The organism is Pseudomonas sp. P5_B3 (assembly GCF_056400405.1).
In genome coordinates this window covers 112,250-161,942 of record NZ_JBFULI010000008.1, presented here as the reverse complement: position 1 = coordinate 161,942, position 49,693 = coordinate 112,250, and the positions used below count along the sequence as shown (strand labels likewise).

General features: G+C 59.5%; 39 protein-coding genes, 4 tRNA genes, 1 pseudogene and 1 riboswitch. Of the genes and pseudogenes, 29 read left to right on the top strand and 15 right to left on the bottom strand.

Annotated elements, in window-relative coordinates:
• Positions 1-175, top strand: a pseudogene (locus AC1DRN_RS07965) (6,7-dimethyl-8-ribityllumazine synthase); the annotation flags it as partial.
• Positions 176-291: 116 nt separating this feature from the next.
• Here the strand turns inward: AC1DRN_RS07965 and AC1DRN_RS07960 are convergent.
• Entirely contained in the window at positions 292-801 is a 510-nt protein-coding gene (locus tag AC1DRN_RS07960) for a 6,7-dimethyl-8-ribityllumazine synthase (protein WP_457266309.1), read from the bottom strand.
• Positions 802-904: 103 nt separating this feature from the next.
• Positions 905-1,075, bottom strand: a riboswitch (FMN riboswitch).
• Positions 1,076-1,271: 196 nt separating this feature from the next.
• Here AC1DRN_RS07960 and ltaE point away from each other — a divergent pair.
• The 7 genes from ltaE to AC1DRN_RS07925 all read left to right on the top strand — a co-directional run bounded on the left by ltaE (position 1,272) and on the right by AC1DRN_RS07925 (position 7,240).
• Positions 1,272-2,276: a low-specificity L-threonine aldolase gene (ltaE, locus tag AC1DRN_RS07955; protein WP_223459291.1), complete on the top strand. Its 1,005-nt coding sequence runs from the start codon at positions 1,272-1,274 to the stop codon at positions 2,274-2,276.
• Between the two features lie 146 nt (positions 2,277-2,422).
• Entirely contained in the window at positions 2,423-5,044 is a 2,622-nt protein-coding gene (alaS, locus tag AC1DRN_RS07950) for an alanine--tRNA ligase (protein ID WP_477786664.1), read from the top strand.
• A gap of 91 nt (positions 5,045-5,135) precedes the next feature.
• Positions 5,136-6,377, top strand: a complete 1,242-nt coding sequence (locus tag AC1DRN_RS07945) for an aspartate kinase (RefSeq protein ID WP_007971040.1) — start codon at positions 5,136-5,138, stop codon at positions 6,375-6,377.
• Between the two features lie 188 nt (positions 6,378-6,565).
• Positions 6,566-6,754, top strand: coding sequence for a carbon storage regulator CsrA (gene csrA, locus AC1DRN_RS07940; RefSeq protein ID WP_002554426.1), 189 nt, complete (start codon positions 6,566-6,568; stop codon positions 6,752-6,754).
• Positions 6,755-6,816: 62 nt separating this feature from the next.
• Positions 6,817-6,907, top strand: a tRNA-Ser gene (locus tag AC1DRN_RS07935).
• Between the two features lie 107 nt (positions 6,908-7,014).
• A tRNA-Arg gene (locus AC1DRN_RS07930) sits at positions 7,015-7,091 on the top strand.
• Positions 7,092-7,163: 72 nt separating this feature from the next.
• Positions 7,164-7,240, top strand: a tRNA-Arg gene (locus AC1DRN_RS07925).
• A 19-nt stretch (positions 7,241-7,259) separates the two neighbouring features.
• On the opposite strand, the gene AC1DRN_RS07920 is transcribed toward AC1DRN_RS07925, so the two are convergent.
• Complete coding sequence (locus tag AC1DRN_RS07920; RefSeq protein ID WP_223459286.1) at positions 7,260-7,778, bottom strand: cell envelope protein SmpA; 519 nt, start codon at positions 7,776-7,778, stop codon at positions 7,260-7,262.
• A 588-nt stretch (positions 7,779-8,366) separates the two neighbouring features.
• Between AC1DRN_RS07920 and mgtE the strand changes: the two genes are divergently transcribed.
• The gene (mgtE, locus tag AC1DRN_RS07915) at positions 8,367-9,809 is read left to right on the top strand and encodes a magnesium transporter (RefSeq protein WP_223459284.1); all 1,443 of its coding nucleotides are present in this window, start codon (positions 8,367-8,369) and stop codon (positions 9,807-9,809) included.
• A gap of 100 nt (positions 9,810-9,909) precedes the next feature.
• Here the strand turns inward: mgtE and AC1DRN_RS07910 are convergent, their stop codons facing one another.
• From AC1DRN_RS07910 to AC1DRN_RS07900, 3 genes are all read right to left on the bottom strand, one after another.
• A complete protein-coding gene (locus tag AC1DRN_RS07910) occupies positions 9,910-10,236 on the bottom strand; it encodes an Arc family DNA-binding protein (protein WP_028620557.1) in 327 nt (108 codons plus the stop codon).
• 411 nt (positions 10,237-10,647) lie between these two features.
• Positions 10,648-10,827: a PA3371 family protein gene (locus tag AC1DRN_RS07905; RefSeq protein WP_223459281.1), complete on the bottom strand. Its 180-nt coding sequence runs from the start codon at positions 10,825-10,827 to the stop codon at positions 10,648-10,650.
• Between the two features lie 23 nt (positions 10,828-10,850).
• The gene (locus tag AC1DRN_RS07900; protein ID WP_223459279.1) at positions 10,851-11,084 is read right to left on the bottom strand and encodes a hypothetical protein; all 234 of its coding nucleotides are present in this window, start codon (positions 11,082-11,084) and stop codon (positions 10,851-10,853) included.
• A gap of 290 nt (positions 11,085-11,374) precedes the next feature.
• Between AC1DRN_RS07900 and AC1DRN_RS07895 the strand changes: the two genes are divergently transcribed.
• A tRNA-Arg gene (locus AC1DRN_RS07895) sits at positions 11,375-11,451 on the top strand.
• Positions 11,452-11,717: 266 nt separating this feature from the next.
• Complete coding sequence (locus AC1DRN_RS07890; protein WP_477786663.1) at positions 11,718-18,158, top strand: DUF5801 repeats-in-toxin domain-containing protein; 6,441 nt, start codon at positions 11,718-11,720, stop codon at positions 18,156-18,158.
• A 285-nt stretch (positions 18,159-18,443) separates the two neighbouring features.
• On the opposite strand, the gene AC1DRN_RS07885 is transcribed toward AC1DRN_RS07890, so the two are convergent.
• Positions 18,444-19,160 carry a response regulator transcription factor gene (locus AC1DRN_RS07885; RefSeq protein WP_457266169.1) on the bottom strand — a complete coding sequence of 239 codons (717 nt, stop codon included), beginning with the start codon at positions 19,158-19,160 and terminating at the stop codon, positions 18,444-18,446.
• Positions 19,161-20,035: 875 nt separating this feature from the next.
• Here AC1DRN_RS07885 and AC1DRN_RS07880 point away from each other — a divergent pair.
• The 4 genes from AC1DRN_RS07880 to AC1DRN_RS07865 all read left to right on the top strand — a co-directional run bounded on the left by AC1DRN_RS07880 (position 20,036) and on the right by AC1DRN_RS07865 (position 25,204).
• Complete coding sequence (locus AC1DRN_RS07880) at positions 20,036-21,640, top strand: tetratricopeptide repeat-containing response regulator (protein ID WP_223459782.1); 1,605 nt, start codon at positions 20,036-20,038, stop codon at positions 21,638-21,640.
• Complete coding sequence (locus tag AC1DRN_RS07875; protein ID WP_223459780.1) at positions 21,637-22,329, top strand: sensor histidine kinase; 693 nt, start codon at positions 21,637-21,639, stop codon at positions 22,327-22,329. The genes AC1DRN_RS07880 and AC1DRN_RS07875 overlap by 4 nt, the downstream gene beginning before the upstream one ends.
• A gap of 201 nt (positions 22,330-22,530) precedes the next feature.
• Complete coding sequence (locus AC1DRN_RS07870; RefSeq protein ID WP_223459800.1) at positions 22,531-23,775, top strand: glutamine synthetase family protein; 1,245 nt, start codon at positions 22,531-22,533, stop codon at positions 23,773-23,775.
• Positions 23,776-23,845: 70 nt separating this feature from the next.
• A complete protein-coding gene (locus AC1DRN_RS07865; protein WP_223459778.1) occupies positions 23,846-25,204 on the top strand; it encodes an MFS transporter in 1,359 nt (452 codons plus the stop codon).
• A gap of 63 nt (positions 25,205-25,267) precedes the next feature.
• Here the strand turns inward: AC1DRN_RS07865 and AC1DRN_RS07860 are convergent, their stop codons facing one another.
• From AC1DRN_RS07860 to flgA, 4 genes are all read right to left on the bottom strand, one after another.
• Positions 25,268-26,014, bottom strand: coding sequence for a flagellar brake protein (locus AC1DRN_RS07860; RefSeq protein ID WP_223459776.1), 747 nt, complete (start codon positions 26,012-26,014; stop codon positions 25,268-25,270).
• 92 nt (positions 26,015-26,106) lie between these two features.
• A complete protein-coding gene (locus AC1DRN_RS07855; protein ID WP_223459774.1) occupies positions 26,107-26,574 on the bottom strand; it encodes a flagella synthesis protein FlgN in 468 nt (155 codons plus the stop codon).
• 48 nt (positions 26,575-26,622) lie between these two features.
• Positions 26,623-26,949: a flagellar biosynthesis anti-sigma factor FlgM gene (gene flgM, locus AC1DRN_RS07850; RefSeq protein WP_223459771.1), complete on the bottom strand. Its 327-nt coding sequence runs from the start codon at positions 26,947-26,949 to the stop codon at positions 26,623-26,625.
• A 167-nt stretch (positions 26,950-27,116) separates the two neighbouring features.
• Positions 27,117-27,875 carry a flagellar basal body P-ring formation chaperone FlgA gene (gene flgA / locus AC1DRN_RS07845; protein WP_223459769.1) on the bottom strand — a complete coding sequence of 253 codons (759 nt, stop codon included), beginning with the start codon at positions 27,873-27,875 and terminating at the stop codon, positions 27,117-27,119.
• Between the two features lie 83 nt (positions 27,876-27,958).
• Between flgA and AC1DRN_RS07840 the strand changes: the two genes are divergently transcribed.
• From AC1DRN_RS07840 to flgE, 6 genes are all read left to right on the top strand, one after another.
• Positions 27,959-28,924, top strand: a complete 966-nt coding sequence (locus AC1DRN_RS07840; protein ID WP_223459767.1) for a chemotaxis protein CheV — start codon at positions 27,959-27,961, stop codon at positions 28,922-28,924.
• Positions 28,925-28,936: 12 nt separating this feature from the next.
• On the top strand, positions 28,937-29,764 hold the full coding sequence (gene cheR / locus AC1DRN_RS07835) for a protein-glutamate O-methyltransferase CheR (RefSeq protein ID WP_007980127.1): 828 nt from the start codon (positions 28,937-28,939) through the stop codon (positions 29,762-29,764).
• A 368-nt stretch (positions 29,765-30,132) separates the two neighbouring features.
• Entirely contained in the window at positions 30,133-30,540 is a 408-nt protein-coding gene (gene flgB / locus AC1DRN_RS07830; RefSeq protein ID WP_008051530.1) for a flagellar basal body rod protein FlgB, read from the top strand.
• Between the two features lie 3 nt (positions 30,541-30,543).
• A complete protein-coding gene (gene flgC, locus AC1DRN_RS07825; protein ID WP_007980123.1) occupies positions 30,544-30,987 on the top strand; it encodes a flagellar basal body rod protein FlgC in 444 nt (147 codons plus the stop codon).
• A 15-nt stretch (positions 30,988-31,002) separates the two neighbouring features.
• On the top strand, positions 31,003-31,725 hold the full coding sequence (gene flgD / locus AC1DRN_RS07820) for a flagellar hook assembly protein FlgD (protein WP_223459765.1): 723 nt from the start codon (positions 31,003-31,005) through the stop codon (positions 31,723-31,725).
• Positions 31,726-31,756: 31 nt separating this feature from the next.
• A complete protein-coding gene (flgE, locus tag AC1DRN_RS07815) occupies positions 31,757-33,088 on the top strand; it encodes a flagellar hook protein FlgE (protein WP_317851118.1) in 1,332 nt (443 codons plus the stop codon).
• A gap of 271 nt (positions 33,089-33,359) precedes the next feature.
• Here flgE and AC1DRN_RS07810 read toward each other — a convergent pair whose 3' ends face one another.
• Positions 33,360-36,254, bottom strand: a complete 2,895-nt coding sequence (locus AC1DRN_RS07810; protein WP_223459760.1) for a ribonucleoside-diphosphate reductase subunit alpha — start codon at positions 36,252-36,254, stop codon at positions 33,360-33,362.
• 740 nt (positions 36,255-36,994) lie between these two features.
• Between AC1DRN_RS07810 and AC1DRN_RS07805 the strand changes: the two genes are divergently transcribed.
• A complete protein-coding gene (locus tag AC1DRN_RS07805) occupies positions 36,995-37,717 on the top strand; it encodes a response regulator (protein ID WP_007980115.1) in 723 nt (240 codons plus the stop codon).
• Positions 37,714-39,324, top strand: a complete 1,611-nt coding sequence (locus AC1DRN_RS07800) for an ATP-binding protein (protein ID WP_223459758.1) — start codon at positions 37,714-37,716, stop codon at positions 39,322-39,324. The genes AC1DRN_RS07805 and AC1DRN_RS07800 overlap by 4 nt, the downstream gene beginning before the upstream one ends.
• A gap of 126 nt (positions 39,325-39,450) precedes the next feature.
• Here the strand turns inward: AC1DRN_RS07800 and AC1DRN_RS07795 are convergent, their stop codons facing one another.
• Positions 39,451-40,176 (bottom strand): 4'-phosphopantetheinyl transferase family protein, encoded by a 726-nt coding sequence (locus AC1DRN_RS07795; RefSeq protein WP_223459755.1) that lies wholly within the window; start codon positions 40,174-40,176, stop codon positions 39,451-39,453.
• A 91-nt stretch (positions 40,177-40,267) separates the two neighbouring features.
• Positions 40,268-41,059, bottom strand: a complete 792-nt coding sequence (locus AC1DRN_RS07790) for a dienelactone hydrolase family protein (protein WP_223459753.1) — start codon at positions 41,057-41,059, stop codon at positions 40,268-40,270.
• A 145-nt stretch (positions 41,060-41,204) separates the two neighbouring features.
• Between AC1DRN_RS07790 and AC1DRN_RS07785 the strand changes: the two genes are divergently transcribed.
• From AC1DRN_RS07785 to AC1DRN_RS07770, 4 genes are all read left to right on the top strand, one after another.
• Complete coding sequence (locus AC1DRN_RS07785) at positions 41,205-41,807, top strand: hypothetical protein (RefSeq protein WP_223459751.1); 603 nt, start codon at positions 41,205-41,207, stop codon at positions 41,805-41,807.
• 120 nt (positions 41,808-41,927) lie between these two features.
• Entirely contained in the window at positions 41,928-42,605 is a 678-nt protein-coding gene (locus AC1DRN_RS07780; protein ID WP_108215270.1) for a response regulator transcription factor, read from the top strand.
• Positions 42,602-43,948 (top strand): ATP-binding protein, encoded by a 1,347-nt coding sequence (locus AC1DRN_RS07775; RefSeq protein WP_223459749.1) that lies wholly within the window; start codon positions 42,602-42,604, stop codon positions 43,946-43,948. Before AC1DRN_RS07780 ends, AC1DRN_RS07775 begins: the two co-directional genes overlap by 4 nt.
• 200 nt (positions 43,949-44,148) lie before the next feature.
• Positions 44,149-44,904, top strand: coding sequence for a polysaccharide deacetylase family protein (locus AC1DRN_RS07770; RefSeq protein WP_223459747.1), 756 nt, complete (start codon positions 44,149-44,151; stop codon positions 44,902-44,904).
• Between the two features lie 82 nt (positions 44,905-44,986).
• Here the strand turns inward: AC1DRN_RS07770 and AC1DRN_RS07765 are convergent, their stop codons facing one another.
• On the bottom strand, positions 44,987-45,985 hold the full coding sequence (locus AC1DRN_RS07765) for an AraC family transcriptional regulator (RefSeq protein WP_223459745.1): 999 nt from the start codon (positions 45,983-45,985) through the stop codon (positions 44,987-44,989).
• Between the two features lie 338 nt (positions 45,986-46,323).
• Here AC1DRN_RS07765 and AC1DRN_RS07760 point away from each other — a divergent pair, with 338 nt between their 5' ends.
• Both AC1DRN_RS07760 and AC1DRN_RS07755 read left to right on the top strand, forming a co-directional pair.
• Positions 46,324-47,658 (top strand): dicarboxylate/amino acid:cation symporter, encoded by a 1,335-nt coding sequence (locus tag AC1DRN_RS07760; RefSeq protein WP_223459743.1) that lies wholly within the window; start codon positions 46,324-46,326, stop codon positions 47,656-47,658.
• Between the two features lie 145 nt (positions 47,659-47,803).
• Entirely contained in the window at positions 47,804-48,979 is a 1,176-nt protein-coding gene (locus AC1DRN_RS07755) for a CaiB/BaiF CoA transferase family protein (protein WP_223459740.1), read from the top strand.
• Positions 48,980-49,113: 134 nt separating this feature from the next.
• On the opposite strand, the gene AC1DRN_RS07750 is transcribed toward AC1DRN_RS07755, so the two are convergent.
• On the bottom strand, positions 49,114-49,608 hold the full coding sequence (locus tag AC1DRN_RS07750) for a SprT family zinc-dependent metalloprotease (protein ID WP_223459738.1): 495 nt from the start codon (positions 49,606-49,608) through the stop codon (positions 49,114-49,116).
• Positions 49,609-49,693 lie beyond the last annotated feature (85 nt).

Here is a 49,693-nt window from a genome sequence, read left to right as displayed (position 1 = left end):
GCCGGTGTTCTCGGTGTCCCTGACCCCGCACCACTTCCATGCCGGCGAAGAGCACCAGAAGTTCTTCTTCGAGCATTTCCTGCATAAAGGCCAGGAAGCGGCGAAGACCTGTGCGGATACGTTGCTGAAGATCCGTTCGCTGCGTCGCACCGAGCCGCGTGCGCTAGCCGTATAATCACCGCAAAACCTGTAGGAGCGAGCCTGCTCGCGATGGCGGACTGTCAGTCGACATTTATGCTGACTGATACACCGCTATCGCGAGCAGGCTCGCTCCTACAGGTTTTGCGGTGATTATACGGCTAGCGCACGCGGCTCGGTGCGACGCAGCGAACGGATCTTCAGCAACGTATCCGCACAGGTCTTCGCCGCTTCCTGGCCTTTATGCAGGAAATGCTCGAAGAAGAACTTCTGGTGCTCTTCGCCGGCATGGAAGTGGTGCGGGGTCAGGGACACCGAGAACACCGGCACTTCGGTTTCCAGCTGAACCTGCATCAGGCCGCTGACCACCGACTGGGCGACGAACTCGTGACGGTAGATCCCGCCGTCCACCACCAGGGCTGCCGCGACGATGCCGGCATAACGACCGGTCTTGGCCAGCAACTTGGCGTGCAGGGGCATTTCAAAGGCACCGCCGACTTCGAAGAAATCGATGTCGGATTCCTGATAACCCTGGGCAATCATTTCGGCGACGAAGCCTTTGCGGCTCTGATCGACAATATCCTTGTGCCAGCAGGCCTGGATGAACGCAACGCGCTCGCCGTGGTGGTGTTTGCTTTTGCTGTCTATTGCGGTGGGTTGCATGTTCTGACTCCTGTTTGTGTGAAAAACAGGGCGTTATGAATCGAAGGGGATCTGAGGGTACGCACGCTCGCATGAATGCCGGCGGACGGCCCTTTGCAGTCAATCCCGTTCTCTCTTCATCCGGACTATGACCGTCGGCCCCGGGATCACACCGGGTCTGCTGACCTTGCTGCCAGGCACTGCCGAAGCCGTGCTGTCACCAAGCGCTCGCGGGCTATGCGCATTGCGCGCAATTACCGCCGGTGGGGAGTTGCACCCCGCCCTGAGAACGTTTTTGCCGCTGGAAAGTTTGGCGGCGCAGCGTTTTTAACACATATTTGCGGTATGCGCATGGCCCCTTTTGGATGATTGTTATCGACTTTTCCGTTGGTTTAATTGGCCTTTTCCTGCGCAAGGGTTGATTAATCGTCGCCATGCCCGCAGTAATTCTTTCCTGAAAGGGATTTCCCCTGCTTACCGAGGCCGGATTCATGAGCGTTATCGATCTTCGCAGCGACACCGTCACCCAACCTTCCACCGGCATGCTCGACGCGATGGCCAGTGCGGCCACCGGTGACGACGTGTATGGCGAAGATCCGACGGTCAATCGCCTGGAAGCTGAGCTGGCCCAACGCCTGGGCTTCGCCGCAGCGCTGTTCGTGCCAACCGGCACCATGAGCAATCTGCTGGGTTTGATGGCCCACTGCGAACGCGGTGACGAGTACATCGTCGGCCAGCAGGCTCACACCTATAAGTACGAAGGTGGCGGCGCGGCGGTGCTCGGTTCGATCCAGCCGCAACCGCTGGAAGTGCAGGCCGACGGTTCGCTGGACCTGGCCCACGTCGCCGCAGCGATCAAACCGGACGACTTCCACTTTGCGCGTACCCGCTTGCTGGCGCTGGAAAACACCATGCAGGGCAAGGTCCTGCCGCTGGAGTACCTGGCCCGGGCGCGCAGTTTTACCCGCGAAAACGGTTTGCAGCTGCATCTGGATGGGGCTCGCCTGTACAACGCTGCGGTCAAGCTGGGTGTCGATGCCCGGGAAATCACCCAGTATTTCGATTCCGTCTCGGTGTGCCTGTCCAAAGGGCTGGGCGCCCCGGTCGGTTCGGTGCTGTGCGGCTCGGCCGAGCTGATCGGCAAGGCCCGGCGCCTGCGCAAGATGGTCGGTGGCGGCATGCGTCAGGCCGGGATTCTGGCGGCGGCAGGCCTGTACGCGCTGGATCACAACGTTCAGCGCCTGGCCGATGACCACGCCAACGCGCAATACCTGGCCGAAGGCCTGCGGGCGGCGGGCTTCGAAGTCGAACCGGTGCAAACCAACATGGTTTACGTGCAGATGGGCGACAAGGCCGAGGCCATCAAGGCCTTTTGTGCCGAGCGCGGGATCAAGCTCAGTGCCGCCGCGCGTCTGCGCATGGTCACGCACATGGACGTCAGCCGTGGGCAAATCGAGCAAGTCGTCGCGACATTCGTCGACTTTTCTGGCAAGTGACGGCGTTAACCGTCTAAATGAGTGTTTGCAACGTACAAACACACTGTACCTAGTCACTAACGCCGATATAATGCGGCCCTTTGCCGTCGCTTCGTCTGTTGACGTTTCGAACAGGCCTTTGGCCGCAGCCTCCGTGGAAGAACCTAATGAAAAGCGCAGAAATCCGTGAAGCCTTCCTTCGCTTCTTCGAAGAGCAAGGCCACACCCGTGTAGCCTCCAGCTCTTTGATTCCGGGCAACGACCCAACCCTGCTGTTCACTAACGCGGGGATGAACCAGTTCAAGGACTGCTTCCTGGGCCAGGAAAAGCGCGCGTACACCCGCGCCGTCAGCAGCCAGAAATGCGTGCGCGCCGGCGGCAAGCACAACGACCTGGAAAACGTCGGTTATACCGCCCGTCACCACACCTTCTTCGAAATGCTGGGTAACTTCAGTTTCGGCGATTACTTCAAGCGTGATGCCATCACCTACGCCTGGAACTTCCTGACGTCCGACAAGTGGTTGAACCTGCCGAAGGAAAAGCTCTGGGTCACCGTCTACGCCAGCGATGACGAGGCGTACGACATCTGGACCAAGGAAATCGGGGTTCCAGCCGAGCGCATGGTGCGCATCGGCGATAACAAGGGCGCGCCATACGCCTCCGACAACTTCTGGACCATGGGCGATACCGGCCCGTGCGGTCCTTGCACCGAGATTTTCTACGATCACGGCGCCGACATCTGGGGCGGCCCACCGGGCTCGCCGGAAGAAGACGGCGACCGTTACATCGAGATCTGGAACAACGTGTTCATGCAGTTCAACCGCACCGCCGATGGCGTGTTGCACCCGCTGCCAGCGCCGTCGGTCGACACCGGCATGGGCCTGGAGCGGATCAGTGCCGTGCTGCAGCACGTTCACTCGAACTATGAAATCGACCTGTTCCAGAGCCTGCTGAGCGCTTCGGCCAAGGCCATCGGCTGCACCAACGACGCCCAGGCTTCGCTGAAAGTGGTGGCTGACCACATCCGTTCCTGCGGCTTCCTGATCGCCGACGGCGTGCTGCMGTCCAACGAAGGCCGTGGCTACGTGCTGCGCCGGATCATCCGTCGCGCCTGCCGTCACGGTAACAAACTGGGTGCCAAGGGCAGCTTCTTCTACCAGATCGTCGCGGCCCTGGTCGCCGAGATGGGCGAAGCTTTCCCGGAGCTGAAATCCCAGCAGGCGCACATTGAACGCGTGCTGAAGGCCGAAGAAGAGCAATTCGCCAAGACCCTGGAGCAGGGCCTGAAAATCCTCGAGCAGGATCTGGCTGAACTCAAGGGCGACGTGGTGCCCGGCGACGTAGTGTTCAAACTCTACGACACCTACGGTTTCCCGATGGACCTGACCGGCGACATCGCTCGCGAGCGCAGCCTGACCATCGACGAAGCAGGTTTCGAACGTGAGATGGAAGCCCAGCGCGTCCGTGCCCGTTCCGCCAGTTCCTTCGGCATGGACTACAACAGCCTGGTCAAGGTGGACGTGGCCACCGAGTTCACCGGTTACATCGCTCACAGCGGTTCCGCCAAAATCGTTGCGCTGTATAAAGATGGCCAGCCAGTCGACGTATTGAGCGAAGGCGATGAGGGCGTGATCGTTCTCGACAAGACGCCGTTCTATGCTGAGTCCGGTGGCCAGATCGGTGATTGCGGTTACCTGCAGGCGGGCAGTGCGCGTTTCGACGTGCGTGACACCACCAAGACCGGCGGTGCGTTCCTGCACCACGGTATCCTGGATTCGGGTAGCCTGATCGTCGGTGCGCCGGTCGAGACCCACGTTGACGCCGAGGTGCGTCACGCCACGTCGTTGAACCACTCGGCGACTCACCTGCTGCACGCTGCATTGCGCCAGGTGCTGGGCGATCACGTTCAACAGAAAGGCTCGTTGGTCGACAGTCAGCGCCTGCGTTTTGACTTCAGCCACTTCGAAGCCATCAAGCCTGAACAGTTGAAGGCGCTGGAAGACATCGTCAATGCCGAGATTCGCAAGAACTCTGCCGTTGAAACCGAAGAAACCGACATCGAAACCGCCAAGCAAAAAGGCGCCATGGCGCTGTTCGGCGAGAAGTACGGCGACAGTGTGCGCGTGCTGAGCATGGGCGATTTTTCCGTCGAGCTGTGCGGCGGTATCCACGCCAACCGTACCGGCGACATCGGCCTGCTGAAAATCATCAGCGAAGGCGGTGTGGCATCGGGTGTGCGTCGTATCGAAGCCGTCACCGGTGCGCAAGCGCTGGCCTACTTGAACGCGGCGGAAGAACAACTCAAGGAAGCGGCCAGCCTGGTCAAGGGCAGCCGCGACAACCTGATCGACAAGCTGTCGGCTGTGCTGGAGCGCAACCGTCTGCTGGAGAAGCAACTCGAGCAGTTGCAGGCCAAGGCTGCCAGTGCCGCGGGCGACGATCTGTCGGCCCAGGCGCTGGACGTCAAGGACGTGAAAGTGCTGGCCGTGCGTCTGGACGGTCAGGATGGCAAGGCGCTGCTGGCGCTGGTCGATCAACTGAAAAACAAACTCGGCCGCGCAGTGATCCTGCTCGGCAGTGTCCATGAGGAAAAGGTCGTTCTGGTTGCAGGCGTAACCAAAGACCTGACTGGCCAACTCAAAGCCGGTGATTTGATGAAGCAAGCCGCTGCGGCAGTGGGCGGGAAGGGCGGTGGTCGTCCAGACATGGCGCAAGGCGGCGGTACCGACGCTGGCGCACTGGATGCGGCACTGGCCCTGACCGTTCCGTTTGTAGAGCAGGGTCTATAAGGCAGTGCTTGCGGCCCGTAGTCTAGTGGTGGGCCGCAACGCTGTTTGAGTGATTATTTGGGCGCCCTTCATGGGCAGAGGCGGCTTTGAAATGGCTTTGATCGTACAGAAATTTGGAGGCACCTCGGTCGGCACCGTCGAGAGAATCGAGCAGGTCGCCGACAAGGTTAAGAAATTCCGCGATGCCGGCGATGACCTGGTGGTTGTGCTGTCTGCAATGAGCGGCGAAACCAACCGTCTGATCGATCTGGCCAAGCAAATCAGTGGCGACGGCCAACCGGTTCCGCGCGAGCTGGACGTGATCGTCTCCACCGGTGAGCAGGTGACGATTGCCCTGTTGGCCATGGCGCTGATCAAGCGTGGCGTGCCGGCGGTGTCGTACACCGGCAACCAGGTGCGGATCCTGACGGATAGCGCGCACAATAAAGCGCGTATCCTGCAGATTGATGACCAGAAGATTCGCGGTGACCTGAAGGCAGGTCGTGTGGTGGTTGTCGCCGGTTTCCAGGGCGTCGACGAGCACGGCAACATCACCACCCTCGGTCGTGGCGGTTCCGACACCACCGGCGTGGCGTTGGCGGCAGCCCTGAAGGCTGACGAATGCCAGATCTACACCGACGTCGACGGCGTCTACACCACCGACCCGCGTGTGGTGTCCGTGGCTCAGCGCCTGGACAAGATCACCTTCGAAGAGATGCTGGAAATGGCCAGCCTCGGTTCCAAGGTGTTGCAGATCCGCGCGGTCGAGTTCGCCGGCAAGTACAACGTTCCGCTGCGCGTACTGCACAGCTTCAAGGAGGGTCCGGGCACCCTCATTACTATTGATGAAGAGGAAACCATGGAACAGCCGATCATTTCCGGTATCGCTTTCAACCGCGATGAAGCCAAGCTGACCATCCGTGGCGTGCCAGACATCCCGGGCGTTGCCTTCAAGATTCTCGGCCCGATCAGTGCCGCGAACATCGAAGTCGACATGATCGTGCAGAACGTCGCGCACGATAACACCACCGACTTCACCTTCACCGTGCACCGCAACGACTACCAGGCAGCGCAAGCCGTGCTGGAAAAGACCGCTGGCGAGCTGGGTGCCCGTGAAGTCGTGGGCGACACCAAGATCGCCAAGGTGTCGATCGTCGGCGTTGGCATGCGTTCTCACGCAGGCGTGGCCAGCCGCATGTTCGAATCCCTGGCCAAGGAAAGCATCAACATCCAGATGATCTCGACTTCGGAAATCAAAGTCTCCGTAGTGATCGAAGAGAAGTACCTGGAACTGGCTGTGCGCGCTCTGCACACGGCTTTCGAACTGGACGCACCGGCCCGCCAGGGCGAGTGATGCGTTTGCCAAAAGGCGCGGTCTGACCGCGCCTTTTGTTTTTTTGAATGGCGTGACCCCCGAGGCTGTTCTTTTGCTCGCGCTAGTCAATACTCAGGCATGTAGGGCTGCGACCGCTCCGGTTGTGGGTCGAGTGCCTTTTTTTTGCAGACTGTTGTCCCTGAAATGTAATGCGTGAGGAGAAAGGTATGCTGATTCTGACTCGTCGGTGCGCAGAAAGCCTGATTATCGGTGATGGCGAAATCACCGTGACCGTGCTCGGCGTAAAAGGAAATCAAGTGCGCATCGGTGTTAATGCCCCCAAAGAGGTGGCGGTTCACCGGGAGGAAATTTACCTGCGTATCAAGAAAGAGAAGGACGAAGAACCAAGCCATTAATTTTTATCGTTTTTTATGTTTGCAAACGGGGAAGAAGCTGGTTAATATACGCCCCGTGTTGCGGAGAGCTGGCCGAGTGGCCGAAGGCGCTCCCCTGCTAAGGGAGTACACCTCAAAAGGGTGTCGGGGGTTCGAATCCCCCGTTCTCCGCCATTATTTGCGTAGTACGTTGTAATCTGGCTTCTTCGGTAAGTTGTTGAAATTACTAGAAAAAGTGCTTGACATAGAGATTAGACGGCCTATAATGCGCGGCAACAAATGCACTCGTAGCTCAGCTGGATAGAGTACTCGGCTACGAACCGAGCGGTCACAGGTTCGAATCCTGTCGAGTGCACCATTTAAGAGTTAGTTGCAGTAATGCAAGTAACTTGGCTTCAGCCAGTTGTGGTCTGGTCTAAAAACACAAAATGCACTCGTAGCTCAGCTGGATAGAGTACTCGGCTACGAACCGAGCGGTCACAGGTTCGAATCCTGTCGAGTGCACCATACAACAGAAAGCCCGCATTTAATGCGGGCTTTTTGCCGTCCGGGATTTGGCTTTTCCTTTCGTGCATCCTCTCTCGTCGAACTCCACGTTTGCGCTGCGACCCCTCCGGGTGTCGTAACGGTAGCTCGTGGCTGAATTGCGAATATTGATCTTGTCCGGCTTGCCGAGGGCGCTTTCGACGTCTTGCTGGCTCATGCCGGCAACCACTCGCCGATTGATGATCGCTTCGCGGCGCTCCCTGGCACTGATCAGGTTTCCACACTTGTCCTGCGCCTGACCGACTACGGTCGGCTCTTTCCTTTTGATTTTCATTCCTGGTGTTTCACGGGGTTCGGCTTGCGGCATAAGCATCATCGCGCTGCCGGGTGTAAAGGCGCGGACGTCCTGAAGTGAAACGCTTTCTCCCGTGGCACAGCTCAGCGTGGTGAAGGTAATGCGCCCATTGGCCGCCTCGCAGCGGTGAACGGTGGTGGCGAGCGCCTGGGGCAGGGGGCCGAGCAGGGTGAGCAGTAAAAAGAACTGTGCAATTGATGGCATCAGGCGTCCTCCATGACGTTCCTTTTCAAGGGGGCGTTCTCAATTAGTTTCCCCGCCGCGTTGTCGCCTTAAAGCTGGCCAGGCAAGGCGTAGGCCGCTGGGAATGGTTGTTCCCTTTCCAAGGCCTGCAACGCAGCCTGGCCAGCTTTAAGGCACAACCCGAAGGGCCGGGCCTGCTGTTGTGCAGGGCTGTGTTGCTCGAAGCTGATTTGGAATGACCAAACTGCGCTTCTCGCGCCTTGCCCTGCACAACAGCAGACCCGGCGCGGTAGGGAAACTAATTGAGAACGCCCCCTAGGGTAGTGGCTACAATTTTCGAGGGGTGGTGTGTTTTCTTTTCAGAATGCGTCGTCGCATTTTCATGAATCAGGAGATGCTCAGGTTTGTTGTGCAAGCGCTTGTTTCAGACGAGATTTTTTAACGTTTAAAACCGTCAGGCGGTGTATCATTGCGCCCGTCAGCCCCGCCGGGGCTTGTGGAATACCTCCATGGACTTACCCAGTAGTTACTCAGTACCCCGTTTTACCAATCATGAATTGACTGATTGATCCTTCCGGCGTGCCCCGCTGCTGGGAGTGGAGTTCGCCTATGTCCGATGTTGAAGTAAAGAAAACGCAGGAAAGCTTGCAGGATCGCCTGGCTCAGGTGGTTGAGTTGTTGCAGCGCCAGCGAGTGGTAGAAGACCTGACTCACCGCCAGGAAGGCCCGCATCATGACCGGGTCGAGAACCTGGTCCACCGGCAGAACCTCGTCGAGTTGCAGCGCAAGCTCGATGACCTGCACTCCGCCGACGTCGCCTACATCCTTGAAGCCTTGCCGCTGGACGATCGTCTGACGCTCTGGCAGCTGGTCAAGGCCGATCGCGACGGCGACATCCTTCTTGAAGTATCCGATTCGGTTCGTGAAACCCTGATCGCCGACATGGACGATCACGAGCTCCTGGCAGCCGCCAAGGACATGGATGCCGACGAACTCGCTGACCTGGCTTCCGAGCTGCCGCGAGACGTCGTCCATGAGCTCATGGAGACCCTCGACCAGCAACAACGCGAGCGCGTGCGTTCGGCACTGTCCTATGACGAGGAGCAGGTCGGTGCGCTGATGGACTTCGAGATGGTGACCATCCGCGAGGATGTCAGCCTCGAAGTGGTCTTGCGTTATCTGCGCCGTCTCAAGGAGTTGCCAGGCCATACCGACAAGCTGTTCGTGGTCGACTACGACGGCGTCCTCAAGGGCGTATTGCCGATCAAGCGTTTGCTGGTCAACGATCCGGACAAACAGGTTTCCGAGGTGATGGCCAGCGATCCGGTGAGTTTTCACCCGGATGAAGACGCTTACGATGCCGCCCAGGCGTTCGAGCGTTACGACTTGATCTCCGCGCCCGTGGTCGACAAGAACGGCAAGCTGATCGGCCGTCTGACCATCGATGAAATGGTCGACCTGATCCGTGAAGAGAGCGAAAGCGAAGTTCTCAACATGGCGGGTCTGCGTGAAGAAGAAGACATTTTTGCGTCGGTCTGGAAATCCCTGCGTAACCGTTGGGCCTGGCTGGCGATCAACCTGATTACCGCGTTCGTGGCATCACGGGTCATCGGTTTGTTTGAAGGTTCGATCGAGAAGCTCGTGGCGCTTGCGGCGTTGATGCCGATCGTGGCGGGGATCGGTGGTAACTCGGGTAACCAGACCATCACCATGATTGTTCGGGCCATGGCGCTGGACCAGGTGAGCACCGGCAATACCTCGCGCCTGATGCGCAAGGAATTGGCCGTCGCGTTGATCAACGGCGTGATCTGGGGCGGGGTGATTGGTGTGGTTGCCTACCTGCTCTATGGCAGTTGGTCATTGGGCGTGGTGATGACTGCCGCGATGACGCTCAACTTGCTGCTGGCGGCGTTGATGGGGGTCTTGATCCCGATGACCCTGGCGAAGATGGGGCGTGACCCTGCGATGGGTGCCAGTGTGATGATTACGGCCATGACCGACAGCGGAGGCTTTTTCATCTTCCTGGGGCTTGCGACAATCTTCCTGCTCTAAAGTCCGTTTCACTAAAACCCGCCGTCAGGCGGGTTTTTTGTGCCCGGATTTCGGGCAAAAAAAAGCCAGCGATCAGGCTGGCTTGAGCTTTCTGGCGGAATCAGGACGCGTCAGCGGCCAATTCAGCATCATGAGCGATCAGTGAAACCAGGGCGTTCTGCTGGCGGTGGGAGAGTTGGCGGAAGCGCTGCAGCAGCTCCCGTTCGTGCAAGGAAAGCTCCGGGCTGTCCAGGCGCATGCTCAGCTCTTCTCCCAGTGCACCTTCCTGAATAAGACTTTGCTCAAGGCGCGCAATGATTTCGGAGTTCATGCTGCGATGATGATTGCGAGCCACCTCGGCAATGCGTTCACGCATTCCGTCTGGCAGACGTACGACGAACTTGTCAGCCGTACGGCTGGAATAAATTGCCTGTTTCAATGGGCGCATATATTTAACCGGTTAGTTCAGGGGAGCGGTTTTCGGGATTGGCCGCAGGATGTCTGGTAGGACAAGCGCTCTGACCAAATGTTCAACCTGAATTGATAGAGGCGCGCATCATGCCTCAAGCAAGCCAGATCCTTGGCGTCAATTCTGTGACAAATATTGAACTGTATAAAGGCGTTCTGCCAGCACCAATTATCAGAAATGCGAATTAGTTTGAAAAGTTCGACCGGACCGTATCGTTCAGCGCGCCTGCACCCGACGAAAGATTTCTGACGGGTCGCAAAGGCGGACTCGATCACTGCTCCTTGCCTTTACAGGATAGTGGCAAATGGCCGATTTACTAGGGCGAGTCGTATGGAGGGGGTGAATTCAGGATGGATGGCAGGCCTTTGCGCCGGATCTGCCATACCTGGATTAACGCAGGACCGGATCAAACTTGATCTTGCGTCCGGCAATCAGTGCGAGCACGAACAGAGCGCTGAATACACCACAGGCAATCAGGGGGAGGGTGACGACCATGTCCTGGGTCAATGACAGATGAAAAATGCCGCTCAACAAGGCGAGGATAAAAAAGCTCACGGCTGATTTGGACATGCTGTGCTCCTGGTGAGGGTCATTCAAAATACCAAGCGCTCGGCAGACGGAGCCGGTACCAGAATGGTTTCCTGGCTGACTTCCTGACTGACAAAGCCGTGCTGGCTGCTCATCACGGCCAACTGCGGCGCTTTCTGCAGTTGAAGGTAATGTGGCATTCGCTGGGCAATCTGCGTAGCACCGCTCTCGTGGGTAAAATGAAAACCCGGCAAAACCGTCAGAGCGATTGCACTCGAGAGTAAAAGGGCGCTGTTCATGAGGCGGCCTCCGTTGTTCTGTGAGAACAGCTGAAGCAGCTCGCATGCCAGAGTCTATCGACAATTAAATTCTTTAAAAACAAAGAATTAGGATATTTTTGCGAACACCGGGTCTTGCATTTTGCAATGATGGCTTTTTGCAGTAATGCAATTTGCAGGGTAAACAAGTCCGCGCCTGGCCGAGGCGTCTGCCTACACTTAAAAAGCCCAACGGACGACATGACAAAAGCCGGCCCGGCCGTTAACATGCACGCCGTCCATCGCGCCGCGTTTCTTCGCGGCCGACTTGTGTCCCAGTAGCTCAATTGGATAGAGCATCCCCCTCCTAAGGGGAAGGCTGGCAGTTCGAACCTGCCCTGGGACACCATATTTCGCAGCTCCCCCCTGTTTCAACGCTTCATTTTCACGACCTGTAGATAAAGTTCGACAAATTCTTGCGCCCGGGATTTAACGAATCCATCAACCCTACCTTCGCGACTTTCCTTCTCCCCTCCCAAGTAGTCTGAAACTCCCATCCCGCCTGGGAGTATCGGCCGATGTGCATCCTCCGGTGCTTGTTCATAGTTGTGACCAATAGATCAGAAAATGGTCCAAGGTCGACCCCCGATGACTGGACCCGCTCAGGAGAAAGTCATGACTATGCGCAAGAAAACCTCATCGCCAACGAATGACCTGGCCAATAACGTCGGTGACCATCCTTCACCCGTCAACCACGACTGGACTTTTACCTACATTCCGACCGTCACCACCGACCTTAAAGACTACGCACCCGGCAGCACCGCCATCATCACGGCCAGCGGTTTCGCCGCCGGCAGCACCGTGACGCTCGAAGTGGACCACGCCGTCGGTGCCGGCGCGGATGGTGTGTGGGGTACGTCCGACGACGTACTCAATACCAATATGGGCGCGGGGCACGAGCCCTGGTCCGTGACCGACGGCGGTGCCGGCGATCTCGACGGCCAGGTCAACGGCAGCGTCACCACCTCGTGGTACGTGAATCCCGACGACTCGGCAGGCGCGACGTTTCTGCTCACCGCGAGCTCTGCCGGCGCCGACGGTGTGGTCGGCACCGGTGACGACGCCGTGGCGACAATGTCGTTTACGGACAGTGTTTTGAGCGTCGTGGCGACCGGCGAGGACGTTACGCTGGACGAAACGGCCGGGTTGCAGAACGGCACAGCCACTCCAGGCCCTGTGGGAGACGCTGACGACAACGACATTCTGGTGGCGTCCCTGCCCACGACCTTCGCTAACCGTTTGACCGGGCTTGGGGCAGGCACCGCAACGGGGGCGGCCTTGAGCGGCTATACCGGTGCCGTGGGCAACACGGGCAGCAATGCGTTCACCATCACCTCTGCACCCGGAGCAAGCATTACCGATGTCAGCTTCGTGGGCAGCACTGGAGTACCGCTCAATGGCGTGGTCAGCGGGCTGTTTACCCTCGACGGCACCAGCATCCTTCTCTATACGGATACGAACAACAACATCGTTCTGGGCCGAGCCGGGAGCGCAAGCGGCGCGATCGTGTTCGCAGCCTTTATAGAAGAAACCGGATCGCCGGTCACGGGCGGCAAGATCTGGACCGTGGAGTACCAACCGCTCCGGCATACAGATGCTACGAACGCCGATGATTCGCTCAATCTGCTGAATAAGGTTTTCATCGGAGCCAGCCAGGACCTGGAGTTCAGTCTGGCCAATGCGCCCTCGGGTCAGAACCTCTTTCTGATGTTTACGACGGCGACCCCGACCGTTGTCAACGACGGTGGTGTATTGCGGATCACGGACCCCACCATCATCGCCACCGGCAAGAACCCTGCAGACCAGTCAAGCGGCGCCAATATCACGACTGGCGACACGATCAATACCAGCCAGGCGGGTGGCCCCACCACCTTCGGCACCAACAATCAGATGATTACGGAACAGGAGGGTATCCGTTTTTCGTTCGTCACGGGTGCCAGGCAGAATGTGACCATTCCCAATCTGGATCAGAACGAAGCCGATGTTGAATCTAACGTCGACTTTACCAACGTGTTCAATGCTAAATCGGCCAGTTTCGACGTCGTGCAGTTGCAAGGCGGCAAGAGTGCCATGGTAAGAGTCAGCGCATTCAGCACCGCTGCTGAGCCTGGCGTGAATTTCATCAACGGATATGCGGGTGATACGTCGGTTGCAATCACCAATATTCGCGTCATCAACAAAAGCACCGGGCAGGTGCTCGAGAACTCAGACGGATCGGTGAATAGCCCGAGCATTGTCATCAGTACTGTTGGCGGGGTTGCAACCATCACCGGCGTTTTGGCCGGCTACCAGATTCAATACACCACAACGTCGGATCACAACCGCGTACTCGTCGAGAACGGGGCGGCCGTCGACGCCAAGGGTACTGACCACGCCGATTTTGATATCGGTGGCTTCAAGTTGGTCCAGGCCTCTATTACAAAAACCGAAATCGGCTCCAAGATCATCTTCGACGACGACGGGCCAAGCATCAGCACCACGGGTGTGGAGCCAACGCTGACGGTGGACGAGACAGTACTGGCGACCAACGCCACCCAGAGCTTTGCCGCCAACTTCAACTCGGCGTTTGGCGTTGATGGTGCGGGTACGTTGACCTATGCGCTGAACGTGGTGGCCGGAGCCTCCGGGCTGATCGACACGGCCACGGGCGACGCGGTGAACCTGTCGCTCAATGGCGCCGTGGTCGAAGGCCGCACGGCCACGGGCAATCTGCTGGTGTTCACGGTCAGCGTGGCGGCCAATGGCAGCGTCACGCTCGACCAGAGCCGTGCCGTGGTGCATGCCAACACAGCCAATCCTGATGACTCGACGAGCCTGACCTCGGACAACCTGGTGACACTGACCGCAACCAAGACCGACAGGGACGGCGACAGCGCCCAGGCGACGCTGAACATCGGGCAGAACCTGGTGTTCAAGGACGATGGRCCAAGCATCAGCAGCACCGGGGTGGAACCGACGCTGACCGTGGATGAGACGCTATTGGCGACCGACGCCAGCCAGAGCTTTGCCGCCAACTTCAATCCGGCGTTTGGCGCCGATGGTGCCGGCACCCTGACCTATGCGCTGGGCGTGGTGGCCGGAGCCTCCGGGCTGACCGACACGGCCACGGGCGAGGCGGTGAACCTGTCGCTCAACGGCACGGTGGTGGAGGGGCATACGGCCCTCACCAACCTGCTGGTGTTCACGGTTAGCGTGGCCGCCAATGGCAGCGTCACGCTGGATCAGGTCCGGGCGGTGGTGCATGCCAACGCCAGCAATCCGGATGATTCGACGAGTTTGACCTCGGACAATCTGGTGACGCTGACGGCGACCATGACCGACAAAGACGGCGACAGCGCCCAGGCGACGCTGAACATCGGGCAGAACCTGGTGTTCAAGGACGACGGACCAAGCATCAGCACCACTGGCACGGAGCCGACGCTGACCGTGGACGAAACGCTACTGACCACCAATGATACCCAGAGCTTTGCCGCCAACTTCAATCCGGCGTTTGGCGCCGATGGTGCCGGCACGCTGACCTATACGCTGGGCGTGGTAGCCGGAGCCTCCGGGTTGACTGACACGGAGACGGGCCAGGCGGTGAACCTGTCGCTCAATGGCGCAGTGGTCGAAGGCCGCACGGCCACGGGCAACCTGCTGGTGTTCACCGTCAGCGTGGCGGCCAATGGCAGCGTCACGCTGGACCAGAGCCGCGCCGTGGTACATGCCAACGCCAGCAATCCGGATGATTTGACGAGTTTGACCTTGGACAACCTGGTGACGCTGACGGCGACCATGACCGACAAAGACGGCGACAGCGCCCAGGCGACGCTGAACATCGGGCAGAACCTGGTGTTCAAGGACGACGGACCAAGCATCAGCAGCACCGGCACGGAGCCGACGCTGACCGTGGACGAAACGCTACTGACCACCAACGATACCCAGAGCTTTGCCGCCAACTTCAATCCGGCGTTTGGCGCCGATGGAGCCGGCACCCTGACCTACGCACTGGGCATGGTGGCGGGGGCCTCCGGGCTGATCGACACGGCCACGGGCGACGTGGTGAACCTGTCGCTCAACGGCACTGTGGTGGAAGGCCGCACGGCCACGGACAACCTGCTGGTGTTCACGGTCAGCGTCGTTGCCAATGGCAGCGTCACGCTGGACCAGAGCCGGGCGGTGGTGCATGCCAACGCCAGCAATCCGGATGACTCGACAACTCTGACCTCGGACAACCTGGTGACGCTGACCGCGACCATGACCGACAAGGACGGCGACAGCGCCCAGGCGACCCTCAATATCGGGCAGAACCTGGTGTTCAAGGACGACGGTCCGAGCATCAGCACCACCGGCACGGAGCCGACGCTGACCGTGGACGAAACGCTACTGACCGCCAACGATACCCAGAGCTTTGCCGCCAACTTCAATTCGGCGTTTGGCGCTGATGGGGCCGGCACGCTGACCTATGCGCTGGGCGTGGTGGCCGGAGCCTCCGGGCTGATCGACACGGCCACGGGYGASGCGGTGAACCTGTCGCTCAACGGCACAGTGGTCGAAGGCCGCACGGCCACAGACAACCTGCTGGTGTTCACGGTCAGCGTGGCGGCCAACGGCAGTGTCACGCTCGACCAGAGCCGCGCCGTGGTGCATGCCAACGCCAGCAATCCGGATGATTCGACGACTCTGACCTCGGACAATCTGGTGACACTGACGGCGACCATGACCGACGGGGATGGCGACAGCGCCCAGGCAACGCTGAACATCGGGCAGAACCTGGTGTTCAAGGACGACGGACCGAGCATCACTACCATTGGGGTGGAGCCGACGCTGACAGTGGACGAGACGCTACTGGCGACCAACGATACCCAGAGTTTTGCCGCCAACTTCAATCCGGCGTTTGGCGCCGATGGGGCCGGCACCCTGACCTATGCGCTGGGCGTGGTGGCGGGGGCCTCCGGGCTGACCGACACGGCTTCGGGTGAGGCGGTGAACCTGTCGCTCAACGGTGCAGTGGTGGAAGGCCGCACGGCCCTCAGTAGCCTGCTGGTGTTCACGGTCAGCGTGGCTGCCAATGGCAGCGTCACGCTGGACCAGAGCCGCGCCGTGGTACATGCCAACGCCAGCAATCCGGATGACTCGACAACTCTGACCACGGACAACCTGGTGACGCTGACCGCGACCATGACCGACAAGGACGGCGACAGCGCCCAGGCGACGCTGAACATCGGGCAGAACCTGGTGTTCAAGGACGACGGACCAAGCATCAGCACCACCGGCGTGGAACCGACGCTGACCGTGGACGAGACGGTACTGACCACCAACGATACCCAGAGCTTTGCCGCCAACTTCAACTCGGCGTTTGGCGCCGATGGAGCGGGGGCGCTGACCTATGCGCTGGGCGTGGGGGCGGGGGCTTCCGGATTGACGGACACGGCCTCGGGCGACGCGGTGAACCTGTCGCTCAATGGCTCCGTGGTCGAAGGCCGCACGGCCACGGGCAACCTGCTGGTGTTCACGGTCAGCGTGGCCGCCAACGGCAGCGTCACACTCGACCAGAGCCGGGCGGTGGTGCATGCCAACGCCACCAATCCGGATGATTCGACGACTCTGACCTCGGACAACCTGGTAACGCTGACGGCGATCAAGACCGACGGGGACGGCGACAGCGCCCAGGCGACCCTGAACATCGGGCAGAACCTGGTGTTCAAGGACGACGGGCCGGCGCTCAGTTTCGGCAACCTGATCGGGACCGGTAGCGTCCTTGCGCAATCCGGGTTCTGGAATATGGCGGCGGGAGCCGACGGGCTGGGTGCGGCCGGTCTGGATATCTCGCTGGTCAATGACCAGTTCACTCTCATCAGGCCAGACAACACGACCACGACCGGGACCGGCACGCTCCACGAGCTGGCGTCATCACCGGATGCCAATGGTGCGTACCAATTCGCAGGAACCTTGACCGGTGATTTCGACAACAACGCCGCAACGGCGAATACCACCGTCGACTATACGCTGAGTGCCTATGCCGATGGCCGCTATGCACTGGATCTGGTGCAGGGCTTCAGTTCGACGATCGTGCACAGCAGTGCCAACGGCTCGCTCGATCCCGGCGGTCCGGATTCGGTGCACACATTGTTGATCCCTCAGACGAATGACCCGACTATTCCTTCGGCGTCCGAGGAGATCGTGTTCTTTTCCGCGAAGGCGCTGGCGTCGACTGCGGACATCCTGACTGGCATCGGGCTCGGAGCACCCGACCCCACCGAAGCCGCGCTACAAACCAACCCGCTGCCGTCGTACATCGACCCGGCGTCCATGTTCGTCAGCACGGCCGGCATCGGCGTCGGCAATAACGTTTTCCAGGGAGATAACCTGGCGGCAATCAGCGCCGCCGATGAAAGTTTTGTCATCAACCCAGAGAGCCTGCTGACGGGCATGAAGGTCTTTATCGACAACTCCGTGGCGGGTTACAACACGGCGACCGAAGACCTGTACTACAGGATCTACTATGCGGATGGCACGCATTCGAACCTCGTCGAGGTGAACACCCTGACTCCGGAAGCTGGCGGGCAGGTGTCCTTCCTCATTGCGAAGGAGGGTACGCAACTGATCGACGCTGTTCAGCTGACGATGGGCCGGGGCGATGTCAAGATCCCGGTGATCCAGTTCATTCAGCAGAGTGAGAGCCTGGCCAGCGATGTCCAGCTGGCATTCAGCGCGACGCTGACGGACAAGGATGGGGACTCGGCGACAAGTACGTTTGACGCCAACCTGTTCGCCAACGACCCGGGCAATGCACTCTTCGACTTCACGCTGGTTGGCACCGGCGGTGAGCGAGATGCCTTCAACGTCGATTTGTCAGTCAATCAGAACCGCTACCAGGTCACCGGCTTCGATGTGGGGGCGGGCGTGCAAGACAAGCTGGTGCTCAACGGCGACCCGAACGCCGTTGTCCAATCGATCAACAACACTGGCGCGGACAGCGTCGTGACGGTTGCCGAGACTGGCGGACAAACAACGACCATCACCTTGGTCGGGGTCGATGTTCAGAATACCGACATCTTTTTTGGCAGCGCCTGAGGTATTGCGCGTGTGAAAGGATGTGAGGGTGGCCCAGGAAACCACCCTCGCATTTTTCTGCAGTTCCAATGCGAGATTCGCGTGATCGCAGCCGCGGTGAACTATCGAGCAGCACAAGGCTTGAGGAGCGCGGCGGGGGAGATACAGGTCAATGCGGCAGGATGTATCGAGAGCGACATCGGCATTGCGGGGGCACCCTGTTCCAGGTCGCCGTCAAGGATGGCGACAGGGTAACGGCCTACTCCCTGAAAGTGAGGGGCAGACCGTCTTGTATCGACTTGAAATTCATTCCAGTTCCACCCAGGTGGAGGGCGGTGCTTCGTTGTGGGTGAGCCCGTGTTTGAGCGCATACATCAGCAAGTCGATGCGGTTGATGAGATCAAGCTTTTGATAGATGTTGCTGAGGTGGTTGTGCACGGTGTGCTCGCTGATCCCCAGGCGTCCGGCGATGCTCACATATTTGGCGGACGGTTCGCCCACGATGGCGCGAATCAGTTCTCTCTCGCGCAGGGTCAACCGCGCCTGTTTCGCCTGCTCTCGATTGCATTTCAAGGGGATATGCTCGGTCGCGGCATAGCCGCGAAGGCCGCCAGCCCAGGCTCTATCCATTGCGATGTCGTTATGGTGGACCTTGAGGATGGCCTGGATAATCGATTCTGTCGGGTCTTCCGCCAGCACGATGCCGTGAGCGCCAGCTTCTATCGCCTGGGCGGCGGGGACGGCTTCGTACAGGCCCTTGAGCAGCAGCACTTTCATGTCGGCGATACGGGTGAGTCCCGCGACGACATCCAGTGGATTCAGCGCATCCGGAAAGAAACTGAAAAAAATGACATTGGGCCGCAGCTGATCGGCAAGATTCAGTGCATGGGTATAAGTGGTGGCCTGGCCTGTCACTTCCATCCGGGGCTTTCTGGCATCAATCAAGTCGTGAAGGCCCTTGAGTACGAGGGGACGACAATCGATCAACATCACGCCTATTGGCTTTTCCTGGTCAGTGATCATCTTCCTGACCTCCTTGAAAAACCAACGATGGCCTCCACTCGCAGGCCTTCCCGGGTCAGCCACTTGCTCGCTGAGTCGCCGCGATTGAAGGACAGATTTGAACGCCGGGAGGCCGTGATGGTGCTTGTCCAGTCATTGGCAACCACGGGCCATGGGGCCATTTCCGTCAACAGCATCGGCAAGAGGGGCGAACGTTTCCAAAGGGCAGGTAAAGCCCGAGAGAGGAAATAAATACGAACAATGTTCAATGGATTGCACATGATGATGGACTCCCGCGCGCCTCTCAACGGAGTCTAGGTCAGCCCGGAGCGCTGCCAGCCTGCCCGTCCGTCAGTCCTCGATACAACCCGGTACGGGCAGGCCTGGGCGATGTTCTCAAAGAGGGGGGGTAACCCTCGAAAATCAAGGTATTAGACTCGCCACCGTGGGCCTGCGACGAACGTCTGATTCTGATCAAAATCGTCAATTAATCGACGAATGGCGTGCACTTAGGAACACCAATATCGACTTAGTCAATTTGTCGGCTAATTCTGCCTGGCCAGCCACCGGAATTTGCTGATGTTCATGTATTGCTGGTGTTCACGTATCAGCATTTTTTTTGTGCGTGAGGTGTCGTTTTCAGTAAGGGCTTCGCATATTCAGAATGAGCGTCGGGGAAGGTTCTCAAGGGAACGCTGTTGCTGGCCGATAACCCGGGCAGTCAGGGACTTGTTCGTCTCTTTCGGTCGGCATGGGGGGCTCATTGTCTATGAGAAGGTGTTTGATAGCCTAGTGCCACCCGTTATCATCTGCGCGCCAAAACAAGGGCTGCGAAGTTGAGTCCGTCCGTGTATTTGCCTTTGGGTTCTTCTTCTTAAATTGCCTGGAAATCTTCGATGCTGTCGTATCACCAAAAGCGTTTTCTGATCGTCGATGATTTCTCGGACTTCCGCAGTTCGGTCAGGTCGATGCTGCGCGAACTGGGCGTCAAGGAAGTGGACACTGCCGATACCGGCGAGCAGGCGCTGAAAATGTGCTCGCAGAAGGCCTACGATTTCATCCTGCAGGACTTTCATCTGGGCGACGGCAAGAAGAACGGCCAGCAGGTGCTCGAAGACCTGATGGAAGAAAAGCTGATCAGCCATGAAGCGGTGTTCGTCATGGTCACCGCCGAAACCAGCCAGGCCATGGTGCTCAGTGCGCTGGAGCACGAGCCTGATGCCTACCTGACCAAGCCGTTCAACCGTTCCAGCCTGGCCCAGCGCCTGGAGCGCCTGGAGCAGCGCAAGACCCTGCTCAAGCCGATCCTGCAGGCCCTCGACCGCGGCAAGCCGATGGAAGTGCTCAACGCCTGCATCGCCCTGTGCAAGCAAGACATCCGCTATTCGCCACTGTGCCTGCGCTATCGCGCCGATGCCCTGCGCGACCTCAATCAGAACGAAGCGCTGGAGCGCCTGTACGACGGCATTATTGCTGACCGCCCATTGCCATGGGCGTTTGCCGGGTTGGGCAAGTTGCTGTTCAAGCGCGGTCAGGTCGCGCAGGCCAAAGGCATTTACGAAAAAGCCCTGAAAGTCTTCCCGATGATGCCGTCGCTGTATGACGGCATGGCGGACGTGCTGGTCGCCGAAGGCGATACCAAGGGTGCACAGCGTGTTCTGGAGGAAGCGATTCGCCTGTCGCCGCTGGCGGTTCGCCGCCAGGCGTTGCTGGGCAAGCTGGCGATGACCAACGAGGATTTCGACACGGCGGCCAAGGCCTATCGCCAGGCTGTGAGCCAGGGTGCGCAGTCGCGGTTCAAGGATGCCGAGAGCAACCTCGGCCTGGCCCACGCCTTGATCAGCAAGGGCAGCGAAAGAGGCCTGGACACGCGGACCCGCCTGGAAATCAATACCACATTGAGCGCCGTGGCCAAGGAAAACCCTTCCGATCCGGGCCTGCAAATCCGCGCACGCCTGATGAAGGCCACCAGTCTGTTGCTCAACGATGCCGAGACGGCTGACAAGCTCACCGAGCAGGCCTTGTTGCGTCTGGATGGCATGGAGCAATTCATGAGTGCCGAAGCGGCGTTGCTGGTAGCCAAACAGCTGAAAATGCTCGGGCAGACCGAGGCCGGTACCGCGATGCTGAAAAACTGCGTGGAAATCTACGGCGACGATCCGGTGGTGATGAAGGACATCGCCAAGCAGACTGACGACCCGAGCATCCTCAACTCCGGCAACGCCGCCGCTGAACTCAACCGTCAGGGCGTGCGCGTGTACAAGACCGGCAATCTGGTGGAGGCGCGAGCGGTGTTCCGCAAAGCCCTGGCGATGCAGCCGAAGAACATCAGTATCGCCCTGAACCTGGCGCAGTCGTTGTTGCACGGCACCGATACCGGCGTTCCTTCAGCGGAGCTGGAAGAATGTCGGAGCTGCCTGAAAATGGTCGGCCTGATGCCCGACTCCGACGCGCGTTATCCGCGTTACCAGAAGCTGAAAAGCAAGGCGTTTGGCCAATGAACGACAACCAACAGGCACTGGATTTCTCCACGGTGATTGCCTCTACCGTGCACGACATGAAGAACTCGCTGGCCATGCTGATGCAGGCCCACAGCCAGTGGCTGGCGCGATTGCCGCAGGCGGCGCAACAGACACCGGAGCAGGGCGTGATCGACTTCGAGTTCGCCCACCTCAACGGCATGCTGGTGCAGTTGCTGGGGCTGTACAAGCTCGGCGTCAACCAGATGCCGTTGCAGCCGGCCTACCATGAACTGGACGACTTCATCGAAGCGCAACTGGCTTGCCATCAGGAAGTGTTCGCCAGCCGCGGCATCATGGCTACCTATGAAGTGGACCCGCTGAGCCCGTTGGGTTTCTTCGATCGTGAGTTGATCGCGTCGGTATTGGCCAACTGCATCAACAATGCCATCCGCTTTGCACGGCATGCCGTTTTGATCAGCGTCAGCGATGAAGCGGGGCAACTTGTATTGACCATCAATGACGATGGCCAGGGGTATCCGGCGCAGATGATCGAGCGCCAGGCCGATTACGTGCAGGGCATCAATCAAAGCACCGGAAGTACCGGGTTGGGCCTGTACTTTGCCGGACGAATTGCCGCGTTGCATCAGCGCAACGGCGTCGGCGGACGCACCGAAATCGGCAATGGTGGTCCGTTGGGCGGTGGGGTGTTCCGCCTTTACCTGCCCTGACTGGCAGCATATTTATCGACGCTGCTTGAAATTCCGAACACGCGGAGCCTATTTTGTACGGTCGCCGTTCGCGGCTCGCACAATAACAAGGATTGCGTCATGACGACCGTTGGCCTGAGTTCACTCGCGCAGCGATTGACGGGCATCGATGAAGTTGAGTGTGTCACGCCGGATTTGAACGGCGTTCCACGGGGCAAAGTGATGACCAGCGAGGGGTTTCTCGACGGTCGACGTTTGCAGATGGCGCGGGGCGTGCTGCTGCAATGCATCATGGGCGGATACCCGCCGGCGCGGTTTTACGGCAGCGATGATGGCGACCTGGCGCTGATTCCGGACCCGGCACAAATCCACCGCCTGCCCTGGAGCAATCCGCCGCGCGCTTTCGCCATTTGCGACGCGAATGAACTGGGCACCACCACCAGCTCCAGCCTGTCGACCCGTGGTCAGCTCAAGGCCGTGATTGCCCGTTATGCAGCCCGCGGCCTGGCGCCCGTGGTGGCGACCGAGCTTGAGTTCTTCGTTTTTGCACCCAATACCGACCCGACTCAGTCGTTCCAGCCACCGCTCGGGCTGGATGGTCGTCGCGAGAATGGTCAGTCGGCGTTCAGTGTCAGTTCCAACAATGGGCTGCGACCCTTCTTCAATGAAGTCTACGAGTGCATGGCTGCGTTGGGGCTGCCCCGCGATACGTTCATGCACGAAATGGGCATCAGCCAGTTCGAAATCAATCTGCTGCATGGCGATCCATTGCTGCTGGCCGACCAGACGTTGCTGTTCAAGCACTTGCTCAAGGAAGTTGCCCTCAAGCACGGCCTGAGCGTGGTGTGCATGGCCAAGCCGCTGGCGCATACGCCAGGCAGTTCGATGCATATTCACCAGAGTGTCGTCGAGATCGATTCGGGGCAAAACGTGTTCAGTGATAAGGCGGGGCAGGAGACGGCAACCTTCCGTCACTTCATTGCCGGCCAGCAAGTGTGCATGGCCGACTTCACTGCGTTGTTTGCGCCGAACGTGAACTCCTATCAGCGCTTGTGCCACCCTTACGCCTCACCGAATAATGCCTGTTGGTCCTATGACAACCGGGCGGCCGGCTTGCGCATACCGGCCAGTTTGCCGGTGGCCCGTCGGGTTGAGAACCGCTTGCCGGGGGCCGATGCCAATCCATACCTGGCGATTGCCGCAAGCCTGGCGGCGGGGTTGCATGGCATCGAGAACGCGTTGGAGCCGAGTGCGCCGATCCAGGGTGAGTTCGAAGTGCCGGACAATCTTTCGTTGCCCTGTACCTTGCATGCGGCACTGGAGCGTCTGAAACGTAGCCAGTTGGCCAAGGAACTGTTCGGTGCGGAATTCATCGAAGGCTACATCGCTTCGAAGACTCTGGAACTGAGCAGTTTTCATGATGAAATTACTCCCTGGGAACGGCGTGTTTTAGCAGCCCAGGCCTGACGATCCGTCGACATCCGGCTATCGTTTAGCGATAGCCGATTCTCACTGCAAGGAGCCGCGCGGAACGCCGATGCGCCAAATCTGGAAATCCTTTCGAGCACTGTATTTCGCTTCGCTGATGATGTTGATCGGCTCGGGCCTGCTGAGTACTTACCTGGGCCTGCGCCTGGCGGCCGACCATGTCGACAGCCTGTGGGTCGGTGCGTTGATGGCCGCCAACTACTTCGGCCTGGTGCTGGGGGGCAAGATCGGTCACCGGTTGATTGCCCGGGTCGGGCATATCCGGGCCTACTCGGCCTGTGCCGGAATCGTCGGTGCGGCGGTTTTGGGCCATGGCCTGATCGATTGGCTGCCGGCCTGGCTGTTCCTGCGGGTGATCGTCGGCCTTGGCATGATGTGCCAGTACATGGTGATCGAGAGCTGGTTGAACGAACAGGCCGAGGCCAAGCAGCGCGGGTTGGTGTTCAGCGGTTACATGATCGCCTCTTACCTGGGCCTGGTGATGGGGCAGCTGATTCTGGTCATGCACCCGGCGCTGGGGCTGGAGCTGCTGATGCTGGTTGCCCTGTGTTTCGCCCTGTGCCTGGTGCCCGTGGCCCTGACCCGGCGGATCCACCCTGCACCCTTGCATCCGGCGCCCATGGAGCCACGGTTCTTTATCAAGCGTGTGCCGCAGTCATTGAGTACGGTGCTGGGGGCAGGGCTGATCGTCGGTTCGTTCTATGGTCTGGCGCCGCTGTATGCTTCGCAGCAAGGTTTGTCCACGGAGCTGGTCGGTCTGTTCATGGGTAGCTGTATTTTTGCCGGGCTGCTGGTGCAGTGGCCGTTGGGCTGGTTGTCCGACCGTTACGATCGGGCCGTGTTGATCCGCAGTTTCGCATTCAGCCTGGCCCTGGCCGCACTGCCGCTGGCGATCATGCCGCAGGTGCCGTTGGAGGTTCTGTTTATCGCCGGTTTTGTCTGTTCGTTGGTGCAGTTCTGTCTGTATCCGTTGGCGGTGGCGTTTTCCAATGACCATGTTGAAGGCGATCGCCGGGTGTCCCTGACGGCAATGTTGCTGGTGACCTACGGCGTTGGCGCGAGTATCGGGCCGCTGGTGGCGGGCGTGCTGATGAAGCTGTTCGGCAGTCAGATGCTCTATGCCTTCTTCAGTTTCTTTGCATTGGTGCTGGTATGGCGGATTCGCCCGAAAGCGGTGACCAACCTGCATCAGGTCGACGACGCACCGCTGCATCACGTGGCCATGCCGGACAATATGACGAGTTCGCCACTGGTGGCCTGCCTCGACCCGCGGGTCGATGAGCAGGTGGTGCAGGAGCAGATGTGCAATCCGGTGAATCCGGAGCCGTCAGCCGAACCTGAAGACGATCAACCGCCGCAAGACCCTGACTCGGGCCGCGAGCAAAGCTTTACCGAGGCCAGGCCTTAAATTCAGTGCATAAAAAAACGGGCAGTCACCGCCAGGGACTGCCCGTTTTTTGTTGACGCTCTATCAGAGATCGTCTTTGTCGAAGCGACGCGCTTCGCGTTGCAACTGGTAGACGAAGCGTTCGACCTGACGCTGCACCAGCCCGCTCATGTTGTGGAAGCGAATGCCGGCGAAGGTGGTGGAGATCTTTTCTTCGAAGTGCAGATAACGCAACTCGACCGGCGCGGTCATCTTGCCAAAGGGCAGTTCGGCGCTGAAGCGGTCGTAAACCTGACCCAGTTGCAGGCTGCCAGTGATGTCGCCGTCGAAACGCAATTTGCAGCCGGTAGCGGAAATATCCAGCAGCTTGCCGCTGATCGGAGCCTTGAGCTTTTCGCCATCGAGGTTGACGTTGACCAGTTGTGCCAGCTTCAGTGCTGCACGGAATGCATTGCGGCGCTGGTGGTACACCACTTCATCGGGAAGGGCGCCGCGATAGCAGCGGCTGCCACCGGATTCATCGATGGTCAATCGGCCGTTGCTTTCCCAGGCAATGCGTACGCCTTCGTGGAAGCCTTCGACCCTGAACGGTTCGCCCGCCATCAGGTAACGCTCGCCATCACGGGGGATCATTTCGTCCAGGGCAATCATATTGCTGTCACGGTCCAGGTCCACCAGGTAACTCTGGAAACGCTGGCTGCGCTCGTGGAACGTAATGATCAGCGGGTCATGGCTTTCGAGCAGCTGGCGCAGGTTGCTGGAGATTTCCAAGGGCGTGGAGAGCACCTTGGGTGGCTGCGGAGCATCATCCACGGATAAGGCATTGGACACGGTTAATCAATCTCCAGACAAAATTTGACTACGGCAGGCTAGCAGTTTGCCAGTATGTTGCGCGTCTTGATAGAGCGGGGGCATTGACCGGTTCATGCCTGACTGAGCGGGCGTGGCTTGGCAAGCCTGGAGAATGTTCCGCTGGCATCGTAAAGCGCCGGGGTTTCACCGCCGGTGAGGATTTTCAGCTGGGTGGCTGTAGCGGCCTGCTGGGTGAGGATCGACTGGCCGTTGTTGGCGTTGATGGCCTGGCACTGGGCCAGGAGATCGGTCAGCACGTCACTTTGCGCCAGCAACTGGTCGCCAATGCTCGACTGGCTGGCCAGTTGCTCAAGACCGCCACGGTTGGTCGGCAGGTTGAGGCTGGCGAGAATTTCACTGCGCTTGCGGCCATGCTGTTCGAGCAACACGACCAATGCCTGTTTCTGCGCCAGGATGTCCTCGAGCAATGGCATGTCGCGGCCATGCAATGCGAGGGATTCGGTCTGCAGTAATTCCAGCAGGTGTTGCGCTGGAGCAAAGTCGTCGGTGATCAGTTGCAGTAGATTAGTGTCGTGCATGGCTGGCCTTGGGTTTTAAGCGTCCAAAAGCCTGGCGCCGGCGGTGGCCTAGCGCTGGGCTTCGAAGTTGAGCAGTTTGCTGGCTACACGGTTGCTGTCGACTTTATAGCTGCCATCGGCAATCGCTGCTTTCAACTCGGCCACGCGGGCGTTGTCGACGGCGGGTTGATCGCGCAGCTTGTCAGTGACCTTCTGCAACTGTTGAGCCTCATCGCTGAGATGTACCGATTCCCCGCTTTTGACGGTACCGGCCTGTTCGGCCGCGGACTCCAGCGGCGCGGATTTGCCGGTTTCGGCGTTTTCCTTGCTGGCGCTGGTACGTGTACTGCCCGTAAGTGACGAGGAGCTGTTCAAACGGCTGAAATCGATGACCATGATAAAAAACCTCTGGGAATTTGGACGCTTGCCATGGTTTCGGCCATTCCCTGGAAAACTTTAGGCCCATTTATCAATGAACCTCGCGCGCGCCAGCGCTTGCCCTGCATGGAGCACAGTCTAGGGAACAGCCGGGGCAAGCGCCACATTCCGATGAGCAGGGAGCCTTACATGGACACTTCCACCTGCCCCGGCGCCATGACCTGCGCCTTGATGACTCGCTGGGAATTGAGGTTTTTCACCCGGATCTGTTCGCTCAGGCTGCCGTTTGACAGGGCTTCGCCCGGCATGCGTACGCTGAGCGTACCGCTGCGGGCGGTAATCACCACCTGATCACCCTTGCGGATGACCTCGGCCTGTTCGATATGCACCAGGGTAATCACCTGGTCGGCGACCATTGGTCGGGTCAGTCGCTGCCCGATAGCCTGGTCCAGGGAGGTCAGGTAGCCCTGGCCGATGAGGCTGATATCGCGTTCGCGCAGGACCACATCCAAAGGCTCGACAATGTTGGCGCGGCGCAGTGGCCGGGCGCTGGTCACGACATCGCGAAACAGGCGGACTTGAGCGGGTACGAACACGGTCCAGGGGGAGGCGCCCTCGCAGCGGACCTTGACCGTGACCCGACCCAGCGGCTTGGGACTCTCAAGGGTTGCTGTCAATTCCTTGTCGCACATGGGCATGTGCATGCGCGGATCGAGCGGGTTGACCTGGATCTCGTAGCGGCCTTCCGTTTGACTGGTAGCCAGATAGTCTTCTACGGTGAATTCAAGAAAGCCCTGAGTGACGCCGATAAGCATGTCAGGCAAGGTAACCGCGTCAGCAAGGGCAGGGCTGCCAGCGTTGAACAGGCAAACGGCCGCCAGCACGCCGAGCAATTTGCGGCAGGGTGTGGTCAGGCGTCGGAAAAATGTCGGTTCTGTGTTCATAACGATTAAAAAAGCAAGCGCCGTGCCGTTTAGTGATGAAGGCACGTCGCAACAACACTTGGCGTTGGTGTAGGAGTCTGGGCATGGCTGGTGTAATGGATTCGGTGAACCAGCGCACGCAACTGGTGGGGCAGAATCGCCTTGAGCTGTTGTTGTTCCGTCTCGACGGCCAGCAGCTGTACGGGATCAACGTGTTCAAGGTTCGGGAGGTGCTGCAATGCCCCAAACTGACGCTGATGCCCAAGTCCAGTCCTGTCGTGTGCGGCGTGGCGAACATCCGGGGGGCGACCATTCCGATCCTCGATCTGGCGATGGCGACCGGCTCCGGTGCTTTGAAGGACAAGAACAATCCCTTCGTGATCATCACGGAGTACAACACCAAGACCCAGGGTTTCCTGGTTCGCTCGGTGGAACGCATCGTCAACATGAACTGGGAGGAGATCCATCCGCCACCCAAGGGCACCGGTCGCGATCACTACCTGACGGCGGTGACGCGGGTCGACAATCAGTTGGTCGAAATCATCGATGTCGAGAAGGTGCTGGCGGAAGTGGCACCGACGCCGGAAGCGATTTCCGTCGGCGTGGTGGATGTCGAAACCCAGCACAAGGCGCTTTCGTTGCGCGTGCTGACGGTCGACGACTCGTCGGTGGCGCGCAAGCAGGTCACGCGTTGCCTGCAAACGGTCGGCGTCGAAGTGGTGGCGTTGAACGACGGTCGGCAAGCGCTGGACTACCTGCGCAAACTGGTCGACGAGGGCAAGAAGCCGGAAGAAGAGTTCCTGATGATGATCTCCGACATCGAGATGCCGGAAATGGACGGGTACACCCTGACGGCGGCAATCCGCAACGACCCGCGCATGCAAAAGCTTCATATCATCCTGCATACTTCGTTGTCGGGTGTGTTCAATCAGGCGATGGTCAAGAAGGTCGGTGCCGATGACTTCCTGGCCAAGTTCCGTCCTGATGACCTGGCATCCCGGGTAGTCGACCGGATCAAGGCAGCAGATATCAGCCAGGGGCCCGCGCCCCTGGCGGTCAACACGATTTAAGAGGCGGCATCATTGTCTACGGGTAATTTGGATTTCGAACAGTTCCGGGTATTCCTGGAAAAAGCCTGTGGCATTTTGCTCGGTGAAAACAAGCAGTACCTGGTCTCCAGCCGTCTCAACAAACTGATGGAACAGCAAGGCATCAAGTCTTTGGGTGAGCTGGTTCAGCGCATGCAGACGCAACCGCGCAGCGGTTTGCGCGAGCAGGTGGTAGACGCCATGACCACCAACGAAACCCTGTGGTTTCGTGACACCTACCCGTTTGAAGTCTTGAAGAACAAGGTACTGCCCGAAGCGATCAAGGCCAGTCCCGGCCAGCGCCTGCGCATCTGGTCGGCGGCGTGCTCGTCGGGCCAGGAACCGTATTCGCTGTCGATGTCCATCGACGAGTTCGAGCGGGTCAACATGGGCCAGTTGAGGATGGGTGTGCAGATCGTTGCCACCGACCTGTCCGGCACCATGCTGAACAACTGCAAGACCGGCGAGTACGACAGCCTGGCCATCGGCCGCGGTCTGTCGCCTGAGCGTCTGCAGCGTTATTTCGACCCGAAAGGGCCGGGACGCTGGGCGATCAAGGCGCCGATCAAGAGCCGGGTGGAATTCCGTTCCTTCAACCTGCTGGACAGCTACGCGAGCCTGGGCAAGTTCGACATCGTGTTCTGCCGCAACGTGCTGATCTACTTCTCCGCCGAGGTGAAGAAGGACATCCTGTTGCGCATCCACAGCACGTTGAAGCCGGGGGGGTACCTGTTCCTCGGTGCTTCCGAAGCGCTGAACGGTTTGCCGGATCATTACCAGATGGTCCAGTGCAGCCCGGGGATCATTTACCAGGCGAAGTGATTTCGTTGGTATTGTCAAAAAACGGGAGCCCTCAGGGGCTCCCGTTTTTTTTTGCCTGATGATTTCTTGCAAACGCTGCTGGCCCCTGTGGGAGCGAGCTTGCTCGCGATAGCGTCCTGACAGTCGAGTTCAGCGTTACCTGACACACCGCAATCGCGAGCAAGCTCGCTCCCACAGTGGTTGGCGGTGTTCTGAAAAGGGTAAGGAGGCGGCAGAAAAGCGGCATGCGGCGGAAAACCGTTGCCGCTTTTCTGGCATTGCCGCGTTGCCATGGCCGGCAAAGCCCCGGTTTCCGGGCTTTTTTGAATTGGCATGGGGCTTGCTAAGTTGATCCTACGAAAAATCAGGTCACCCGAAGGTTTCCCGACATGAGCATCAGCTTCGATAAAGCGCTCGGTATCCACGAACAAGCCCTGGGCTTCCGCGCCCAGCGTGCCGAAGTCCTGGCCAACAACATCGCCAACGCCGATACCCCGAACTACAAGGCTCGGGACCTGGACTTCTCGAAAGTGCTCGCTGAGCAAAACGAGAAAACCAAAAGCGGTACCTTCGCCTTGAACATGACCAATAGCCGTCATATCGAAGCTGAAGGCCTGGGCAATGGCGACGAGTCGTTGCTGTATCGCACGCCGATGCAACCGTCGATCGACCAGAACACCGTGGACGCTCAGCTGGAACAGTCGAACTATGCGGAAAACGCGATCGGCTTCCAGGCCAGCTTCACCCTGCTCAACAGCAAATTCAAAGGGCTGGTGTCAGCCCTGCGCGGAGAGTAAGCCATGTCTCTATCCAGTGTTTTCAACATTGCCGGTAGCGGCATGAGTGCGCAAACCACGCGTTTGAACACCGTCGCTTCGAACATCGCCAACGCCGAGACGGTTTCGTCGAGCATCGACCAGACCTACCGCGCGCGTCACCCGGTGTTCGCCACCATGTTCCAGGGCGGCCAGAGTGGCGGCAGCGACTCGCTGTTCCAGAGCCAGGATGCCGCAGGTCAGGGCGTGCAGGTGCTGGGTGTGGTCGAAGACCAGAGCAACCTCGAGGCGCGCTACGAGCCGAACCATCCGGCGGCCGATGCCAAGGGCTACGTCTACTACCCGAACGTCAACGTGGTTGAAGAAATGGCCGACATGATTTCCGCGAGCCGTTCGTTCCAGACCAACGCCGAAATGATGAACACCGCCAAAACCATGATGCAGAAGGTCCTGACCCTCGGTCAGTGATAAGGGGCGACTCAGATGAGTGTTACCGATTCCACCAGTGGTTTGAGCCTCAATGACATCCTGGCCAACTCCTCGATCAAGACCAACACCACGACTGACGGCCTCGCGTCGGCAACCGGCAGCGCCACGGGCAACAAGGCCCTGGGCAAGGATGCGTTCCTGCAGTTGCTGGTGACCCAGCTGAAAAACCAGAACCCGCTGGAGCCCCAGGACAACGGCGCGTTCGTGGCCCAGTTGGCGCAATTCAGCAGCCTGGAAGGCATCACCACGCTCAACAGCACCGTGAGCGGCCTGGCCAGCAACTACAACTCGTCCCAGGCCTTGCAGGCGTCGTCGCTGGTGGGCCGTTCGGTCATCGCGCCGGGTGACAAGGCCGTGGTCGATACCACCAAGAGCCTCAGCGGTACGGTGGTGGTGCCGTCTTCGGTGGCGTCCGCCACCCTGAAGATCACCGACTCAACCGGCAAGACTGTGCGCACCATCGACCTCGGTTCGCAGAAGGCCGGCAACGCCAGCTTCATCTGGGACGGCAAGAACGATGCGGGTGAGACAGTACCTGCGGGCACCTACACCTTCGGCGCCACGAGCACGATCGATGGCCAGTCCGTCGCGTTGATCACCAACCTGCCCGCGACCGTCAACAGCGTGACCATCAGCCAGACCGGCGGTGAGTTGATGCTCAATCTGGCCGGGCTGGGTAGCGTTGCCCTGTCCAAAGTACAAACCATTGGTATGTAGAGCCGACTAACACGGCACAAAGGAGTGGATGATGTCTTTCAATATCGGCCTTAGCGGTCTCTATGCAGCCAATAAACAACTGGACGTGACCGGCAACAACATCGCCAACGTCGCGACCACCGGTTTCAAATCGTCCCGTGCAGAATTCGAAGACGTGTACTCGGCGACCCGCCTGGGCACCGGCAGCAAGACCGTCGGCAACGGCGTGCGCCTGGCCAACGTTTCCCAACAGTTCGGTCAGGGTGACGTGAGCAACACCGGCAACGTGCTCGACATGGGTATCCAGGGCAACGGTTTCTTCGTCCTGAGCAACAACGGTTCGCTGACCTACACCCGTGCCGGTACATTCAAGACTGACAAGGAAGGCTACGTCACCAACAGCGACGGCACTGCCCGCCTGCAAGGTTACGGTGTGGACTCCAACGGCAAGATCGTCAATGGCGTGCTGACCGACCTGCGAATCGACACCTCCAACCTGGCGCCGAAGTCCACCAGCACCGTGTCGTCGACGATCAACCTGAACTCCACCTCGGCGGTGATCGACCAGACGGTTGCGGCGAACAAGTTCGACCCGTCCAAGACCGAGACCTTCACCAAGTCGTTCAGTACTCCGATCTTCGATACCCAGGGTAACCAGCACACCATGGATCAATACATGGTCAAGACTGGAGCGAACACTTGGGACACCTACACGCTGATCGATGGTCGCAACCCGGATGGCAGTGATCCTACCGTTACCGCTCCGGTTGCTTCGACCATGTCGTTCGATTCCACCGGTAAACTGACTTCGGTCAGCACGCCGGTGACGCCGCCAACCACGCCACCGACTTCGGTGATCAGCAGTGACCTGAAAATCACCAACTGGACCCCGGGCAGTGTCACCAATGGCGTCTGGACAGCCAACGGCGCCGCAGCCGATCCGGCTGGATTGACCATCGCCATGGCCAGCACCACCCAGTTCAACGCCGACACCGCGCGTTCGATTCCGGCACAGAACGGTTACGCCACTGGCCAGATCACCAACCTGACCATCGACGGCAGCGGTGTGTTGCTGGCCAACTTCAGCAACAACCAGACCAAGCCGATCGGCCAGATCTCCCTGGCCAGCTTTACCAACGAGCAAGGCCTGCAACCGGTAGGCGGTACCAGCTGGAAAGAAACCTACGCATCGGGCATTCCTGGTTACGATGCACCGGAAACCGGAACTCTGGGTTCCATCGTTTCGAACTCCCTGGAAGAGTCCAACGTCAATCTGACCAACGAACTGGTCGACCTGATCAAGGCGCAGAGCAACTACCAGGCGAACGCCAAGACCATCTCCACCCAGAGCACCATCATGCAGACCATCATTCAGATGACTTGATGCTGGATTGTGCTGTGCAAGGAGCCCCTCATCAGAGGGGCTTTTTTGTGATCTGAGGTTTTGTGTTGGATGTGATGGCCTCATCGCGAGCAAGCTCGCTCCCACAGGGGACCGAGTCTTTCCTGATAAACACGATCAACTGTGGGAGCGAGCTTGCTCGCGATGAGGCCAGTCCAGCCACTAATTTCTTACAGGCAAAAGAAAACCCCCGACCCGCCAGAGGCTGATCGGGGGTTTCGAGTAAGCGCCTTGCGACGCTTACCGGCTCAGCTTATTGGCAAGCTTCGCAATCCGGCTCGTCGATGGCGCAAGCCTTCGGCACTGGAGCAGGGCCGGCAGGCGCTGCCAGGACCGAGTCGTCACCGTGGTTGCCGCCGCTGGAAACAGCGTTCAGCTTGCCGGTGTTGATGGTCGACTTCTCGGTGCTGGTCGCGGCCAGGGCACGGAGGTAGTAAGTGGTTTTCAGGCCACGGTACCAGGCCATGCGGTAGGTCACGTCCAGCTTCTTGCCCGAAGCGCCAGCGATGTACAGGTTCAGCGACTGAGCCTGGTCGATCCACTTCTGACGACGGCTTGCCGCGTCGACGATCCACTTGGTGTCCACTTCGAAGGCGGTCGCGTAGAGCTCTTTGAGTTCTTGCGGGATGCGCTCGATCTGCTGCACCGAACCGTCGTAGTACTTCAGGTCGTTGATCATGACCGAATCCCACAGACCGCGAGCCTTCAGGTCGCGAACCAGGTACGGGTTGATCACGGTGAATTCGCCCGACAGGTTCGATTTCACATAGAGGTTCTGGTAGGTCGGTTCGATCGACTGCGAGACGCCGGTGATGTTGGCGATGGTCGCGGTCGGTGCGATGGCCATGATGTTGGAGTTACGAATGCCTTTCTGTACACGGGCGCGAACCGGTGCCCAGTCCAGGGATTCGTTCAGGTCGACATCGATGTACTTCTGGCCACGGGCCTCGATCAGGATCTGTTGCGAATCCAGCGGCAGGATGCCTTTGGACCACAGCGAACCGTTGAACGTCTCGTACGAACCGCGCTCGTCGGCCAGGTCGCAGGAAGCCTGGATCGCGTAGTAGCTGACCGCTTCCATCGACTTGTCGGCGAACTCGACGGCAGCATCGGAACCGTAAGGGATGTGCTGCAGGTACAGCGCGTCCTGGAAGCCCATGATGCCCAGTCCGACCGGACGGTGCTTGAAGTTGGAGTTCTGCGCTTGCGGCACCGAGTAGTAGTTGATGTCGATCACGTTATCGAGCATGCGCACGGCGGTGTTCACGGTGCGTTGCAGCTTGGCGGTGTCCAGCTTGCCGTCGACGATGTGGTTCGGCAGGTTGATCGAGCCCAGGTTGCAAACGGCGATCTCGTCCTTGTTGGTGTTCAGGGTGATCTCGGTGCACAGGTTCGAGCTGTGGACCACGCCGACGTGCTGCTGCGGGCTGCGCAGGTTGCACGGGTCCTTGAAGGTCAGCCATGGGTGGCCGGTTTCGAACAGCATGGACAACATCTTGCGCCACAGGTCTTTGGCCTGGATGGTCTTGAACAGCTTGACCTTGCCCGGGTACTCGGTCAGGGCTTCGTAGTACTCGTAGCGCTCTTCGAAGGCCTTGCCGGTCAGGTCGTGCAGGTCCGGTACTTCGGACGGCGAGAACAGGGTCCACTTGCCGTCATCGAAGACGCGCTTCATGAACAGGTCCGGGATCCAGTTGGCGGTGTTCATGTCGTGGGTACGACGACGGTCATCACCGGTGTTCTTGCGCAGCTCGATGAACTCTTCGATGTCCATGTGCCAGGTTTCCAGGTAGGCACATACAGCGCCTTTGCGCTTGCCGCCCTGGTTAACCGCTACGGCGGTGTCGTTCACTACTTTCAGGAACGGCACGACGCCCTGGGATTTGCCGTTGGTGCCCTTGATGTACGAACCCAGCGCACGAACCGGGGTCCAGTCGTTACCCAGGCCGCCAGCGAATTTCGACAGCATGGCGTTGTCGTGGATCGCGTGGTAGATGCCCGACAGGTCATCCGGCACGGTGGTCAGGTAGCAGCTCGACAGCTGTGGACGCAGGGTACCGGCGTTGAACAGGGTCGGGGTCGAAGCCATGTAGTCGAAGGACGACAACAGGTTGTAGAACTCGATCGCGCGGTCTTCTTTGTGCTTCTCTTCGATCGCCAGGCCCATGGCCACGCGCATGAAGAAGATCTGCGGCAGTTCGAAACGCACGCCATCCTTGTGGATGAAGTAACGGTCGTACAGGGTTTGCAGGCCCAGGTAGGTGAATTGCTGGTCGCGCTCGTGGTTGATCGCCTTGCCCAGTTTTTCCAGGTCGAAGGTGGCCAGCACAGGGTTCAGCAGTTCGAACTCGATACCTTTGGCGATGTAGGCCGGCAGCGCCTTGGCGTACAGGTCGGCCATTTCGTGGTGGGTGGCGCTCTCGGCCACACCGAGGAAGCCCAGGCCTTCGCCGCGCAAGGTGTCCATCAGCAGGCGCGCGGTCACGAACGAGTAGTTCGGCTCGCGTTCAACCAGGGTACGGGCAGTCATCACCAGGGCGGTGTTGACGTCGTTCAGGGCCACGCCGTCGTACAGGTTCTTCAGGGTTTCGCGCTGGATCAGGTCGCCGTCGACTTCTTCCAGGCCTTCGCACGCTTCGGTGACGATGGTGTTCAGGCGGCCCATGTCCAGCGGCGCCAGGCTGCCATCGGCACGGGTGATGCGGATCGACGGGTGAGCGTTGACCGCTTCTTCGGCCGGAGCGTGGGCGGCGCGTTCTTTCGAACGACCGTCACGGTAGATCACGTAGTCGCGAGCGACTTTCTGCTCGCCGGCACGCATCAGGGCCAGTTCGACCTGGTCCTGGATTTCTTCGATGTGGATGGTGCCGCCCGATGGCATGCGACGCTTGAAGGTCGCGGTGACCTGTTCGGTCAGGCGGGCAACAGTGTCGTGGATTCGCGACGAGGCAGCAGCGGTGCCGCCTTCAACTGCGAGGAACGCTTTGGTGATGGCGACGGTGATTTTGTCATCGGTGTAGGGAACGACAGTGCCGTTACGCTTGATCACGCGCAGTTGGCCAGGCGCGGTGGCGGACAGATCCGAATTCGAATCAGCGGCCTGCGGCAAGGTGCCCTGCGGGTTCTCGCGAGTTGTGTCGGTTTGCATGGGGGAGTGTCTCCACATTCTCTATGTTTGTTTGGGCACCATCACGGTGCCCACCGTTCCGTCCTGAAGCACTACAACCGGCGAGCGCCGGGCATAACGACTTCGGGACAGTAGGAAGGGGGCTTTATCGGGCGCCGCTTCCATGCCGAAGTCTTTGGTCTCACGCCTTGGGCCTGAAACCTTGGTCCTTTGCAGGTGACAGTTGGGACTGCAACACCCGTACCGTTTTCACCACTCTGGGCCGAAATACAGTAGCCATCCGCATGCGCGGTTTGGTCTTTCGAAAATACGTATGGTTCAACCGGACAGAGGCAATAAAAGCGCTTGAAATTGGTGTCTGGTTTGTGTTTGGTTTTTTTGCGCAAAACCCTACATCTAGGGTTTTTTTAGCGCCGGGCTACAAGATAATGCGTTTTGGGGGGCGATTGCAACGTACTGCCTGTGGATAAACCTGTGCGTAAATTGTGTGTGAAAGAGGGAATCGGCGTGTAGGCCGCGACCTTGCTGGACCGGACCTTTTTTCAGCATTTTTCAATGATCGAAAATGCTTCGGCGGATTTTTAAGGGCGCGAACCCTATCACAAAAAACCGCGTCGTCCGAACGCATTTACCCGCTTGTGTTCTCGACGGGCGGCGTTTATACAATCGGCCCAGCGTGTATACATATTTGTCCCTCCGAATCATTACAAAAAGACGGGCGGATCCTTCCTTATTAGCGTTTTGGCAAGCAGAGGTCACCCGTGGAGCAAGAAGCCTGGCAGGTATTGATTGTGGAGGACGACCAGCGACTGGCCGAACTGACCCGCGATTACCTGGAAGCCAATGGCCTGCGTGTATCGATCGAAGGCGATGGTGCGCTCGCTGCGAATCGCATCATCAAGGAACAACCGGACCTGGTGATCCTCGACCTGATGCTCCCCGGCGAAGATGGCCTGAGCATTTGCCGCAAGGTCCGCGCCCGCTATGACGGCCCGATCCTGATGCTCACCGCCCGCACCGATGACACTGATCAGATTCTTGGCCTGGACCTCGGCGCTGACGACTACGTCTGCAAACCGGTACGCCCGCGCCTGTTGCTGGCGCGTATCCAGGCGTTGCTGCGACGCAGTGAAACGCCCGAAGTCGCCCCGGAAAAACAGCGGCGTCTACAGTTCGGCCCGTTGATCGTCGACAACGCCTTGCGCGAAGCCTGGTTGCAGGGCAACGGTATCGAGCTGACCAGCGCCGAATTCGACTTGCTCTGGCTGTTGGTGGCCAATGCCGGGCGCATTCTGTCCCGGGAGGAGATCTTCACCGCACTGCGGGGCATCGGCTATGACGGTCAGGACCGCTCCATCGATGTGCGCATCTCACGCATCCGCCCGAAGATCGGTGATGACCCGGAGCATCCACGGCTGATCAAGACCGTGCGCAGCAAAGGCTATCTGTTCGTTCCCGAGGCTTGCGTAGACCAGACCCTGTGAACTCGATCTTCCTGCGTATCTATGGCGGCATGTGTGCTGCGCTGATTCTGGTGGCGGTGCTCGGTGTGCTGGCGTTGCACCTGCTCAATCAGGTGCGCAGCGAGCAATACCGCGAGCGCCTGGCCCACGGCACATTCACGCTGATGGCCGACAACCTGCAACCGATGAACCAGACCGAACGCCACCGGGCCTTGCTGGTATGGGAGCGGCTGCTCGGCATTCCGCTGGCGCTGAAAAACTTTGCCGAGACCGACCTCGACCTGACCCAGCGCACTCGTGTGCTGCGCGGCCAGGCACTGGTGGAACAGACCGGCCCGCATGCGGCGAAGGTATTCAAGCTGGTCAGCGACAAGGAACAGTTGATGCTCACCGGGGAAGTGCAGCAGATCAGCGAGCAACTGGCCCGGGCGACCATCTACCTGTTGACCGATGAACTGGTGCGCACCCCGGTCGCCGACCAGCCCATGCGCCTGGCGCAATTGAAGCAAGACAAGGGCTTCGGTTTCGACCTGCGTCTGGTCACGGTTGACGAGGCGGACATGGACGAAGACCAGAGTCGCCGGGTGTCCGAGGGCGACACTGTGATGGCGCTGGGCAAGGGCGGCGATTCGATCCGGGTGTTCGCCGGTATGGTCGGCACACCGTGGGTCCTGGAAATCGGTCCGTTGTATCAGATGAATCCTTATCCCCCGGAGTGGCTGGTGCTGATCGCCGCGCTGGGCCTGACGCTGATCGGCTTGATCGTTTATCTGTTGGTGCGTCAGCTCGAGCGACGCTTGCGTGGCCTGGAGGCCGCCGCCACGCGCATCGCCAAGGGCAGTCTGGAAACCCGCGTGCCGGCGCGCGGCGCGGACTCGGTGGGGCGGCTGGCCTCGGCGTTCAATGGCATGGCCGAGCACTTGCAGCAGTTGCTGGCGATCCAGCGCGAACTGGTGCGCGCGGTGTCCCATGAATTGCGCACGCCGGTGGCACGCCTGCGCTTTGGCCTGGAGATGATCGGTTCGGCCACCACGCCGCAAGCCCTGGAAAAATACTGCCAGGGCATGGACCACGACATCGAGGATCTCGACCGGCTGGTGGACGAGATGCTGACCTACGCGCGGTTGGAGCAGGGCTCGCCGGCGCTGAACTTTCAGCGAATCGATCTGGACGCCTTGGTCGATCAGGTGATCGAAGAACTGGCGCCGTTGCGCGCCGACGTCACGGTACAGCGCGGCTTGTGCCTGTCGGCCGCCGATAACGACGACGCCTGGGTCGAGGCTGAACCGCGTTATCTGCACCGGGCGATCCAGAACCTGGTGAGCAATGCCATGCGCCACGCGCAATCACGGGTGACCATCAGCTATCAGGTGGGGCAGCAGCGATGCCGGGTGGATATCGAAGATGATGGGCCGGGTGTGCCGGAGTCAGCGTGGGAGAAGATCTTTACGCCGTTCCTGCGTCTCGACGACAGCCGTACCCGGGCGTCAGGCGGGCATGGGCTGGGGTTGTCGATCGTGCGGCGAATCATCCATTGGCATGGCGGGCGGGCGTTGATCGGCAAGAGCAAAAGCCTTGGCGGGGCGTGTTTCAGTCTGAGCTGGCCGCGCAATCAGGAGAAGCGTTGAACCTTGTGTTGTCTGTTGCGGCCCCATCGCGAGCAAGCTCGCTCCCACAGGGATTTGTGGCGTGACATAGATCCAGTGTGGGAGCGAGCTTGCTCGCGATGGGGCCCGAACAGGCGCCAATAAACCTCAGGCCTTGATGCTGACCAAACTCAACAACTGCCCATCCTTGACCCCGAACTGCGCATCCAGCTCGGTGCCGTTGCGCCATTCGCCGGACAAGTCAGTGAGCAGTCGCAACCGCACCTCACCCGACTCACGCCACTCCAGCACTTCGGCGTGTTCGAAATAAAAGCGTTGCTGAACGATCGGATAGAGCGCCTTGAACAGGCTTTCCTTGACCGAGAAGGTCAGGGTGACCAGCAATGCCCGTTGATCGTGACCACCTGCCGCCATGCGCTGTAGCTCCGGCGGATTGAGGATTTCCCCGGCCAGACGTTCGGCCCGTTCGGCATTGAGCAGGTTTTCCAGATCCATGCCCAGGCCGCGCCAATGGCTTTTGTTCGCCACGATCGCCGCGGCCCGGCCAGTGCTATGGGTGATCGAGCCAGTGATATGAGCAGGCCAGACCGGCGCCCGGTCTTCACCGATGGCCGGAATGAAGCTCAAACCTTCGAGCCGCTGTAACGCGGCCCGGGCACACACCCGTCCGGCGAGAAACTCCGTCTGCCGTTTGGCCACCGAGCGCTGGATGCTCGCCGGCGCTTCGACGGCGCTGCGCTGAAAATCATCGCTGGCCAGTCGGGCGCTATCGAAGTGAGTACCCAGCAGGACCGTATCGGGCAGCACAAACGGCAGCGGCCAATGGTCATCGAGGGGCGTGCAGCAGACGGGCAGGGCGGGGGCTGAATTCATGTCGGACATTTTGCCGGGTTGCCTTGGGACTGGATAGTGGCAGATGGCTTTTGTGGCGAGGGCGCAAGACCCCTCGCCACAGAGCACGGTGTCAGCTGAAGATTTTCTTGAAAAACGCCTGCATGTCCGCCCACGACTTTTCATCCGCGGCCTTGTTGTAGCCAATGTCCGGCCCGCCATGATCGCCATGGCTTAGCCGGTCGGCATCCGGATTGGTGAAGCCGTGCCTGGCGCCGTCGAGGCTGACGAATTTGTAGTCGGCGCCGGCCTTGTCCATCTCGCTCTTGAAGGCCGTGATGTTTTCCGGGGTGACGATGCTGTCCAGCGCCCCGTGTTCCACAAGGATCTTCGCCTTGACGCTGCCTGGCGTTGCCGGTGTATTGGTCGCCAGCGCGCCATGGAAACTCACCACGCCTGCCAATGGCACACCCTGTCTTGCGGCATTGAGCACCACGCCACCGCCGAAGCAGTAGCCGATGGCGGCGATCTTATGCGGATCGGTTTGCGGTTGTTTTTTCAGCAGGTCGAGCCCGGCCTGAAACCTCGCGCTCGACACGGCACTGTCTTTTGCCACGGCTTGCATGAACGCCATGGCGTCTTTGGGATGCTCGGTATTTTTGCCGTCGCCGTACATGTCAATGGCCAAGGCGCTGTAGCCCAGGCCGGCGAGATCCCGGGCGCGACGCTTGGCGTAGTCGTTCAGGCCCCAGAACTCATGCACCACCACGACCCCGGGGCGCGGGCCTTTGATGGCATCGTCATAAGCGTAATAGCCGATCATTTTCGTGCCATCGGCACTTTGGTAGGGGATTTCCCGGGTCTGGATGGCGGCCTGGCTGAGCCCGCTCAAGGCCAGTAGGAGGACGGCGAAGAACATGCGCATGGTCGGAACTCCTGTTGAAACGTGTCGAAACATCGGGAAGGGGCGGTTCAGCCCAGGTTCAGGGTGCGTTCAGGGGGAGTTCAGGGCGGGGTGCGTAACCTTGCCCCGTACCCAAAAAACAAACGGCACATAAGGAAACTCCCCAATGACTGGATTCAAAAAACTGCTTCTGGCAATCACGGTTCTGGGCGCAAGCACTGCAGCCTTCGCGTCCAACGACAACTTCGCCAGCCTTACTCTTGGACAGACCAGCGACAAGGTCAAAAAGTCCCACGCCCTGAACGACAACCTTAATCAGCCGAATGCCGATGGCGTGATCGGCAAGGACACTACCTGGGGTGTTCGTCTGGGCCAGCAAAATACCAAGGGCCGGTACTACGCCACCTACGACAACGTGTCGGGCTCGCACAATGGCATTAAACTGCGTCAGGAAAACCTCCTGGGCAGCTACGATCTGTTCTACCCGGTGGGCGGCGGCACCAAACTGTTCGGTGGCGCCACGGCCGGCCTGACCAAAATGACTCAGGAGTCGCCAGGCTTCAGCCGCGACAGCAATATCGGCTATGCCATCGGTGGCCAGGTGGGTGTGCTGCAACAGGTTTCGCAGAACACCTCGGTGGAACTGGGTTACCGTTACCTGCGCAGCAACGCCAGCACCGAGATGAGTGCGCGCGGTGGCAGCAAGCAGGGTTCGCTGGACCTGACCAGCAGCGCCCAGACTTACCTGTCCGCCAACTACGCTTTTTGACTAGCGTTTCGTGAGCAGCCTGCGCTGGATCAACCGTGGTGGTTGATCCAGCGTTGCCGTGTTAGCTATTGAGGTGCGACGTTGCGCCTCTGGAGATGTTGATTTGCCCGGGAGAGCGTTATGAAACTGCTGGTCGTCGAAGATGAAGCGTTGCTGCGTCATCACCTGAAAACCCGCCTGACGGAGAGCGGCCACGTGGTCGAGTCCGTGGCCAACGCCGAGGAGGCGCTGTACCAGACCGCGCAGTTCAACTTTGACCTGGCGGTGATCGACCTCGGGCTGCCGGGCATGAGCGGCCTCGACCTGATCCGCCAGTTGCGCTCAAGTGGCAAGACTTTCCCGATCCTGATCCTCACCGCGCGCGGCAACTGGCAGGACAAGGTCGAAGGCCTGGCCGCCGGTGCCGACGATTACGTGGTCAAGCCGTTTCAGTTCGAAGAACTGGAGGCCCGCCTGAATGCCTTGCTGCGCCGCTCCAGCGGTTTCACCCAGTCGACCATCGTCGCTGGCCCGTTGCTGCTGGATCTGAACCGCAAGCAGGCGTCCCTCGATGAACAGCCGCTGGCACTGACCGCGTATGAGTACCGCATCCTCGAATACCTGATGCGCCATCACCAGCAAGTGGTGCCCAAGGACCGCTTGATGGAACAGCTCTACCCGGATGACGACGAGCGCGATCCGAATGTGATCGAGGTGCTGGTCGGCCGTCTGCGCCGCAAACTGGAGGGGCCGGGCGGGTTCAAACCGATCGACACCGTGCGCGGCCTGGGCTACCTGTTCAATGAGCGTTGCACTTGATTCGCTCGCTGCGCATTCGCTTGATGCTCGCCGCCACGCTATTGGCGGTTTTGTTCATGCTGGCGCTGCTGCCGGCGATGCAGGGTGCCTTCAGCCTGGCCTTGCAGGACTCCATCGAGCAGCGTCTGGCATCGGACGTGACCACGTTGATCTCCGCCGCCCGGGTGGAGAACAACAGCCTGCAGATGCCGGCGCAATTGCCTGACGAACGCTTCAACCTCACCGACAGCCGATTGCTTGGCTACATCTATGACCGGGAAGGGCATCTGGTCTGGCGTTCGAAGGCGACCCAGGAAGAACGCATCAATTACAAGCCGCGCTACGACGGGCGTGGCAGCGAGTTTGCGCGGATTCGCGAAGCCAATGGCCAGGAGTTCTTTGTCTACGACGTCGAGGTCAAGTTGCTCGGCGGCAAAAGTGCGGCCTTCAGCATCGTGGCGCTGCAGCCCGTTCGCGAGTACGAACTGACCCTCGAAGGCCTTCGGGAAAATCTTTATCTGGGTTTTGGCGCGGCACTGCTGGTGCTGCTGGCGTTGCTGTGGATCGGTCTGACCTGGGGCTTGCAGGCATTGCGGCGCTTGAGCCAGGAGCTGGACCAGATCGAAGGTGGCACCCGCGAAAGCCTCAGTGAGGAACATCCCCGGGAATTGCTGCGCCTGACCGGTTCTCTCAACCGTTTGCTGCACAGTGAGCGTGAGCAGCGCAGTCGCTACCGTGATTCCCTCGATGACCTGGCCCATAGCCTGAAAACGCCGCTGGCGGTGCTGCAAGGCGTCAGTGAAGACCTGGCCCAGCGTCCTGAGGATCGCGATCAGGCCTGGGTGCTGCAAACCCAGATCGAACGCATGAGCCAGCAGATCAGCTACCAATTGCAGCGCGCCAGCCTGCGCAAAAGTGGTCTGGTACGTCATCAGGTGCGCTTGCACCCGGTATTGAAAAGCCTGTGCGACACACTGGACAAGGTCTATCGCGACAAGCGCGTGCACGTCGCGTTCGATTTGCCCGACCCGTGTTACGTACCGATCGAGCAAGGCGCCCTATTGGAGATGATGGGCAATTTGCTGGAAAACGCCTATCGCCTGTGCCTGGGCGAAGTACGCATCAGTGTGCGTGAAACTCTCAGCGGCACCGAGTTGTGTGTCGAGGATGACGGCCCCGGCGTACCACAAAATCAGCGCGCACGGATTCTCGAACGCGGAGAGCGTCTGGATCGCCAGCACCCGGGGCAGGGCATCGGCCTGGCGGTGGTCAAGGACATCATCGAGAGCTACAGCGCCAAGCTGACCTTGGGCGATTCACCGATGGGCGGTGCGGCGTTCCGGATTCTTTTTCCGGTGGTTTGAACGGGTATTCGATAGTGATATTTTCGGGCCGCAGCGGGCATCAAGCGTTAAACGACCGGCAACAATGTTTTGTTGGCGCTCAGCCGCTGGGTGGCAGGTAATAAGCCTCGCCTTGTTCACGACATGCACACACACAGAGCCTGGGGTGGTGCATGAGCGGATATGGGTTGAAGCGTTACAAGCCACCAAAGGAGATAAAAATGGAAAGGAAGAAAGTTTGGCTGACGTTTGACGACGGTCCTCGGCAAACCCAGACCGAAACCGTGCTCGAAACACTGGAGCTGTTTGATATCAAGGCAACGTTTTTTATCGTTGGCAATCTGGTTGCCAGGCATGGCGAGCGTATCAAACGCATCCTGGGCGAAGGGCACCGGATCGGCAATCACACTTACGATCATCTAAGGCTGGTCGGCCAGGACAAAGACACCATCATCGATCAAATCAAAAAGACGGAGCAGGCACTGACTCCCTATCAGCAGCCGGACCTGATCATGAGGCCGCCTTATGGCGCTCACGATGCGATGGTCGATCGCACTGTCGCCGAATTGGGGTACCGGCAGGTTCTCTGGAGCGTGGATACCCAGGACTGGAACGGCAACTACCAACCGGGGGGCTGGGTATCCCATGGTGTTGAGCAAATAAGGAAAAGAAAGAACTCCATTGTGCTCATGCATGACATACACGCGACCACGGCCAATAATCTTGGCAGGTTCATCGGACAAATAAACCTGCTGGGCGATGTGGATTTCGAATCACCGGCCACACTGGCCATTCCGCCGGTCAGTCAGTTGAATATGTATGTGGTTGTCAGGGGCGATACATTATCCAGAATTGCCAGAGAGTTTTATGGTGATGCTGCCAGGTACCCACTGATCTTTAATGCGAACAGGTCGGTGCTGGATCATCCAGATAGAATTTATCCTGGCTTGTCACTGATCATCCCGCCTTTAGAGTAAGCGTTCGCAAAACCTGGACGGGGTATTTTCGAGCGTGTTCGAGATGACACCAGTGATCACCGCGCAACGCGGGTGCTGAAACTCAGCTCTCCTGCGCCCGATAAGCCCCCGGTGTCAGCCCCGTCCACTTCTTGAACGCCCGGTGAAACGCCGACGGTTCGGAAAACCCCAACTGCTCGGCGATCTGTTGCAACGACAGGTCAGCGCGGCTCAGGTGATAAATCGCGATGTCCCGGCGCAACTGGTCCTTCAATTCCTGAAAGCTCGACCCCTCTTCCCGCAAATGTCGGCGCAAGGTCTGCGGGCTGATGTGCAGGTGGGCGGCCACGGCTTCCAGGTCGGGCCAGCGTGAACTGTCGCGACTGAGCAAGCGCCGCAGGCGGCTGCTCAAACTGTCGCCGTCATCCGGGCGCGAGAGCAGGTCGGCGGGGGAGCGATCGAGGAAATGCTTGAGGGTGCGTTCGTCCTGCAACAGCGGCATGGCCAGGTAGCGGCTGTGAAACAACAGGCTGCTCTGGGGCCTGGAAAACTCAAGCGGACAGGAAAACAACAGGTCGTACTCGGCGCCGTGTTCGGGCCGGGGGTAGCTGAACGAGGCCTGTTCCAGGCGAATGCGCTGGCCGATCAGCCAGCTGCCGAAACGGTGCCAGATCACCAGCAGGCTTTCGCTGAGGAAATGATCGGGGTCCCAGAGTTGCGAATCGTCCAGGCTCAGGCGCACCCATTCATCTTCTCGGCTCAGGGTCAAACGCGGAGCCCCGGGGAATAGGCTATAAAACAATAAGCCGCGATTGAGTGCCTTATCCAGGTTGCGACAGTGAATCACGGCATGGCACATCATCGCGAAGCTGCCCGGCCTGCTTGGGGTTTGCCCGAACCCCAGGTACTCGTCGTCCAGCGCCAGCCATAACGCCTGGATCAGTTGGGTGAATTGCTCAGGCGCGATGCGTGCCCGGGGCTCGTCCAGCAACTCGGGGCTGATCCCCAGTTGTTGTAGCACGCCGCAATAGTCGTAGCCGTGCCGACGCGCACCACCAAGGGCGGCGCGGGCGAAATGACTGGCGATGGTGCGTTCGCGCATGGCAGCAGATCTGACCGTTGATCGACGGATGTTAGCTGCGCACCGTGGGCATGAACAGGGCGGATATCCGCCAAATAACAGGACGACTTTTAATGGAAGGGCGGAAATCCGCCATATGCTTGTAACCGTTCGGTGACAGGGAATTCGCTGCAACCCCTGCTATCAAAAGGCTTGCAGGGCTTTTAGGGAAGGTGGCACGGGCCTTGCGATACAACGTGCAGATGCCTGCCGATGCGCAGCTCGAAAAAACAAATCCCTCCAGTGCAGGAGGGTTCGCAATTGCGGTGTTGCGGGCAACAGATGGATGTTGTCACCGGGCACCCTTGAGGAACTTTGCAATGACGACTCGTCAGCCACTGTACAAATCCCTGTATTTCCAGGTGATCGTTGCAATTGTCATCGGTATTTTGCTCGGTCACTTCTATCCGCAGCTCGGTGTGGCGGTAAAACCGCTGGGTGACGGGTTCATCAAACTGATCAAAATGATCATCGCCCCTATCATCTTCTGCACCGTCGTCAGCGGAATCGCCGGCATGCAGGACATGAAAGCGGTCGGCAAGACTGGCGGTTACGCACTCCTTTACTTTGAAATCGTTTCGACCATCGCTTTGCTGGTGGGGCTGGTCGTGGTCAACGTCGTGCAGCCAGGCGCTGGCATGCACATCGACGTAAGCACCCTGGATGCCTCCAAAGTCGCTACCTACGTAGCGGCTGGTGCTGATCAAAGTGTCATCGGCTTCCTCCTCAATGTGATCCCGGCCACCATCGTTGGCGCATTCGCCACGGGCGACATCCTGCAAGTGCTGATGTTCTCGGTGATCTTCGGTTTCGCCCTGCATCGCCTGGGTGCCTACGGCAAGCCGCTGCTGGACTTCATCGATCGCTTCGCCCATGTGATGTTCAACATCATCAACATGATCATGAAGCTCGCGCCGATCGGTGCCTTCGGTGCCATGGCCTTCACCATCGGTGCCTACGGTGTCGGCTCGCTGGTGCAACTGGGTCAACTGATGGCCTGCTTCTACATCACTTGCCTGCTGTTCATCCTGATCGTGCTGGGCTCCATCGCTCGCATGCATGGCTTCAGCGTGCTGAAGATGATCCGCTACATCCGTGAAGAACTGCTGATCGTGCTCGGTACTTCTTCTTCGGAATCGGTGCTGCCACGCATGCTGGTCAAGATGGAGCGTCTGGGTGCGCAGAAATCCGTGGTAGGCCTGGTGATTCCGACCGGCTACTCGTTCAACCTCGACGGTACTGCCATCTACCTGACCATGGCCGCGGTGTTCATTGCCCAGGCTACCGACACCCACATGGACATCACGCACCAGATCACCCTGCTGGTGGTGTTGCTGCTGTCCTCCAAAGGCGCTGCGGGTGTGACCGGTAGCGGTTTCATCGTACTGGCTGCGACCCTGTCCGCCGTCGGCCACCTGCCGGTCGCCGGCCTGGCGCTGATCCTCGGTATCGACCGCTTCATGTCCGAAGCCCGTGCACTGACCAACCTGGTCGGCAACGCCGTGGCCACCATCGTTGTGGCCAAGTGGGTCAAGGAACTGGACACCGACGTGCTGCAAGCCGAACTGGCTTCGGGCGGTCGCGGCATTGCCGACGAGCCTAAAGACGATGTTCTGGGCCACGTCGAAGGGGTAACCCCGACTAACGCCAAGTAAGCCTTGTTGTAATCAAAAAACCCGCTTCGGCGGGTTTTTTCATGCCCGGCGATTGAGCGTAACGGTCACTGCTCGTGGCGTATAAGGTGATTGCTGCAATGCGTTCGGCTGCCTAGTCTGGGGGCATCGTATAGGGAGAACGCTCATGCTCGGTCCACTGGCATCACTCAAGGTTCTGGATTTCTCGACACTGCTGCCGGGGCCGTTCGCCTCGTTGCTGCTGGCGGACATGGGCGCCGAGGTGCTGCGCATCGAATCACCGACCCGCATGGATCTGCTGCGGGTGTTGCCGCCCCATGATCAAGGCGTGTCAGCCAGTCATGCCTACCTCAACCGCAACAAACGCAGCCTCGCCCTGGACCTCAAACAGCCTGAGGCGCTTGAGGTGATCAGGTCGTTGCTACAGGACTACGACATTGTGCTCGAGCAGTTTCGCCCGGGTGTCATGGAACGTCTGGGCCTGGGCTACGAAGCCCTGAAGGCGATCAATCCCAAATTGATTTATGTGTCGATCACCGGCTACGGCCAGACCGGCCCCTACAAGGACCGCGCCGGCCATGACATCAACTACCTGGCCCTGTCCGGGGTGGCGAGTTACACAGGTCGTGCCGACAGTGGGCCGCTGCCGTTGGGCATGCAGGTGGCGGATGTCGCCGGTGGTTCGCTGCACGGGGTGATAGGCTTGCTGGCTGCGGTCATTGCCCGGCAGCAAACCGGTCAGGGCCAGCACCTGGATGTCAGCATGACCGACTGCGCGTTCAGCCTGAATGCGCTGGCAGGCGCCGGGTATCTGGCCTGTGGCGTCGAGCCGGGGCCGGAAGACCAGGTGCTCAACGGCGGCAGCTTCTACGACTACTACCAATCCCGGGATGGGCGCTGGCTGTCGGTGGGCAGCCTGGAACCGGCATTCATGAAACAGTTGTGCGCGGCGTTGGGGCTTGAGGAACTGGCCGGCCTCGGCCTGTCTGCGGCGCATCAGCAACTGCTTAAAGCCGCGCTGAAGGTCGAATTTGAAAAGTATGACTTTGCCGAGTTGTGCGCGCTTTTCGCGGAGCTGGATGCTTGTGTCGAGCCAGTGTTGAGCCTGGGAGAAGCGCTGCGTCATCCGCAGCTGCAGGCGCGGGAGTTGGTGACCGACGTGCCCCGTGGCGATGGCTCGACCCAGGCGCAGATGGCGTGTCCGTTGAAGTTTTCCGATGGTTTGCCAGAGCCGAAGCATATCGGTGCGGCGCTGGGGCAACATACGGATCAGGTGTTGGGGGAGTTGGGGTTTAGCATTGAGCGGATCGAACAGTTGCGGCGTGCCAAGGTGATTCTCTAGTGCCTGTCAGGTCGCCATCGTCGGAGCGCCGCCCGGAGCAAGCTCGCTCCCACAYTGGGCYTGCGTCACGCCACAGATCCCCTGTGGGAGCGAGCTTGCTAGCGATGGCGGCAGCACAAACACCGAAAATCCCGCTACTCGACCCGCATCTCCCCACTGAACACCAAGGTATGGCGACACCGCCGGCACAAATACCGCCGACCTTGCCGAACCAGACTGTGGCGCTGGGCGGAAAACGGGAAGTCGCTGTCGACGCACGGGCATTTGTAGATGTAGCGGGTCACGCGGCGGCGTTTGACGTCATAGGTGTGGCAGCGGTTGGGCGGCAGTTCGTACACGCCGCGCATGATCAATTGCCACTCTTCGCCATGGGGCTGAATGCGGTCGCCGAACAACTGATGGGCGATCAGGTGCGCGACCTCATGGGCCACGGTCTGCTTGAGGAAGTCTTCGGTGTTTTCCCGGTACAACTGCGGATTGAAGCGCAGCAGGTTCTCGTGCAAATGCGCGACACCGGCTTTTTGCCCGCGCAGCTTGAGGCTCACCACGGGGCGTTTGAAAGGTCGTTTGAAAAAGGATTCGGCTTGTTGGAAACAGTCTTCGACACGGGTATTGAGTTGCTCGGGCATGCTCGATGGATCTCCAGAGACGTCGAGTATGCCGCAACCCTCGGGCCTTGCGAATCGCCAAGGTACCGAATGGTCGTGTGCCTGC

What these genes read in the sequence shown, in the direction of transcription:
- AC1DRN_RS07960 (WP_457266309.1), bottom strand. Translation starts at nt 801, where the DNA reads ATGCAACCCACCGCAATAGACAGCAAAAGCAAACACCACCACGGCGAG.
- ltaE (WP_223459291.1), top strand. Translation starts at nt 1,272, where the DNA reads ATGAGCGTTATCGATCTTCGCAGCGACACCGTCACCCAACCTTCCACC.
- AC1DRN_RS07945 (WP_007971040.1), top strand. Translation starts at nt 5,136, where the DNA reads ATGGCTTTGATCGTACAGAAATTTGGAGGCACCTCGGTCGGCACCGTC.
- csrA (WP_002554426.1), top strand. Translation starts at nt 6,566, where the DNA reads ATGCTGATTCTGACTCGTCGGTGCGCAGAAAGCCTGATTATCGGTGAT.
- AC1DRN_RS07920 (WP_223459286.1), bottom strand. Translation starts at nt 7,778, where the DNA reads ATGCCATCAATTGCACAGTTCTTTTTACTGCTCACCCTGCTCGGCCCC.
- mgtE (WP_223459284.1), top strand. Translation starts at nt 8,367, where the DNA reads ATGTCCGATGTTGAAGTAAAGAAAACGCAGGAAAGCTTGCAGGATCGC.
- AC1DRN_RS07910 (WP_028620557.1), bottom strand. Translation starts at nt 10,236, where the DNA reads ATGCGCCCATTGAAACAGGCAATTTATTCCAGCCGTACGGCTGACAAG.
- AC1DRN_RS07905 (WP_223459281.1), bottom strand. Translation starts at nt 10,827, where the DNA reads ATGTCCAAATCAGCCGTGAGCTTTTTTATCCTCGCCTTGTTGAGCGGC.
- AC1DRN_RS07900 (WP_223459279.1), bottom strand. Translation starts at nt 11,084, where the DNA reads ATGAACAGCGCCCTTTTACTCTCGAGTGCAATCGCTCTGACGGTTTTG.
- AC1DRN_RS07885 (WP_457266169.1), bottom strand. Translation starts at nt 19,160, where the DNA reads ATGATCACTGACCAGGAAAAGCCAATAGGCGTGATGTTGATCGATTGT.
- AC1DRN_RS07880 (WP_223459782.1), top strand. Translation starts at nt 20,036, where the DNA reads ATGCTGTCGTATCACCAAAAGCGTTTTCTGATCGTCGATGATTTCTCG.
- AC1DRN_RS07875 (WP_223459780.1), top strand. Translation starts at nt 21,637, where the DNA reads ATGAACGACAACCAACAGGCACTGGATTTCTCCACGGTGATTGCCTCT.
- AC1DRN_RS07870 (WP_223459800.1), top strand. Translation starts at nt 22,531, where the DNA reads ATGACCAGCGAGGGGTTTCTCGACGGTCGACGTTTGCAGATGGCGCGG.
- AC1DRN_RS07865 (WP_223459778.1), top strand. Translation starts at nt 23,846, where the DNA reads ATGCGCCAAATCTGGAAATCCTTTCGAGCACTGTATTTCGCTTCGCTG.
- AC1DRN_RS07855 (WP_223459774.1), bottom strand. Translation starts at nt 26,574, where the DNA reads ATGCACGACACTAATCTACTGCAACTGATCACCGACGACTTTGCTCCA.
- flgM (WP_223459771.1), bottom strand. Translation starts at nt 26,949, where the DNA reads ATGGTCATCGATTTCAGCCGTTTGAACAGCTCCTCGTCACTTACGGGC.
- flgA (WP_223459769.1), bottom strand. Translation starts at nt 27,875, where the DNA reads ATGAACACAGAACCGACATTTTTCCGACGCCTGACCACACCCTGCCGC.
- AC1DRN_RS07840 (WP_223459767.1), top strand. Translation starts at nt 27,959, where the DNA reads ATGGCTGGTGTAATGGATTCGGTGAACCAGCGCACGCAACTGGTGGGG.
- flgB (WP_008051530.1), top strand. Translation starts at nt 30,133, where the DNA reads ATGAGCATCAGCTTCGATAAAGCGCTCGGTATCCACGAACAAGCCCTG.
- flgC (WP_007980123.1), top strand. Translation starts at nt 30,544, where the DNA reads ATGTCTCTATCCAGTGTTTTCAACATTGCCGGTAGCGGCATGAGTGCG.
- flgD (WP_223459765.1), top strand. Translation starts at nt 31,003, where the DNA reads ATGAGTGTTACCGATTCCACCAGTGGTTTGAGCCTCAATGACATCCTG.
- flgE (WP_317851118.1), top strand. Translation starts at nt 31,757, where the DNA reads ATGTCTTTCAATATCGGCCTTAGCGGTCTCTATGCAGCCAATAAACAA.
- AC1DRN_RS07810 (WP_223459760.1), bottom strand. Translation starts at nt 36,254, where the DNA reads ATGCAAACCGACACAACTCGCGAGAACCCGCAGGGCACCTTGCCGCAG.
- AC1DRN_RS07795 (WP_223459755.1), bottom strand. Translation starts at nt 40,176, where the DNA reads ATGAATTCAGCCCCCGCCCTGCCCGTCTGCTGCACGCCCCTCGATGAC.
- AC1DRN_RS07790 (WP_223459753.1), bottom strand. Translation starts at nt 41,059, where the DNA reads ATGCGCATGTTCTTCGCCGTCCTCCTACTGGCCTTGAGCGGGCTCAGC.
- AC1DRN_RS07785 (WP_223459751.1), top strand. Translation starts at nt 41,205, where the DNA reads ATGACTGGATTCAAAAAACTGCTTCTGGCAATCACGGTTCTGGGCGCA.
- AC1DRN_RS07780 (WP_108215270.1), top strand. Translation starts at nt 41,928, where the DNA reads ATGAAACTGCTGGTCGTCGAAGATGAAGCGTTGCTGCGTCATCACCTG.
- AC1DRN_RS07770 (WP_223459747.1), top strand. Translation starts at nt 44,149, where the DNA reads ATGGAAAGGAAGAAAGTTTGGCTGACGTTTGACGACGGTCCTCGGCAA.
- AC1DRN_RS07765 (WP_223459745.1), bottom strand. Translation starts at nt 45,985, where the DNA reads ATGCGCGAACGCACCATCGCCAGTCATTTCGCCCGCGCCGCCCTTGGT.
- AC1DRN_RS07760 (WP_223459743.1), top strand. Translation starts at nt 46,324, where the DNA reads ATGACGACTCGTCAGCCACTGTACAAATCCCTGTATTTCCAGGTGATC.
- AC1DRN_RS07755 (WP_223459740.1), top strand. Translation starts at nt 47,804, where the DNA reads ATGCTCGGTCCACTGGCATCACTCAAGGTTCTGGATTTCTCGACACTG.
- AC1DRN_RS07750 (WP_223459738.1), bottom strand. Translation starts at nt 49,608, where the DNA reads ATGCCCGAGCAACTCAATACCCGTGTCGAAGACTGTTTCCAACAAGCC.